Origin of the sequence: Citrobacter amalonaticus, assembly GCF_037053465.1 — a bacterium.
GTDB lineage: Bacteria > Pseudomonadota > Gammaproteobacteria > Enterobacterales > Enterobacteriaceae > Citrobacter_A > Citrobacter_A amalonaticus_H.
On record NZ_JBALIF010000008.1, the window covers coordinates 114,273 to 171,943 of the forward strand.

At 53.3% G+C, this 57,671-nt stretch carries 54 protein-coding genes and 1 pseudogene (2 of these 55 cut by a window edge); 17 read left to right on the forward strand and 38 right to left on the reverse strand.

From position 1 onward, the window contains the following. On the forward strand, positions 1-475 hold the 3' portion of the coding sequence (locus tag WB371_RS14985; protein WP_336220842.1) for a carbon-nitrogen hydrolase family protein. 182 nt of this gene lie to the left of the window's left edge; the window shows 475 of its 657 coding nt (coding positions 183-657); its start codon lies off the left edge, out of view; its stop codon occupies positions 473-475. 23 nt (positions 476-498) lie between these two features. Further along, positions 499-1,161 carry an exodeoxyribonuclease X gene (gene exoX / locus WB371_RS14990; RefSeq protein WP_336220843.1) on the forward strand — a complete coding sequence of 221 codons (663 nt, stop codon included), beginning with the start codon at positions 499-501 and terminating at the stop codon, positions 1,159-1,161. Here the strand turns inward: exoX and ptrB are convergent. The 4 genes from ptrB to yebG form a co-directional block, all read right to left on the reverse strand. Further along, on the reverse strand, positions 1,158-3,218 hold the full coding sequence (gene ptrB, locus WB371_RS14995; protein WP_336220845.1) for an oligopeptidase B: 2,061 nt from the start codon (positions 3,216-3,218) through the stop codon (positions 1,158-1,160). The genes exoX and ptrB overlap by 4 nt on opposite strands. 87 nt (positions 3,219-3,305) lie before the next feature. Then, a complete protein-coding gene (locus WB371_RS15000; protein ID WP_336220846.1) occupies positions 3,306-3,968 on the reverse strand; it encodes a tellurite resistance TerB family protein in 663 nt (220 codons plus the stop codon). Between the two features lie 95 nt (positions 3,969-4,063). Continuing rightward, positions 4,064-4,417 (reverse strand): protein YebF, encoded by a 354-nt coding sequence (gene yebF / locus WB371_RS15005; protein WP_336220847.1) that lies wholly within the window; start codon positions 4,415-4,417, stop codon positions 4,064-4,066. A gap of 72 nt (positions 4,418-4,489) precedes the next feature. After that, entirely contained in the window at positions 4,490-4,780 is a 291-nt protein-coding gene (yebG, locus tag WB371_RS15010; RefSeq protein ID WP_336220848.1) for a DNA damage-inducible protein YebG, read from the reverse strand. Between the two features lie 132 nt (positions 4,781-4,912). On the opposite strand from yebG, the gene purT reads away from it, so the two are divergent. Then, entirely contained in the window at positions 4,913-6,091 is a 1,179-nt protein-coding gene (purT, locus tag WB371_RS15015; RefSeq protein WP_336220849.1) for a formate-dependent phosphoribosylglycinamide formyltransferase, read from the forward strand. 102 nt (positions 6,092-6,193) lie between these two features. On the opposite strand, the gene kdgA is transcribed toward purT, so the two are convergent. The 3 genes from kdgA to zwf form a co-directional block, all read right to left on the reverse strand. Next, positions 6,194-6,835 carry a bifunctional 4-hydroxy-2-oxoglutarate aldolase/2-dehydro-3-deoxy-phosphogluconate aldolase gene (gene kdgA, locus WB371_RS15020; protein WP_336220850.1) on the reverse strand — a complete coding sequence of 214 codons (642 nt, stop codon included), beginning with the start codon at positions 6,833-6,835 and terminating at the stop codon, positions 6,194-6,196. A 35-nt stretch (positions 6,836-6,870) separates the two neighbouring features. Beyond that, complete coding sequence (edd, locus tag WB371_RS15025) at positions 6,871-8,682, reverse strand: phosphogluconate dehydratase (RefSeq protein WP_336220851.1); 1,812 nt, start codon at positions 8,680-8,682, stop codon at positions 6,871-6,873. A 235-nt stretch (positions 8,683-8,917) separates the two neighbouring features. Beyond that, positions 8,918-10,393, reverse strand: a complete 1,476-nt coding sequence (gene zwf / locus WB371_RS15030) for a glucose-6-phosphate dehydrogenase (protein WP_336220852.1) — start codon at positions 10,391-10,393, stop codon at positions 8,918-8,920. A 329-nt stretch (positions 10,394-10,722) separates the two neighbouring features. Here zwf and WB371_RS15035 point away from each other — a divergent pair, with 329 nt between their 5' ends. Together WB371_RS15035 and pyk are read left to right on the forward strand one after the other, a co-directional pair. Continuing rightward, complete coding sequence (locus tag WB371_RS15035; protein ID WP_336220853.1) at positions 10,723-11,592, forward strand: MurR/RpiR family transcriptional regulator; 870 nt, start codon at positions 10,723-10,725, stop codon at positions 11,590-11,592. A 138-nt stretch (positions 11,593-11,730) separates the two neighbouring features. Beyond that, positions 11,731-13,173, forward strand: a complete 1,443-nt coding sequence (pyk, locus tag WB371_RS15040; RefSeq protein WP_042287875.1) for a pyruvate kinase — start codon at positions 11,731-11,733, stop codon at positions 13,171-13,173. Positions 13,174-13,319: 146 nt separating this feature from the next. Here pyk and lpxM read toward each other — a convergent pair whose 3' ends face one another. The 3 genes from lpxM to znuA form a co-directional block, all read right to left on the reverse strand. After that, complete coding sequence (gene lpxM / locus WB371_RS15045; protein WP_336220854.1) at positions 13,320-14,291, reverse strand: lauroyl-Kdo(2)-lipid IV(A) myristoyltransferase; 972 nt, start codon at positions 14,289-14,291, stop codon at positions 13,320-13,322. Positions 14,292-14,413: 122 nt separating this feature from the next. After that, positions 14,414-15,736 carry a murein DD-endopeptidase MepM gene (gene mepM / locus WB371_RS15050; protein ID WP_336220855.1) on the reverse strand — a complete coding sequence of 441 codons (1,323 nt, stop codon included), beginning with the start codon at positions 15,734-15,736 and terminating at the stop codon, positions 14,414-14,416. A 15-nt stretch (positions 15,737-15,751) separates the two neighbouring features. Beyond that, on the reverse strand, positions 15,752-16,696 hold the full coding sequence (gene znuA / locus WB371_RS15055; RefSeq protein WP_336220963.1) for a zinc ABC transporter substrate-binding protein ZnuA: 945 nt from the start codon (positions 16,694-16,696) through the stop codon (positions 15,752-15,754). Positions 16,697-16,774: 78 nt separating this feature from the next. Here znuA and znuC point away from each other — a divergent pair, with 78 nt between their 5' ends. Further along, a complete protein-coding gene (gene znuC / locus WB371_RS15060) occupies positions 16,775-17,530 on the forward strand; it encodes a zinc ABC transporter ATP-binding protein ZnuC (protein WP_336220856.1) in 756 nt (251 codons plus the stop codon). Further along, a complete protein-coding gene (znuB, locus tag WB371_RS15065) occupies positions 17,527-18,312 on the forward strand; it encodes a zinc ABC transporter permease subunit ZnuB (protein ID WP_336220857.1) in 786 nt (261 codons plus the stop codon). The genes znuC and znuB overlap by 4 nt, the downstream gene beginning before the upstream one ends. Positions 18,313-18,396: 84 nt before the next feature. Here znuB and ruvB read toward each other — a convergent pair whose 3' ends face one another. From ruvB to aspS, 6 genes are all read right to left on the reverse strand, one after another. Further along, positions 18,397-19,407, reverse strand: a complete 1,011-nt coding sequence (gene ruvB, locus WB371_RS15070) for a Holliday junction branch migration DNA helicase RuvB (RefSeq protein WP_336220858.1) — start codon at positions 19,405-19,407, stop codon at positions 18,397-18,399. 8 nt (positions 19,408-19,415) lie between these two features. Beyond that, positions 19,416-20,027, reverse strand: a complete 612-nt coding sequence (gene ruvA / locus WB371_RS15075; RefSeq protein WP_336220859.1) for a Holliday junction branch migration protein RuvA — start codon at positions 20,025-20,027, stop codon at positions 19,416-19,418. A 78-nt stretch (positions 20,028-20,105) separates the two neighbouring features. After that, entirely contained in the window at positions 20,106-20,627 is a 522-nt protein-coding gene (ruvC, locus tag WB371_RS15080; protein ID WP_336220964.1) for a crossover junction endodeoxyribonuclease RuvC, read from the reverse strand. A gap of 34 nt (positions 20,628-20,661) precedes the next feature. Then, the gene (locus tag WB371_RS15085; RefSeq protein WP_336220860.1) at positions 20,662-21,405 is read right to left on the reverse strand and encodes a YebC/PmpR family DNA-binding transcriptional regulator; all 744 of its coding nucleotides are present in this window, start codon (positions 21,403-21,405) and stop codon (positions 20,662-20,664) included. 28 nt (positions 21,406-21,433) lie between these two features. Beyond that, positions 21,434-21,877 (reverse strand): dihydroneopterin triphosphate diphosphatase, encoded by a 444-nt coding sequence (gene nudB, locus WB371_RS15090; protein WP_336220861.1) that lies wholly within the window; start codon positions 21,875-21,877, stop codon positions 21,434-21,436. A 1-nt stretch (position 21,878) separates the two neighbouring features. Further along, the gene (gene aspS, locus WB371_RS15095) at positions 21,879-23,651 is read right to left on the reverse strand and encodes an aspartate--tRNA ligase (protein ID WP_336220862.1); all 1,773 of its coding nucleotides are present in this window, start codon (positions 23,649-23,651) and stop codon (positions 21,879-21,881) included. Positions 23,652-23,915: 264 nt separating this feature from the next. On the opposite strand from aspS, the gene WB371_RS15100 reads away from it, so the two are divergent. Genes WB371_RS15100 through cmoB form a run of 5 tightly spaced genes read left to right on the forward strand, consistent with a single transcriptional unit; the run spans position 23,916 to position 27,493 of the window. Continuing rightward, the gene (locus WB371_RS15100; protein ID WP_336220863.1) at positions 23,916-24,482 is read left to right on the forward strand and encodes a hydrolase; all 567 of its coding nucleotides are present in this window, start codon (positions 23,916-23,918) and stop codon (positions 24,480-24,482) included. Next, positions 24,479-25,297, forward strand: coding sequence for a DUF72 domain-containing protein (locus WB371_RS15105; RefSeq protein ID WP_336220864.1), 819 nt, complete (start codon positions 24,479-24,481; stop codon positions 25,295-25,297). The genes WB371_RS15100 and WB371_RS15105 overlap by 4 nt, the downstream gene beginning before the upstream one ends. Before the next feature lie 51 nt (positions 25,298-25,348). Then, a complete protein-coding gene (locus tag WB371_RS15110; RefSeq protein ID WP_336220865.1) occupies positions 25,349-25,744 on the forward strand; it encodes an MAPEG family protein in 396 nt (131 codons plus the stop codon). 40 nt (positions 25,745-25,784) lie between these two features. After that, positions 25,785-26,528, forward strand: coding sequence for a carboxy-S-adenosyl-L-methionine synthase CmoA (cmoA, locus tag WB371_RS15115; protein WP_336220866.1), 744 nt, complete (start codon positions 25,785-25,787; stop codon positions 26,526-26,528). After that, the gene (gene cmoB, locus WB371_RS15120) at positions 26,525-27,493 is read left to right on the forward strand and encodes a tRNA 5-methoxyuridine(34)/uridine 5-oxyacetic acid(34) synthase CmoB (RefSeq protein ID WP_336220867.1); all 969 of its coding nucleotides are present in this window, start codon (positions 26,525-26,527) and stop codon (positions 27,491-27,493) included. Before cmoA ends, cmoB begins: the two co-directional genes overlap by 4 nt. A 222-nt stretch (positions 27,494-27,715) precedes the next feature. Here cmoB and cutC read toward each other — a convergent pair whose 3' ends face one another. Then, positions 27,716-28,462 (reverse strand): copper homeostasis protein CutC, encoded by a 747-nt coding sequence (gene cutC, locus WB371_RS15125; RefSeq protein WP_336220868.1) that lies wholly within the window; start codon positions 28,460-28,462, stop codon positions 27,716-27,718. 2 nt (positions 28,463-28,464) lie between these two features. Continuing rightward, the gene (locus WB371_RS15130) at positions 28,465-29,034 is read right to left on the reverse strand and encodes a VOC family protein (RefSeq protein ID WP_336220869.1); all 570 of its coding nucleotides are present in this window, start codon (positions 29,032-29,034) and stop codon (positions 28,465-28,467) included. A gap of 238 nt (positions 29,035-29,272) precedes the next feature. Here WB371_RS15130 and argS point away from each other — a divergent pair, with 238 nt between their 5' ends. After that, a complete protein-coding gene (argS, locus tag WB371_RS15135) occupies positions 29,273-31,006 on the forward strand; it encodes an arginine--tRNA ligase (RefSeq protein ID WP_336220870.1) in 1,734 nt (577 codons plus the stop codon). Between the two features lie 234 nt (positions 31,007-31,240). Next, positions 31,241-31,810, forward strand: coding sequence for a lysozyme (locus WB371_RS15140; RefSeq protein WP_336220871.1), 570 nt, complete (start codon positions 31,241-31,243; stop codon positions 31,808-31,810). A 441-nt stretch (positions 31,811-32,251) separates the two neighbouring features. Here the strand turns inward: WB371_RS15140 and WB371_RS15145 are convergent, their stop codons facing one another. The 5 genes and pseudogenes from WB371_RS15145 to flhB form a co-directional block, all read right to left on the reverse strand. Further along, complete coding sequence (locus WB371_RS15145) at positions 32,252-33,391, reverse strand: glycoside hydrolase family 88/105 protein (RefSeq protein ID WP_336220872.1); 1,140 nt, start codon at positions 33,389-33,391, stop codon at positions 32,252-32,254. 4 nt (positions 33,392-33,395) lie between these two features. Then, a pseudogene (locus tag WB371_RS15150) lies at positions 33,396-34,979 on the reverse strand (MFS transporter). Positions 34,980-35,241: 262 nt separating this feature from the next. Beyond that, positions 35,242-35,634, reverse strand: coding sequence for a flagellar protein FlhE (gene flhE, locus WB371_RS15155; RefSeq protein WP_336220873.1), 393 nt, complete (start codon positions 35,632-35,634; stop codon positions 35,242-35,244). Then, positions 35,634-37,712 (reverse strand): flagellar biosynthesis protein FlhA, encoded by a 2,079-nt coding sequence (flhA, locus tag WB371_RS15160; protein ID WP_336220874.1) that lies wholly within the window; start codon positions 37,710-37,712, stop codon positions 35,634-35,636. The genes flhE and flhA overlap by 1 nt, the downstream gene beginning before the upstream one ends. Next, positions 37,705-38,853 carry a flagellar biosynthesis protein FlhB gene (gene flhB, locus WB371_RS15165; protein ID WP_336220875.1) on the reverse strand — a complete coding sequence of 383 codons (1,149 nt, stop codon included), beginning with the start codon at positions 38,851-38,853 and terminating at the stop codon, positions 37,705-37,707. Before flhB ends, flhA begins: the two co-directional genes overlap by 8 nt. Before the next feature lie 232 nt (positions 38,854-39,085). Here flhB and dgt point away from each other — a divergent pair, with 232 nt between their 5' ends. Beyond that, the gene (gene dgt / locus WB371_RS15170) at positions 39,086-40,540 is read left to right on the forward strand and encodes a dGTP triphosphohydrolase (protein ID WP_336220876.1); all 1,455 of its coding nucleotides are present in this window, start codon (positions 39,086-39,088) and stop codon (positions 40,538-40,540) included. Then, positions 40,497-41,249 (forward strand): hypothetical protein, encoded by a 753-nt coding sequence (locus WB371_RS15175; RefSeq protein WP_336220877.1) that lies wholly within the window; start codon positions 40,497-40,499, stop codon positions 41,247-41,249. Before dgt ends, WB371_RS15175 begins: the two co-directional genes overlap by 44 nt. A 43-nt stretch (positions 41,250-41,292) precedes the next feature. Here WB371_RS15175 and cheZ read toward each other — a convergent pair whose 3' ends face one another. The 12 genes from cheZ to flhD form a co-directional block, all read right to left on the reverse strand. Continuing rightward, positions 41,293-41,937 (reverse strand): protein phosphatase CheZ, encoded by a 645-nt coding sequence (cheZ, locus tag WB371_RS15180; protein WP_336220878.1) that lies wholly within the window; start codon positions 41,935-41,937, stop codon positions 41,293-41,295. 10 nt (positions 41,938-41,947) lie between these two features. Beyond that, complete coding sequence (gene cheY / locus WB371_RS15185; RefSeq protein ID WP_336220879.1) at positions 41,948-42,337, reverse strand: chemotaxis response regulator CheY; 390 nt, start codon at positions 42,335-42,337, stop codon at positions 41,948-41,950. A gap of 17 nt (positions 42,338-42,354) precedes the next feature. Beyond that, entirely contained in the window at positions 42,355-43,404 is a 1,050-nt protein-coding gene (cheB, locus tag WB371_RS15190; RefSeq protein ID WP_336220880.1) for a protein-glutamate methylesterase/protein glutamine deamidase, read from the reverse strand. Beyond that, the gene (cheR, locus tag WB371_RS15195) at positions 43,401-44,267 is read right to left on the reverse strand and encodes a protein-glutamate O-methyltransferase CheR (protein WP_336220881.1); all 867 of its coding nucleotides are present in this window, start codon (positions 44,265-44,267) and stop codon (positions 43,401-43,403) included. The genes cheB and cheR overlap by 4 nt, the downstream gene beginning before the upstream one ends. 13 nt (positions 44,268-44,280) lie before the next feature. After that, positions 44,281-45,888, reverse strand: a complete 1,608-nt coding sequence (tap, locus tag WB371_RS15200; RefSeq protein WP_336220882.1) for a methyl-accepting chemotaxis protein IV — start codon at positions 45,886-45,888, stop codon at positions 44,281-44,283. A gap of 44 nt (positions 45,889-45,932) precedes the next feature. After that, positions 45,933-47,594 carry a methyl-accepting chemotaxis protein II gene (tar, locus tag WB371_RS15205; RefSeq protein ID WP_336220883.1) on the reverse strand — a complete coding sequence of 554 codons (1,662 nt, stop codon included), beginning with the start codon at positions 47,592-47,594 and terminating at the stop codon, positions 45,933-45,935. Between the two features lie 554 nt (positions 47,595-48,148). After that, a complete protein-coding gene (gene cheW, locus WB371_RS15210) occupies positions 48,149-48,652 on the reverse strand; it encodes a chemotaxis protein CheW (RefSeq protein WP_336220884.1) in 504 nt (167 codons plus the stop codon). Between the two features lie 21 nt (positions 48,653-48,673). Then, positions 48,674-50,695 carry a chemotaxis protein CheA gene (cheA, locus tag WB371_RS15215; RefSeq protein ID WP_336220885.1) on the reverse strand — a complete coding sequence of 674 codons (2,022 nt, stop codon included), beginning with the start codon at positions 50,693-50,695 and terminating at the stop codon, positions 48,674-48,676. A gap of 4 nt (positions 50,696-50,699) precedes the next feature. Further along, on the reverse strand, positions 50,700-51,629 hold the full coding sequence (gene motB, locus WB371_RS15220) for a flagellar motor protein MotB (protein WP_336220886.1): 930 nt from the start codon (positions 51,627-51,629) through the stop codon (positions 50,700-50,702). After that, the gene (gene motA, locus WB371_RS15225; RefSeq protein WP_336220887.1) at positions 51,626-52,516 is read right to left on the reverse strand and encodes a flagellar motor stator protein MotA; all 891 of its coding nucleotides are present in this window, start codon (positions 52,514-52,516) and stop codon (positions 51,626-51,628) included. Before motA ends, motB begins: the two co-directional genes overlap by 4 nt. Before the next feature lie 124 nt (positions 52,517-52,640). Then, on the reverse strand, positions 52,641-53,225 hold the full coding sequence (flhC, locus tag WB371_RS15230) for a flagellar transcriptional regulator FlhC (protein WP_336220965.1): 585 nt from the start codon (positions 53,223-53,225) through the stop codon (positions 52,641-52,643). After that, positions 53,222-53,572, reverse strand: a complete 351-nt coding sequence (gene flhD / locus WB371_RS15235; RefSeq protein ID WP_336220888.1) for a flagellar transcriptional regulator FlhD — start codon at positions 53,570-53,572, stop codon at positions 53,222-53,224. The genes flhC and flhD overlap by 4 nt, the downstream gene beginning before the upstream one ends. A gap of 792 nt (positions 53,573-54,364) precedes the next feature. Between flhD and uspC the strand changes: the two genes are divergently transcribed. Continuing rightward, positions 54,365-54,793: a universal stress protein UspC gene (gene uspC / locus WB371_RS15240; protein ID WP_336220889.1), complete on the forward strand. Its 429-nt coding sequence runs from the start codon at positions 54,365-54,367 to the stop codon at positions 54,791-54,793. 17 nt (positions 54,794-54,810) lie between these two features. On the opposite strand, the gene otsA is transcribed toward uspC, so the two are convergent. From otsA to araH, 3 genes are all read right to left on the reverse strand, one after another. Further along, on the reverse strand, positions 54,811-56,232 hold the full coding sequence (gene otsA, locus WB371_RS15245) for an alpha,alpha-trehalose-phosphate synthase (protein WP_336220890.1): 1,422 nt from the start codon (positions 56,230-56,232) through the stop codon (positions 54,811-54,813). After that, the gene (otsB, locus tag WB371_RS15250) at positions 56,207-57,010 is read right to left on the reverse strand and encodes a trehalose-phosphatase (protein ID WP_336220891.1); all 804 of its coding nucleotides are present in this window, start codon (positions 57,008-57,010) and stop codon (positions 56,207-56,209) included. Before otsB ends, otsA begins: the two co-directional genes overlap by 26 nt. Positions 57,011-57,176: 166 nt before the next feature. Continuing rightward, a protein-coding gene (araH, locus tag WB371_RS15255; protein WP_336220966.1) for an arabinose ABC transporter permease AraH crosses the window boundary here: on the reverse strand, positions 57,177-57,671 show its 3' end. Its footprint extends 498 nt past the window's final position; only the last 495 of its 993 coding nucleotides appear in the window; its start codon lies beyond the right edge, outside the window; the stop codon is at positions 57,177-57,179.

The window sequence follows — 57,671 nt, forward strand, 5'->3', positions numbered from 1 at the left end:
AGATATCAGTCTGCTACAGCCGCTTTTGTTTGCCGCCGCCACACACCGCATGGTCATCATTGCAGGCCTGCCGGTCGAGCATAACAATCGCTTTGTCAAAGGTATCGCCGTTTTCGCCCCCTGGATGAACGCACCGCGCATGTTTCATCAAAGTCACGGCGCATGTCTTTGCAAAGACCTGCACACGATCAATGTGGTAGACGAACAACCCGAAGGTATTGATATGGATCCGGCCTGCTCCCTCTTTACTACCAGCCAGAGCGTCTGTGAACCTGAACTTCTGAACTCAACATCGCGCTTACAGTATTTCTCGCATAAATTCGCTATTGCCGTTCTGATGGCGAACGCGCGCGGAAATAGCGCCTTATGGGATGAAAACGGACAGTTAGTAGTCCGCGCCGACCGCGGTTCGCTGTTATTAACGGGACAGCGCACATCGCAGGGTTGGCAAGGTGATATCATTCCTTTACGCTAAACGTTTTCGGTCAGGAGTGTGACATGCTGCGTATCATCGATACAGAGACCTGTGGTCTGCAGGGAGGGATTGTGGAGATCGCCTCTGTGGACGTCGTTGACGGTAAAATCGTTAACCCAATGAGTCATCTGGTACGTCCTGACCGCCCTATTTCACCGCAGGCCATGGCGATTCACCGTATTACCGAAGCCATGGTCGCCGATAAGCCGTGGATTGAAGAGGTGATCCCTCACTATTATGGCAGTGAGTGGTATGTGGCGCACAACGCCAGCTTTGACCGCCGCGTTCTGCCGGACATGCCCGGTGAGTGGATTTGTACTATGAAGCTTTCCCGCCGCCTCTGGCCTGGAATCAAATACAGCAATATGGCGCTGTATAAATCCCGTAAGCTCAACGTACAGACGCCTCCGGGATTACATCACCACCGGGCGCTGTATGACTGTTACATTACCGCGGCACTGCTCATTGATATTATGAACACCTCAGGCTGGACGGCGGAACAGATGGCGGACATCACCGGCCGCCCGACATTGCTCACCACTTTCACCTTTGGTAAATACCGCGGGAAAGCGGTATCTGAAGTCGCAGAGCGTGACCCGGGCTATCTGCGCTGGCTGTTTAATAATCTCGACAGTATGAGCCCGGAACTCCGTTTAACGCTGAAGCATTATCTGGATAACGCTTAATGGGTTTTCTTGCCGGGGAGTGTCCCCTGCGCAAGGCCAATCAGGAAAGTGTATTCCATCGCCACACCTTCCCAGGATTTAAAGCGTCCAGATTTACCGCCGTGACCAGAATCCATATCAGTACAAAGCAGCAATAAGCGATCATCCGTTTTGAGCTCGCGCAGTTTCGCCACCCATTTTGCCGGCTCCCAGTACTGGACCTGCGAATCGTGCAGACCGGTGGTAACCAGCAAATGCGGATAGGCCTGCGCCCGGACATTATCGTAGGGGCTGTAGCCTTTCATGTAAGTGTAATATTGCGGCTCCTTTGGATTCCCCCACTCCTCAAACTCCCCGGTTGTCAGGGGTATCGACTCATCCAGCATTGTGGTCAATACATCAACAAACGGCACCTGCGCCACTACACCGTGAAACAGATCGGGGCGCTCATTGATAGCAACCCCCATCAGCATTCCTCCCGCACTGCCCCCCATGCCGTAGCACAGTGAAGGCGAGCCATATCCCTGAGCGATTAACGCGTCGCAGGCGTCGAGGTAGTCGTTGAAGGTATTGCGTTTTTTCAGGAACTTACCGTCTTCATACCACTGCTGCCCCAGCTCACCGCCGCCGCGAACATGGACGATAGCGTAAACAAATCCGCGATCGAGCAGACTCAACCGGCTACTGTCAAAATCAGCATCCATGCTGGCGCCATAAGAACCATAGCCATAGACCAGCAGCGGGTTTTGCCCGTGACGAAAATGCGCCTGATGATAAACCAGCGAAACCGGCACTGCGACGCCATCACGTGCGGTGATCCACAGATGTTCGCTGTGATAGTTCGCCGCGTCAAAACCCGGAACCTCAGTCTGTTTGAGTACGCGGCGTTCACCGGTATCCATGTCCAGTTCAAACAGCGTATCAGGCGTGGTCATCGAGGAATAGCCATAGCGCAGACGCGATGTTTCCGGTTCAGGGTTATAAGCAAGCCAGGTCACATAGGCAGGATCGTCAAAGGCGATCCCCACGACTTCGCGCGTCTTGCGATTAATCTGGCGCAGGCTGGTTAATCCGCGCTGACGTTCTTCCACCACCAGCCAGTCGGTAAAGAGCGTAAACCCCTCCAGCATGATGGCCTCACGCGGCGGGATCAGCGTTTCCCACTGTTTTTCATCCCGCACGTTTGTGCGGTACAGGCCGAAGTTTTTGCCGTCACGATTCGAGCGCAGGTAAAATTTATGCTGGTAATGATCCAGACTGTATTCGTGATCTTTTCGACGAGACAGAAAGATAAACGGCTCAGCATCAGCCAGTTCCGCATCCAGTAACATCACCTCACTGGTCGTCGCGCTCCCCAGATGAATGACGATGTAGTGTTGGGATGTCGTTTTGTGCAGGCTGACGTAAAAGGTATCGTCCTGTTCTTCATAAATCAGTTCATCCTGCGCCGACGGTGTTCCGACGGTGTGTCGCCAGACCTGATACGGTAACAATGTGGTCGCGTGCTTGCGGACGTAGTAGAAGGTTTGCGAGTCGTTCGCCCAGACGAATTCAGGCGCAACGTTATCCAGCATTTCCGGATACCAGTTACCGTTTTCCAGATTGCGAAAACGGATCCCGTACTGACGACGCGAGAGGTAATCTTCTGCCAGCGCCATAATGGTGTTATCGGGCGTAATCGCCAGTCCACCCAGCGTGTAAAACTCACTGTGCGCCGCCCGTTTATTACCATCAATCAGCGTTTCCCACTCATCCCACTCCTCATGCAGCGCAGACTGGCGCTGATAAATCGCATACTCACTGCCAGGCTCGTACAGATGACGATAGCGGTAACCGTTTTTCACATAGGGGGCAGAGGTGTCCCGCGGGGGGATCCTGTCGATAATTTCTTTCAGCACACGCTCCTGCAACGCCTGTTGACCGGACATGACCTGATGCCCGTAACGGTTTTCCTGTTTCAGGTAGTCAAGGACCTCAGGCTTTGAGCGAGTATCGTCTCGCAGCCAGAAATAATTATCGGTACGTGTGTCGCCATGAAGGGTCATGGTATGGGGAATGCGATTGGCTTTGGGCAGCATGTGGTTGTTCTTTCGTCTTTATACACCCTTTAAGGGTGGCAAAACTGACGAATGATGCAAGCGAAACATGCTGCCGGGGAGAATCTGTTAGCCGGGTAACGCCTGTTTTTGCTGTTTCAGATCCTGCTCAATGCCCTCACGGACATCCTGCGGAATTTTCAGCGCATCGCCCAGCGCGTTCAGATAGCTGCGCTCCATAAAGTGATCAATGTCTATTGCCGCACAGCTCAGGAAGTAAATTTCCAGCGCTTCTTCTTCGTTACGAATTCCCTGTGCCAGGCGCTGCGGATCAAGCGGTTGTTCAATAGCCTGTTCGATAAGACGACGTCCTTGCTCTTCAACACCCGCTTCGCGTAAGTGTTGTTCAATCGCCGCCCGCTCTTTGGCATCAATATGGCCATCACTTTTCGCTGCAAAAACCAACGCCAGAATCAGACGTTCCGTCCTGACATCCAGCGGCGAGGCGTTTTGCGCGCCAAACTGGGGTTCGTCCTGATGCGCACGGCGAACTTTATCCTTGTACTTGTTCCATAGCACTGTTCCGGCTACCGCACCGCCACCCACCAACAGCGCACTGGTGCCATATTTGCTGAGTAATTTACGGGAAGATTTGTTGGCGACAAGTAATCCGGCAAGACCGCCCAGCGCGCCGGGCACCAGCAGTTTGCTCAATCCTTGTTCACCCGAAGAGGACGATGATGCTCCGTTTTGTCCGAGAAGAGATTGTAATTGATTTAGCCAGTTAGCCATTTTTGTCCCTCAAGTACTGACAATGAATTATCAAAGCGTACCTGAGGGGGTGTCAGGAAATGTCTGTAACCGCAAAAGATGCGCAAATTATCACGCTAGCGGGGTTGGTATTCCGCTGTTCCCGCCTTGCAGTCAACCTTCACCTGATAATGAATATCCGCGCTTTTCCCACGGACGGTGAGCGGAACACTCCATTTACCATCCTGTCCGGTGATCTCTTTCGGATTCACCCACGCAACCGGATCCGCCTGCCCCACCTGTTTTTGATCGTCAGCCCAGCGCACCACGCGATTTTGCTGATAGTCACGTTTTACGCTGGCGGCAATGCCGGCAGCATCAAGACCGTCACAGTTGGGGAATTTGACTGTTTTGCTGTCCGTACCCGCTGCAGACACCGACAGACTGGTGCATAACAACAGCAGGCTGACTAACACACCTGTTCTTTTCATACTTTTCCTTTACTCACTGGCACATTGATTCAGGAAAAGCATGGTACAAATCGTCAGGAGCGCAAGTCAGATTCAGGCCGCCTGAGTATCGTCATCGACTGAGGCGTCGTTCTCAACCACCTGTGGAGAAGGCAATTTACCGGTTTTAAGGATAGTGCTCAGCACCTCTTTTTGCTCTGCCAGCCACAATGACAGCGCTTCACGCTGCTCATCTTCCAGTGCGAGCGGCGACTGTTCAAGCCAGGTATCGAGCAGATCGGCTGTGTCCAGCATCTTGTCATACGCATCGGCTTCCTTTTTGCTGGTAAATGACATTTTTTCCTCACCTTCACGAATGACTACGTATTTAACTTCAACCGCCATGTTGCAGCCTCTTAATATTACTGTAATTATGTACAGTATATTCTATTTTACGCCTGAAATCAAGCGGGCAATAAAGACAGACGCAAACGTTTACGTATATACTACGGCCAAATTTATCGGGGGACAGTTTTCATGACGTTATTAGGCACCGCGCTGCGTCCGGCAGCCACTCGGGTGATGTTATTAGGTTCTGGCGAACTGGGAAAAGAGGTGGCCATTGAGTGTCAGCGCCTTGGCGTGGAAGTTATCGCCGTGGATCGCTATGCCGATGCACCGGCCATGCATGTTGCGCATCGCTCACACGTTATCAATATGCTGGATGGCGACGCGCTTCGTCGGGTTGTTGAGCGGGAAAAACCGGATTTCATCGTGCCTGAAATCGAAGCCATTGCGACAGATATGCTGATTACACTGGAGCAGGAAGGGCTGAACGTCGTTCCCTGCGCCCGCGCAACCAGGCTGACCATGAACCGTGAAGGCATCCGTCGTCTGGCAGCGGAAGAACTGGCGCTGCCCACATCGACATTCCGTTTTGCTGACAGCGAAGCGCGTTTTCGCGATGCAGTGGCGGAAATCGGTTATCCCTGCATCATCAAACCGGTAATGAGTTCCTCAGGCAAGGGACAGAGCTTTATCCGTTCAGCGTCGCAATTGAGCCAGGCCTGGGACTACGCCCAGCAAGGCGGGCGAGCAGGTGCCGGTCGGGTGATCGTCGAAGGGGTGGTCCGGTTTGATTTTGAAATCACCCTGCTCACCGTTAGCGCCGTGGATGGCGTTCATTTTTGCGCGCCGGTAGGCCATCGTCAGGAAGATGGCGATTACCGTGAATCCTGGCAACCGCAGCAGATGAGCGCGCTGGCGCTGGAACGTGCTCAGGAAATTGCGCGGAAAGTGGTGTTAGCGCTTGGCGGTTATGGACTGTTTGGCGTGGAGCTGTTTGTTTGTGGTGATGAGGTCATCTTCAGCGAAGTCTCTCCTCGCCCGCACGACACCGGCATGGTGACACTGATTTCTCAGGATCTGTCGGAATTCGCGCTGCACGTCCGCGCCTTCCTTGGGCTGCCCGTGGGCGCTATTCGACAGTACGGTCCGGCAGCCTCTGCGGTGATTTTGCCGAAGCTAACCAGCAACAACGTGACGTTTGATAATGTACAGGCCGCCGTCGGCGCAGGTTTGCAGGTGCGTTTGTTCGCTAAACCAGAGATTGATGGCACCCGTCGACTGGGTGTGGCGCTGGCAACCGCTGAGACGGTTGAAGCGGCGATAGACCGCGCTAAACAGGCTGCAGCACAGGTGAAAGTGACAGGCTAAACCGCAGCCGTAGGCCGGATAAGGCAGCGACGCCGCTATCCGGCAAAGCCCGGGAGTGACGTTTACGCGTCTTACCGGGCCTACGGTTTATATATTGAAAGCTTACTGCTTCGCGCCTTCAACCGCTTCACGCGCCAGTTTAGTGATGCGATCGTAATCACCGGCTTCCAGCGCGTCATTCGGCACCAGCCAGGAGCCACCGATGCACAGCACGCTTTTGAGCGCCAGGTAATCACGGTAGTTGGCCGGAGAGATACCGCCCGTTGGGCAGAAACGTACCTGAGAGAACGGACCGGCAATCGCCTGCAACGCTTTGGTGCCACCGTTGGCCTCCGCCGGGAAGAATTTGAACTCTTTCAGACCGTAATCCATACCCAGCATCAGTTCAGAAACGGTGCTGATCCCCGGAATCAGCGGGATTGTCCCTTCGGTTGCCGCTTTCAGCAGCGGCTCGGTCAGACCCGGGCTGATAGCAAACTGCGCGCCGGCAGCAGTGACTTCCGCCAGTTGCCCGGGATTCAGAACCGTACCCGCCCCAACAATGGCTTCCGGCACTTCTTTGGCGATAGCGCGAATAGCATCCATCGCGCAGGCAGTACGTAAGGTCACTTCCAGAACGCGCACACCACCTGCAACCAACGCTTTTGCCATCGGCACAGCGTGTTCCAGTTTATTCACTACGATCACCGGGACAACCGGGCCGGTGGTCAGGATTGCTTCTGCACTTGTTTTCCAGTTTTTCATCAGAGTTTTTCTCTCGCCTGATTACAATAGATGCCTTAAAAATCGATACAGGTTGCGCCCTGTTCCGCGCCGGACAATTTCTCACGCAGCGCGCTGAACATTTCACGTCCCGTTCCGATACGCGATGCGCTCAGATCCGGAATGTGCGGCTGACGCGCAGCAAGTTCCGCGTCATCAACCAGCAGCGTCAATTCACCTGTCTGTCCGTTCACCCGAATAATGTCGCCATCGCGTACTTTTGCCAGCAGACCGCCATCATACGCCTCCGGGGTGACATGGATGGCTGAAGGTACTTTACCGGAAGCACCGGAAAGTCGTCCATCGGTCACCAACGCAATTTTGAAACGACGGTCCAATAATACACCAAGTGGCGGCATGAGTTTATGCAATTCTGGCATTCCGTTCGCTTTCGGGCCCTGATGACGCACAACAACCACACAATCCCGGTCGAGGAGACCGGCTTCGAAGGCCGGTAAAACATCGTGCTGACTTTCAAAAACCACAGCCGGCGCTTCGATCACCTGATTCTCAACCGGCACAGCGGACGTTTTCATGACGGCGCGTCCCAGGTTGCCACTTAACACTTTGGTGCCGCCATGATGGGAGAACGGCTGGTCAAAGGAAGCAATCACGTTGCTGTCCAGCGATTTCGCTGCGCCATCACGCCAGTCAAGTTCACCATTATTGAGCCAGGGTTCGAGGGTGTAGCGTTTGAGACCAAATCCCGCCACGGTGTTCACATCTTCATGCAGCAGACCTGCGTCCAGGAGTTCGCGCATCAGAACCGGCACACCGCCTGCGGCCTGGAAGTGGTTGATATCCGCCGGACCGTTAGGATACAGCCGCGCCATCAGCGGTACGATGTCAGAGAGATCGGAGAAATCATCCCAGTTAATCTGGATACCCGCAGCGCGCGCCATTGCCACAAGGTGCATGGTGTGGTTTGTGGAACCGCCGGTTGCCAGTAGCGCAACAATACCGTTTACCACCACTTTTTCATCAATCATTTTACCGATCGGCATCCATTCGTTGCCATTGCCGGTCAGACGTGTGACCTGGCGTGCGGCTGCAGCGGTTAACGCTTCACGCAATGGCGCATCCGGATGCACAAAAGAAGAACCCGGCAGTTGCATCCCCATGAATTCAATCACCATCTGGTTTGTATTCGCGGTGCCGTAGAAGGTACAGGTGCCCGGCGCATGATAGGAGGCGGCTTCCGATTCCAGCAGCGCCATGCGGTCTACTTTCCCCTCGGCATAGAGCTGACGGATGCGGACCTTCTCTTTATTCGGCAAGCCGCTCGCCATCGGACCTGACGGCACAAAGATGGCAGGCAGATGACCAAACGACAGCGCCGCCATTGCCAGCCCAGGGACGATTTTGTCACAAACGCCCAGAAACAGCGCGCCGTCGAACATATTATGCGACAGCCCCACCGCCGCAGACATGGCAATCACTTCGCGGCTCAACAGCGAAAGTTCCATACCATCCTGCCCCTGCGTCACGCCATCGCACATCGCCGGAACGCCGCCGGCAACCTGCCCTACCGCGTTCGCGGCATGCAGGGCTTTACGAATAATATCCGGGTAATGTTCATAGGGTTGATGCGCGGAGAGCATGTCGTTGTAAGAGGTAATGATCGCGATATTGTTACGCAACATGCTTTTCAACGAGGCTTTATCATCTGGCTGACAGGCGGCAAATCCGTGCGCCAGGTTGCCACAGGCCAGTTGTGAACGATGCACGGTTGCGGTTTTCGCCTGTTCTATACGAGAAAGATAGGCCGCTCGGCTCTCACGAGAACGTTCGATAATACGTTGTGTTACGCGTAACAAATTCGGATTCATAGTGGCTCCTGAAATTTATCTGTCAGAGCTACAGGTTTGGCAAAGCCATTTACTGAGATAATAAAGCCAGAAAACGCTTGTTCACCGGAGCTCATAGGGCAAAATCGTTTCAGGAAGTGTAATCAAAAAAGCCTCGCGGGTGAATCCACGCGAGGCTTAAAAGTGCAAAAATTGTTCAACAATCTGTGTTAGATCATGTTACCGGTAAAATAACACTGAAGAGTTAGCGGATTTTTCACTCAAACTCGTTCCAGGAACGGCCATCACGCGTGATCATCGCCACAGAAGCAACCGGTCCCCAGGTCCCTGCCTGATACGGTTTCGGCGCGTCGTTGTCCATCGCCCACGCTTCGGTGATAGAGTCAACCCACTTCCACGCCTCTTCCACTTCATCACGACGGACAAACAGCGCCTGTATTCCGCGCATGGTTTCCAGCAGCAGGCGTTCGTACGCATCCGCCAGGTGGGTCTGATTGAAGGTCTCGGAATAGCTCAGATCCAGCTTCGTGATTTGCAGATTATGTTTGTGGTCCAGACCCGGGACTTTGTTCAACACCTGGATATCCACGCCTTCATCCGGTTGCAGACGGATGGTCAGCTTGTTCTGCGGCAGATCCTGCCAGGATTCTTTAAACAGGTTCAGCTCAGGCGTCTTGAAGTAAACCACCACCTCAGAGCATTTCGTCGGCAGGCGCTTACCGGTACGCAGGTAGAACGGTACGCCCGCCCAGCGCCAGTTATCAATATCCACGCGAATCGCCACGAACGTTTCGGTGTTACTGGTCTTATTCGCCCCCTCTTCCTCCAGATAACCCGGGACTTTTTTTCCCTGGGCAAAACCAGTGGTGTACTGACCACGAACGGTTTTTTCACGTACGTTTGAACGATCGATGCGACGAAGGGACTTGAGGACTTTCACTTTTTCATCACGAATGGCGTCAGCGGTCAGATCTGACGGCGGAGACATCGCAATCATGCACAGGATTTGCAGCAGGTGATTCTGGATCATATCGCGCATCTGACCAGCCTGGTCGAAATACCCCCAGCGCCCTTCGATGCCCACCTCTTCCGCGACGGTGATTTCCACATGATCGATAGTGCGGTTATCCCAGTTGTTCACAAACAGTGAGTTGGCAAAACGCAGCGCCAGCAGGTTCAGTACCGTCTCTTTCCCGAGATAGTGGTCGATACGGTAAACCTGGCACTCTTCAAAATATTCACCAACCTGGTCGTTGATTTCGCGAGAAGTCGCCAGTGATGTTCCCAGCGGTTTTTCCATGACCACGCGCGCTGGTTTAGCATTCAGTTTCGCTTCCCCCAGTCCCTTACAGATAGCGCCAAAAGTGCTCGGCGGCATAGCGAAATAGTTGATCGTGGTGCGATTTTTTTGGTCGAGCATCTTGCCCAGACGCGAGAAAGCGGCCGTATCGTTCACATCCAGGTTGCAGAAATCCAGGCGCCCGCTCAGGGTCTCCCATAATCCTTCATCAATTTTCTCTTTCATGAAGGTTTCAAGCGCTTCACGCACCACTTTGGTGTAGGCGTCTTTGTCCCAGTCGGCGCGGCCTACCCCAATGATGCGGGTATCCGGGTTAATCTGACCGGCTTTTTCAAGTTGGTACAGGGAAGGCAGCAATTTACGACGCGCAAGGTCGCCTTTCGCGCCGAAAATGACCAGGTCACATGCCTGGGCTGTTTGCGTTACCGCCATGTCATTCTCCTTAGTTAGCTATCCTGGTGCGTTGCCAGGCATTACTTGTAATTTTATTACAGTGCACTGTACTGCTTTTACGTGATTCCGGAAACCGTAAACGCTTGTCCGCCCGTGCGGTTGGCGCTAAACGGCGCAAAATGGTGAAAATCGTTGCCACTTTTTTCACATTATGTCCAGACGAAACAAGATGCTGATCATGTTATGAAAAAAAACAACAACTCTTCTGACCATTTTGCCCCCTTCGCTGCTTAACAGGGGTACTATCTACCAAAATTGCCTCTCGATTTCTTGTATCACTGAAATCGTCATATCCTTGAGTCTATGTCATGAATATGCTGGAAAAGGTCCAGTCTCAACTGGAACATTTAAGCAAATCCGAGCGCAAAGTCGCCGATGTCATTATCGCCTCGCCTGAGCGGGCCATCCATTGCAGTATTGCGACGCTTGCGCAGGAAGCAAACGTCAGCGAACCCACCGTTAACCGCTTTTGCCGCAGCATGGAAACCCGCGGCTTTCCTGATTTTAAACTGCATCTGGCGCAAAGTCTGGCAAACGGTACACCTTATGTTAATCGTAATGTGGATGAAGATGACAGCGTCGAGTCCTACACGGGCAAGATTTTCGAATCGGCAATGGCGAGCCTTGATCATGTGCGTCAGTCGCTCGATAAATCGGCCGTTAACCGTGCCGTGGATCTGCTGACGCAGGCAAAGAAGATCGCTTTCTTTGGTCTGGGCTCATCCGCCGCCGTTGCACACGATGCCATGAACAAGTTTTTCCGTTTTAACGTTCCGGTGATTTATTCGGACGATATCGTGTTGCAACGGATGAGCTGTATGAATTGTAGCGATGATGACGTCGTTGTGTTGATTTCACACACCGGACGTACCAAGAGTCTGGTTGAGCTGGCACAGCTCGCGCGTGAAAACGATGCCATGGTAATAGCGCTTACCTCTGCCGGGACGCCGCTGGCACGTGAAGCAACGCTGGCAATTACCCTCGATGTACCAGAAGATACTGACATTTATATGCCCATGGTCTCTCGACTTGCACAGTTGACCGTGATAGATGTGCTGGCAACAGGATTTACTTTACGCCGTGGGGCAAAATTCAGAGATAACTTGAAGCGTGTCAAAGAAGCGCTCAAGGAATCGCGTTTTGATAAAGAATTACTCAACAAGAGTGATGACCGCTAACAGCAATAATAAGTTCGACATTCATTCGTCATCCGGTTTTGTTCGCTATGCTTTGTAGACCCTTTGGGTGTAAAGGTTTTCAGAACCGCCGGATCATTTTCACGCAACACCTAGTTGTTTCAGTCAACGGAGTATTACATGTCCAGAAGGCTTCGCAGAACCAAAATCGTTACGACGTTAGGCCCGGCTACCGACCGCGATAACAATCTTGAGAAGATTATCGCTGCGGGCGCCAACGTCGTACGTATGAACTTCTCTCACGGCTCGCCAGAAGATCATAAAATGCGCGCGGATAAGGTTCGTGAGATTGCTGCCAAACTGGGGCGCCATGTAGCGATTCTTGGAGACCTCCAGGGGCCGAAAATTCGCGTTTCCACGTTTAAAGAAGGCAAAGTTTTCCTTAACATCGGTGACAAATTCCTCTTAGATGCCAACCTGGGTAAAGGCGAAGGCGACAAAGAAAAAGTCGGTATTGATTACAAAGGCCTGCCGGCTGACGTGGTCCCCGGCGATATCCTGCTGCTCGACGATGGTCGTGTGCAGTTGAAAGTGCTGGAAGTCCAGGGTATGAAAGTGTTCACTGAAGTCACCGTGGGCGGCCCGCTTTCCAACAACAAAGGCATCAACAAACTGGGCGGTGGTCTCTCCGCGGAAGCCCTGACCGAAAAAGATAAAGCTGATATCGTCACCGCCGCGCTGATCGGCGTGGACTACCTGGCGGTCTCCTTCCCTCGCTGTGGTGAAGACCTTAACTATGCGCGCCGACTGGCGCGTGATGCGGGTTGCGATGCCAAAATCGTGGCTAAAGTTGAACGTGCCGAAGCCGTGTGCGATCAGAATGCCATGGACGACATCATCCTCGCCTCTGACGTTGTGATGGTCGCACGTGGCGATCTGGGCGTGGAAATCGGTGACCCTGAGCTGGTGGGTATTCAGAAAGCACTGATTCGCCGTGCGCGTCAGTTAAACCGCGCCGTCATCACGGCGACCCAGATGATGGAGTCAATGATCACCAACCCAATGCCGACCCGTGCCGAAGTGATGGACGTCGCTAACGCCGTCCTGGATGGCACCGATGCGGTGATGCTGTCAGCAGAGACCGCTGCGGGCCAGTACCCGGCAGAAACCGTTGCCGCGATGGCGCGAGTCTGTCTGGGTGCAGAAAAAATCCCCAGCATCAACGTCTCTAAACACCGTCTGGACGTTCAGTTCGACAATGTCGAAGAAGCGATTGCGATGTCCGCGATGTACGCAGCAAACCACCTGAAAGGGGTTACCGCGATCATCACTATGACCGAATCTGGCCGTACCGCGCTGATGACCTCCCGTATCAGTTCCGGGCTGCCCATTTTCGCCATGTCCCGTCATGAACGCACTCTGAACCTGACGTCGCTGTACCGTGGCGTTACGCCGGTCCATTTTGACAGCGCGGCGGATGGTGTCGTGGCGGCGAGCGAAGCGGTGAACCTGCTGCGCGACAAAGGCTACCTGGTGTCTGGCGATCTGGTGATCGTGACTCAGGGTGATGTGATGAGCACCATCGGCTCAACCAATACCACACGAATTCTGACGGTTGAATGATGTAACGATGCCTGATGGCGCTTCGCTTATCAGGCCTACATGGTTTCTGCAATATATTGCAGGCCGGATAAGGCTTTACGCCGCATCCGGCAAGAACAAAGCGCAGTTTGACAGCAATCTGAAGCCTCTCATACGAGAGGCTTTTTTTATTTGATGGGATAAAGATCTTTGCGCTTATAGGGCTGAATTTCCCCAGGCTTCCGGGTCTTCAGCAGTTTCAGGATCCAGGTGTACTGCTCCGGATGCGGGCCAACAAAAATTTCCACCTCTTCGTTCATTCGCCGCGCGATCGTGTTGTCATCCGCCGTCAGCAGATCGTCCATCGGCGGGCGCACCTGAATCGTCAGGCGATGCGTCTTCCCGTTATACACCGGGAACAGCGGGATAACGCGCGCCCGACACACTTTCATCAGTCGCCCGATAGCGGGTAGCGTGGCCTTGTACGTGGCGAAGAAATCGACAAATTCGCTGTGCTCAGGACCGTGATCCTGATCCGGCAGGTAGTATCCCCAGTAGCCCTGACGCACAGACTGAATAAACGGTTTGATGCCATCATTACGCGCATGCAGACGTCCGCCAAATCGACGACGAACCGTATTCCACACATAATCAAACACCGGGTTACCCTGGTTATGGAACATCGCCGCCATCTTCTGGCCTTGCGACGCCATCAGCATCGCAGGGATATCGACACCCCATCCGTGCGGCACCAGGAAGATGACTTTTTCATCGTTGCGCCGCATCTCCTCAATAATTTCCAGCCCTTCCCAGTCAACACGCGGCTGGATTTTTTCCGGCCCCCGAATCGCCAGTTCCGCCATCATCGCCATCGCCTGCGGCGCAGTAGAAAACATGGCATCGACGATCGCTTCACGCTCGGCTTCGCTACGTTCCGGGAAACATAAGGACAGATTAATTAACGCCCGACGGCGCGAACTTTTACCCAGCCGTCCGGCAAAGCGGCCGACTTTTGCTAACAACGGGTCGCGAAAAGACGCGGGCGTCAGGGCGATACCCGCCATCGCAGCCACACCCAACCATGCGCCCCAGTAGCGCGGATGGCGAAAGGATTTCTCAAACTCAGGGATGTACTCAATATTATTCTTTTTTGTTTCCATGCTTTTCCAGTGCCTGATGACGCGAAAAGTAAATCTGATGATAGTGTAGCGGCGCACCCTGCCGCGCACAAAAGAAAAAAGCCGGCACACAAGCAGTGTACCGGCTTTAACGTCATAACGGATTAATCGAAGCGTAACTGCGGCAGAACCTCTTTGACCTGCGCCAGATAATCGGTGCGATCTTTACCGGTCAGCCCTTCAGTACGTGGCAGTTTTGCCGTTAGCGGGTTAACCGCCTGCTGGTTGATCCACACTTCATAATGCAGATGCGGCCCGGTTGAGCGTCCGGTGTTACCAGAAAGCGCAATACGATCGCCACGTTTCACTTTTTGCCCCGGTTTCACCAGAAGCTTACGCAAGTGCATATAGCGAGTGGTGTAGGTGCGACCATGACGAACCGCGACATAGTAACCCGCAGCGCCACTGCGCTTCGCCACGACCACTTCGCCGTCGCCGACGGACAGCACTGGCGTCCCTTGCGGCATCGCAAAATCTACACCACGGTGCGGCGCCACACGTCCGGTGACCGGATTAGTCCGACGTGGATTAAAGTTGGATGAAATACGGAACTGTTTCGCTGTCGGGAAGCGCATGAAACCTTTTGCCAGCCCGGTCCCGTTGCGGTCATAGAATTTGCCATCCTCGGCGCGGATAGCGTAGTAATCTTTCCCTTCAGAACGCAGGCGCACACCCAGCAGTTGACTCTGCTCGCGCTTACCGTCCAGCATTTCACGCGACATCAGCACCGAGAACTCGTCACCTTTTTTCAGTTTACGGAAGTCCATCTGCCACTGCATCGCTTTAATTACCGCACTGATTTCCGCACTGGTCAACCCGGCATCTTTCGCGCTGGAGACGAAGCTGCCCCCTACGGTGCCTTTCATCAGGCTGTTTACCCAGTCACCCTGCTGCATTTCCGTGCTCATCTTAAAGCCGTTCGCCGCCGTGCGATCATAAGTACGGGTTTCACGACGCGACATTTCCCACGTCAGACGCTGCAAATCGCCTTCTGCAGTCAATGTCCAGGAGAGCTGTTGACCAATCTTCAGGTTACGCAACTCTTTGTCTGCCGCGGCAAGCTGGGAGATATCCCCCATTTCAATGCCGTACTGGTTGAGGATGCTGCTGAGGGTATCGCCTGTGGAAACGACATATTCATGCACGCCCGCCTCGCCTGTGGTTTTATCGTCCAGCTCATCCTGAGGAATGGCTTCATCCTCCTGGGCGGCCTGATCGATTGGCTCACTGGCTTCCGGGAGCAGAGAACGAATTTCGCTCTTCTCCAGTTCGATCGTTTTAACGATGGGAGTGGAATCCGGGTGGTAAACGTAAGGCCGCCAGACGGCAGCGGCCAGGGTAAGAACGGTAAGCGACCCCAGCATAACGCGATGGGGTCTCGGCAGATTATTAAATGCCAGGGCGACAGAGCGGGCTATCTGTTGCACGTATTCACTTCCTCATTAATCTCCTTTCAGGCAGCTCGCATACTGGTTCGCTAGTTGGTTCAAGAACGCTGAATAGCTCGTTTTACCCAGTTTGATATTGGTTCCGAGGGGATCCAACGTTCCCATTCGAACGGATGTCCCTCTCGCAACGGCTTCGACGACCGCTGGCCTGAACTGTGGCTCAGCAAAAACGCAGGTTGCTTTTTGCTCAACCAACTGTGTTCTTATTTCATGTAAACGCTGCGCACCAGGTTGTATCTCAGGATTAACGGTAAAGTGACCCAATGGCGTGAGTCCGTAGTGTTTTTCGAAGTAGCCGTAAGCGTCATGAAAAACGAAGTAACCTTTCCCCTTGAGCGGTGCGAGCTCATTACCAACCTGCTTATCGGTTGTGGCTAATTGTGCCTCAAAATCCTTCAGGTTGGCGTCAAGTTTGGCTCGACTTTGCGGCATAAGTTCCACTAATTTTTCATGGATTGCAACCGCTGAGGCCCGCGCTATCTCTGGCGAGAGCCAAAGATGCATGTTGTAATCACCATGATGGTGATGTGCGTCACCTTTTTCACCGTGTTCATGGTCATGATCGTGGTCATCATCATCGTCGTCAGCGCCTTTCATGAGTAACGGTTTCACGTCGTTGAGTTGCGCAATCGTCACCTGTTTTGCGTCGGGAATGTTACTGACGGACTTCTCCATAAACGCTTCCATTTCCGGACCAATCCAGACGACTAAGTCCGCGCCCTGTAAGCGTTTTACATCCGAGGGCCGAAGTGAATAATCATGCTCAGAAGCGCCATCGGGAAGCAAAACTTGCGTCTCTGTTACCCCATCCGCAATGGCTGAAGCGATGAACCCCAACGGCTTAAGAGATGTCACAACAGCGGCATTTGCCGCCTGTGTTGCACTACTCAGAAGGGCGGCGGATAATGCCGCGAAAAGAAGCGTATTTTTATGTAACATAATGCGACCAATCATCGTAATGTGTATCGGGAATGTGATATTATAACATTCCATAACTTCTGCAAGACTAAAATTGACATGACGACTTTGGTTTCACTGGAAAATGTCTCGGTCTCCTTCGGTCAGCGCCGCGTCCTTTCTGACGTCTCGCTCGAACTCAGACCCGGTAAAATTTTAACGCTTCTCGGGCCAAATGGTGCCGGAAAGTCGACGCTGGTTCGGGTCGTTCTCGGACTGGTAGCCCCGGATGAGGGGGTGATCAAGCGTAACGGCAAGTTGCGAATTGGTTATGTTCCGCAGAAATTGTATCTCGACACCACCCTGCCGCTGACCGTCAGCCGTTTCTTACGTCTGCGTCCGGGTACAAAGAAAGATGACATTCTCCCAGCCCTTAAGCGCGTGCAGGCCGCACACCTGATTGACGCGCCGATGCAAAAACTTTCCGGCGGCGAAACGCAACGCGTTCTGTTAGCGCGAGCGCTGCTGAATAAACCTCAGCTTCTGGTGCTTGACGAACCCACGCAAGGCGTTGATGTCAATGGTCAGGTGGCGTTGTACGACCTTATCGATCAGTTACGCCGCGAACTGGATTGTGCCGTGCTGATGGTTTCCCATGATTTGCATCTGGTGATGGCAAAAACAGACGAAGTGCTGTGTCTGAACCACCACATTTGCTGCTCGGGAACCCCTGAAATCGTTTCCATGCATCCGGAATTTATCTCTATGTTCGGCCCTCGCGGCGCGGAACAACTGGGGATTTATCGCCACCATCATAATCATCGTCACGATCTGCAGGGTCGTATTGTATTGCGCCGGGGAAATGGTCACTCATGATTGAATTATTATTACCTGGCTGGTTAGCCGGGATCATGCTGGCCTGTGCAGCCGGTCCGTTAGGTTCGTTCGTCGTCTGGCGTCGGATGTCCTATTTTGGCGATACCCTTGCGCATGCGTCGCTGCTGGGTGTGGCCTTTGGACTCCTGTTGGACGTTAACCCGTTCTATGCGGTGATTGCCGTCACGCTGATACTGGCGGCGGGCCTGGTGTGGCTGGAGAAACGCCCTCACCTCGCCATTGATACTCTCCTTGGCATCATGGCGCACAGTGCGTTGTCGCTGGGTCTGGTGGTGGTTAGCCTGATGTCGAATATTCGCGTTGATCTCATGGCCTACCTGTTTGGCGACCTGCTGGCCGTCACGCCGGACGATTTAATTTCTATCGCCATTGGCGTGGTGATTGTACTGGCGATCCTCCTCTGGCAATGGCGCAATTTACTGTCGATGACCATCAGCCCCGACCTGGCATTTGTGGATGGGGTAAAATTGCAACGCGTCAAGCTGCTGTTGATGCTGGTTACGGCCCTGACGATTGGCGTGGCGATGAAGTTTGTTGGTGCGCTTATTATCACTTCGTTACTGATTATCCCTGCGGCTACGGCGCGTCGTTTCGCCCGTACGCCGGAGCAGATGGCCGGTGTCGCGGTCGGTATCGGGATGATAGCGGTGACAGGCGGGTTGACCTTCTCGGCCTTCTACGATACCCCTGCGGGGCCTTCTGTCGTACTGTGCGCGGCACTGCTGTTTATTTTCAGTATGATGAAGAAGCAGGCAAGCTGACGGGGTGCTGCCGGATGGCGACGCTGTCGCGATTTATCCGGCCTACATGGTTTGTAGGCCGGATAAGCACAGCGCCATCAGGCATCAAGGCATTTCCGGCGGCGTAATGCCAAAGTGGTTCCAGGCGCGCACTGTCGCCATTCTTCCCCTCGGCGTACGCTGTAAAAAGCCTTGCTGGATCAGATACGGTTCCAGTACGTCCTCAATGGTTTCGCGCTCTTCGCCGATAGCAGCCGCCAGGTTATCCAGACCAACCGGGCCGCCAAAAAATTTGTCGATCACCGCCAGCAATAGTTTTCGGTCCATGTAGTCGAACCCTTCGGCATCAACGTTAAGCATATCCAGCGCCTGAGCCGCAATATCGGCTGAAATGGTGCCATCATGCTTCACTTCCGCGAAATCCCGTACGCGCCGGAGCAGACGGTTTGCGATACGTGGCGTACCGCGAGCGCGACGCGCCACTTCCAGCGCGCCGTCCTCGCTCATTTCCAGCCCCATAAAGCGGGCGCTACGCCCCACGATGTACTGAAGATCGGGCACCTGATAGAACTCCAGCCGCTGAACAATCCCGAAACGATCGCGCAGCGGAGAGGTCAGTGACCCCGCGCGGGTCGTCGCGCCAATGAGCGTAAACGGCGGCAGATCGATTTTAATCGAACGCGCAGCCGGACCTTCTCCGATCATAATATCCAGTTGATAATCTTCCATCGCCGGATAGAGTACTTCTTCGACTACCGGTGACAGTCGATGGATCTCATCAATAAACAGCACGTCATGCGGTTCAAGGTTCGTCAGCATTGCTGCCAGATCGCCCGCTTTCTCCAGCACTGGACCGGAGGTGGTCCGCAGATTAACGCCCATCTCATTGGCGACAATATTCGCCAGCGTGGTTTTACCAAGCCCGGGAGGACCGAATATCAGCAGGTGGTCGAGTGCATCGCCACGCAGTTTGGCCGCCTGGATAAAGATCTCCATTTGCGAGCGCACCTGCGGTTGACCAATGTATTCTTCCAGTAATTTCGGGCGAATGGCGCGATCGGCGACCTCTTCTGCAATGGTAGCACCTGCCGAAATCAGGCGATCTGCTTCTATCATCCTTTACCTCATAACGCGGCGCGCAGGGCTTCGCGGATCAGTGTTTCACTGCTGGCATCCTGGCGAGCGATTTTACTCACCATGCGGCTGGCTTCCTGTGGTTTATAGCCCAGCGCCACCAGCGCCGCAACCGCTTCCTGCTCGGCGTCATCGGTTGCCGGACTTGCTGGCGAAGTCAGCACCAGATCGGCGGCAGGGGTAAAGAGATCGCCATGCAGTCCCTTGAAGCGGTCCTTCATTTCGACAATCAGGCGTTCAGCGGTTTTCTTGCCGATACCCGGTAACTTCACCAGCGCGGCAGGATCTTCACGCTCGACGGCATTCACAAACTGCTGCGCGGACATCCCGGACAGGATCGCCAGCGCCAGTTTTGGCCCCACGCCGTTGGTTTTAATCAGCTCTTTAAACAGCGTACGCTCTTGTTTGTTGTTGAACCCGTACAGCAACTGCGCATCTTCACGCACCACGAAGTGGGTAAAGACAATGGCTTCTTTACCAGATTCCGGGAGCTCATAAAAACAGGTCATTGGCATATGCACTTCATAGCCGACGCCCCCCACTTCCAGTAACACCAGCGGGGGTTGTTTTTCCAGAATGATGCCTCTGAGTCTGCCTATCACGTTACGCTCCTGCGTTAGGGCCGAAAATAAAGCTGTATCATAAAAAAAGGCTGGATAGATATCCAGCCTCATTTTTCATTATCGCAAGCGGCCTCGCGCAAGATTGAGACGCGACTCGCTCATTTGCATGACGTTCTGGCTAACGTGACAGTGGGTAATGGCGATAGCCAGCGCATCTGCCGCATCCGCCTGCGGATTGGCAGTCAGTTTCAGTAAGGTACGCACCATGTGCTGCACCTGACTTTTCTCTGCGCTCCCCAGCCCAACGACGGTTTGCTTTACCTGTCGTGCCGCATATTCAAAGACGGGCAGTTCCTGATTTACCGCCGCCACAATCGCCACGCCCCGCGCCTGCCCCAGCTTGAGGGCGGAATCCGCGTTCTTCGCCATAAATACCTGCTCAATGGCAAAGTAGTCAGGCTGAAACTGGGTGATGATTTCCGTCACACCCGCGTAAATCAACTTAAGGCGCGACGGGAGATCGTCGACTTTCGTGCGAATGCAACCGCTTCCGATGTAGGTCAGTTGTCTGCCGACCTGGCGAATCACGCCATAACCGGTAATGCGTGAGCCCGGATCAATGCCGAGAATGATGGACATCATGCGCCTCCGGTTGAAACGGGATTAAGCCGCATCATTCTAATGTCGCGGCAACCTCATCAGAGATTTCACCGTTATGGTAGACTTCCTGAACATCGTCACAGTCTTCCAGCATGTCGATCAGACGCATCAGTTTCGGTGCGGTTTCTGCATCCATGTCCGCTTTGGTTGACGGGATCATAGAGACTTCTGCGCTGTCGGCTTTCAGACCTGCCGCTTCCAGCGCGTCACGCACTTTACCCATCTCTTCCCATGCGGTGTAGACGTCAATCGCACCATCGTCGAAGGTCACGACGTCTTCCGCACCCGCTTCCAGCGCGGCTTCCATGATGGTGTCTTCATCGCCTTTCTCGAAAGAGATCACGCCTTTTTTACTGAACAGATACGCAACGGAACCGTCCGTTCCCAGGTTTCCGCCGCATTTGCTGAAGGCGTGACGCACTTCTGCCACCGTACGGTTACGGTTATCAGACAGGCATTCAATCATGACCGCAGTGCCGCCAGGACCGTAACCTTCATAGATGATGGTTTCCATATTCGCATCATCATCACCGCCCACGCCACGTGCGATTGCACGGTTCAGAGTGTCGCGGGTCATGTTGTTGGACAGCGCTTTATCAACCGCCGCACGCAGACGAGGGTTGGCATCCGGATCACCGCCACCCAGTTTGGCCGCCGTCACCAGTTCACGAATGATCTTAGTAAAAATTTTGCCGCGCTTCGCATCCTGCGCCGCTTTACGATGTCTGGTGTTGGCCCATTTACTATGACCTGCCATAAATATTTCCTCAAAAAAGCACGCCCTTTCAGGCAATGTTAATTACAAATTCTTCAATCGCCTGCCGGTTGCTCCATGACTTGGTAAGGGCCGCCGCAGCGGGCGCATCAAGCCACTGGTAGCTCAGATGTTCGGAAAAAATAATCTGCCGTTCATGGGGCAGCGCAAGGCAGAACCACGATTCTGTGTTGCGCACCACGCCCGGCGCATAGCGATGACGTAAATGTGAAAAAATCTCAAACTCCACCGTGCGCTGACAGTCAATTAAGGCCAGTTGCTCCGTCGCAACATCAATAGCGACCTCTTCCTTTACTTCGCGCAAAGCGGCTTGCGACGCGGTTTCACCCTCTTCCACACTGCCGGTGACCGACTGCCAGAACTCAGGATCGTCGCGTCGCTGTAACATCAGCACCCGTTTCGTGTCCAGGGCATAAATGACGACTAAGACAGAAACGGGAGGCTTGTATGCCATATCAGTTTTTCTCTTCCTTCTTCACCACGTCGATACCCAGCTCAGCCAGCGCTGTCGGGTTCGCAAAGCTCGGCGCTTCAGTCATCAGACACGCCGCGGCGGTGGTTTTCGGGAAGGCAATAACATCACGAATGTTATCGGTACCGGTCAGCAGCATGGTCAAACGGTCAAGACCGAATGCCAGGCCCGCGTGCGGCGGCGTACCGTATTTCAACGCGTCGAGCAGGAAGCCAAACTTCTCACGCTGTTCCTGTTCGTTGATCCCCAGAATGCCAAACACGGTTTGCTGCATTTCGCCATTGTGGATACGCACGGAACCGCCACCCACTTCATAACCGTTGATAACCATGTCATAAGCGTTCGCCACGGCGTCTTCCGGCGCGGCTTTCAACCCGGATGCCGACATGTCTTTTGGTGAGGTGAACGGGTGGTGCATCGCGGTCAGGCCGCCTTCACCGTCGTCTTCAAACATCGGGAAGTCGATAACCCACAGCGGCGCCCATTTAGATTCGTCAGTCAGACCCAGGTCTTTACCCAACTTCAGACGCAATGCGCCCAGCGCATCGGCAACCACTTTCTTGTTGTCCGCGCCGAAGAAAATCATATCGCCGTCCTGCGCGCCCGTGCGCTCAAGGATGGCCTCCACGATTTCCGCGTTGAGGAATTTCGCCACCGGGCTGGTGATACCTTCCAGACCTTTCGCGCGCTCGGTCACTTTGATGTATGCCAGACCTTTCGCGCCATAAATCTTAATGAAGTTGCCGTAGTCGTCGATTTGTTTACGGCTCAGTGCGGCACCGCCGGGCACTCGCAGCGCTGCAACGCGACCTTTTGGATCGTTCGCCGGGCCGGAGAAGACGGCAAACTCAACGGCTTTCAGCAGATCGGCAACATCCACCAGTTCCATTGGGTTACGCAGATCCGGTTTGTCAGAACCATAGCGACGTTCTGCTTCAGCGAAGGTCATGACCGGGAAATCCCCCAGTTCCACACCCTTCACATCATTCCACAGGCTACGCACCAGCGCTTCCATCACTTCACGCACCTGTTCGGCGGTCATGAAGGAGGTTTCCACATCGATCTGGGTAAATTCTGGCTGACGGTCAGCACGTAAGTCTTCGTCACGGAAGCATTTTACGATCTGATAATAGCGGTCAAAGCCAGACATCATCAGCAACTGTTTAAACAACTGCGGGGACTGCGGAAGCGCGTAGAATTTACCTTTGTGCACACGGCTCGGCACCAGGTAGTCACGCGCCCCTTCCGGCGTCGCTTTGGTCAGCATCGGGGTTTCAATGTCGAGAAAACCGTGATCGTCCATAAAGCGGCGAACCAGGCTGGTGATTTTCGCGCGGGTTTTCAGGCGCTGGGCCATTTCCGGGCGACGCAGATCCAGATAGCGGTACTTGAGACGCGCTTCTTCGGTATTCACATGATTGGAGTCAAGCGGCAGTGATTCTGCGCGGTTGATGATGGTCAGCGAAGAGGCCAGCACTTCGATTTCGCCGGTCGCCATTTCGCCATTGACGTTTTTCTCGTCACGCGCACGCACGGTGCCCGTCACCTGAATGCAGAACTCATTACGCAGTTCAGAGGCCAGCTTTAACGCGTCCGCACGATCCGGATCGAAAAACACCTGCACGATACCTTCGCGATCGCGCATGTCGATGAAGATCAGGCTACCCAGATCACGACGACGGTTGACCCAACCACACAGAGTCACCTGCTGCCCCACGTGGGACAAACGGAGCTGTCCGCAATATTCTGTACGCATGAGATATCCCTTAATTAGCCGCAGGCGGATTGTCGCCTGTCTTGCAGGCCACGATGTCGCAGCTTTAACTGTATGTCACATCTGAATGAAAAAGGCGGCTATTATACTGGAAATTCTGCCGCACGATAAGTCCGGTACTGACTGTACGCCTGTTTCCTCGACGGGCATTGCGTATTCTCACAAAAAATAACAAAAATTGTCGTCCCTTACACAGGTAATCGCGATTAAGGTGTAACGGAATTTAGATTTTTGACGGGAGTTATCATGCTACATCTGAACGCGAAAACCACAGCCCTTGTCGTGATTGACCTGCAGGAAGGGATCCTGCCTTTTGCCGGCGGCCCTCATTCAGCCAATGACGTGGTGGCGCGCGCGGCGCGGCTGGCGAAAGCGTTTCGTGCCAAAGGCGCACCGGTAGTGATGGTTCGCGTCGGCTGGTCCGAGGATTACGCCGATGCGCTCAAACAGCCCGTTGACGCACCGACCCCGGCTACCGCGCTACCGGAAAACTGGTGGTCGTACCCGCAGGCGCTGGGTAAAACTGACAGCGATCTCGACGTCACTAAACGCCAGTGGGGCGCGTTTTATGGTACTGATCTTGAACTTCAGCTACGCCGACGCGGCATCGACACCATTGTACTGTGCGGGATTTCGACCAATATCGGGGTCGAGTCCACCGCGCGTAACGCCTGGGAACTGGGGTTTGGCCTGGTTATCGCCGAAGATGCCTGTAGCGCGGCGAGCAGCGAACAGCATCAGAACAGCCTGACGCACATTTTTCCGCGTATAGCCCGCGTACGCAGTGTCGATGAGATTGTTGACGCCCTATGATTTACATTGGCCTGCCGCAGTGGTCGCACCCGAAATGGGTGCGTCTTGGCATTACCAGTCTTGAAGATTATGCCCGTCACTTTAATTGTGTGGAGGGTAACACGACGCTGTATGCGCTGCCGAAGGCGGAAATTGTCGACCGCTGGCATGCCCAGACGACGGATGCATTCCGTTTCTGTTTTAAATTTCCGGCGACCATCTCCCACCAGGCGGCGTTACGCAACTGTGACGATTTGGTCCACGAATTCCTCACTCGCCTGTCGCCGCTGGACAATCGCATCGGCCAATACTGGCTGCAATTACCCGCGACGTTTGGCCCCCGCGATCTCCCGGCGCTCTGGCATTTTCTGGACACCTTGCCGCAGACGTTTACCTATGGTGTTGAGGTGCGACACCCGGAGTTTTTCGCCAAAGGTGATGCCGAGAAACAATTGAACAGCGGTTTGCATCTGCGCGGCGTTAATCGCGTTATTCTGGACAGCCGTCCGGTTCACGCAGCCCGCCCGCATAATGAAGCGATTCGTGACGCCCAACGTAAAAAGCCGAAACTGCCGGTTCATGCCGTGGTCACGGCGAACGATCCTTTGGTACGTTTTATCGGCAGCGATGATATGAAGCAAAACCGGGAATTTTTCACCGCCTGGCTGCAAAAATTACCGCTCTGGGAACAGACCAGCACGCCGTGGCTTTTTTTGCATACTCCGGATATTGCGCAGGCTCCGGAGCTCGTCGATACCCTGTGGAATGATCTGCGTAACGCCTTACCCGTCATTGGAACTGCTCCGTCCATTCCACAGCAATCTTCTCTTTTCTGAGATTGCCACCTATCATAGACAGTGCCATCAGCCATTTTAAAGGGAGTTTGTATGGTAAGCGCGCTATATGCCGTTTTAGGTGCGTTGTTGTTGATAAAATTTTCCTTTGACGTTGCCCGCCTGCGAATGCAGTACCGCGTTGCCTATGGCGACGGCGGCTTCAGTGAACTCCAGACCGCCATCCGTATTCATGGTAATGCGGTGGAATATATTCCCGTCGCGTTAGTGCTGCTGCTGTTTATGGAAATGAACGGTGCAGAAACCTGGATGGTGCATATTTGCGGCATTATTCTGCTCGTGGGTCGGCTGATGCATTATTACGGTTTCCATCACCGTCTTTTCCGCTGGCGTCGCTCCGGTATGAGCGCCACCTGGTGTGCCTTGTTGCTGATGGTGTTGGCGAACCTTTGGTATATGCCATGGGAGTTGGTTTTCTCCTTGCATTAGCGCACAATACGCCACTTTATTTTTCCCGGATTTTTACGTTATGTCTCACCGCGACACGCTTTTTTCTGCGCCAATCGCCAGCCTGGGCGACTGGACCTTTGATGAACGGGTAGCCGAAGTCTTCCCGGATATGATCCAGCGCTCCGTTCCCGGCTATTCGAATATCATCTCGATGATTGGCATGCTTGCCGAGCGCTTCGTGCAACCGAATACGCAGGTCTATGACCTGGGTTGTTCACTGGGCGCCGCGACGCTCTCGGTGCGTCGTAATATTCATCATGAAAACTGCCGCATTATCGCCGTCGATAACTCCCCTGCGATGATTGAACGCTGTCGCCGCCATATCGATGCCTACAAAGCGCCGACCCCGGTTGATATTGTCGAAGGCGATATTCGTCACATCGCTATCGAAAACGCGTCAATGGTGGTGCTGAATTTTACCCTGCAATTCCTTGAGCCCGTTGAGCGCCAGGCATTGTTGGATAAGATTTATCAGGGGATTAACCCTGGCGGCGCGCTGGTTCTGTCGGAAAAATTCAGCTTCGAAGATGCACAGGTTGGCGAACTGTTGTTCAACATGCATCACGACTTCAAACGGGCGAATGGCTACAGCGAACTGGAGATCAGCCAGAAACGCAGCATGCTGGAAAACGTAATGCTGACGGACTCGGTCGAAACGCATAAGGCCCGTCTGCGTCAGGCAGGCTTTGAGCACAGCGAACTGTGGTTCCAGTGCTTTAACTTTGGTTCACTGGTCGCGTTGAAAGCTGAGGCGACCGCATGATCGACTTTGGTAACTTCTATCAGCTCATTGCCAAAAATCATCTTTCCCACTGGCTTGAGACACTGCCTGCGCAGATTGCCGCCTGGCAGCGCGATCAACACGGTCTGTTCAAACAGTGGTCAAACGCCGTGGCGTTTTTGCCTGAGCTGACCCCTTACCGCCTGGATTTGCTGCACAGCGTCACCGCCGAAAGCGAGGAGCCCCTAAACCCGGGGCAAATCAAGCGTATTGATACCCTGATGCGTAACCTGATGCCGTGGCGTAAAGGGCCATTCTCGCTCTATGGCGTCAATATTGATACCGAATGGCGCTCCGACTGGAAATGGGATCGCGTTCTGCCGCATCTGTCAGATCTGACCGGCCGCACGATTCTGGATGTTGGCTGCGGCAGCGGTTACCACCTGTGGCGCATGATTGGCGCGGGCGCGCATCTGGCCGTCGGCATTGACCCGACACAACTGTTCCTGTGCCAGTTTGAAGCGGTGCGTAAACTGCTGGGTAACGATCAGCGCGCGCATTTACTGCCGCTGGGTATTGAACAACTTCCCGCGCTGAAAGCGTTTGATACCGTCTTTTCGATGGGCGTGCTTTACCATCGCCGCTCACCGCTGGAGCATCTCTGGCAGCTAAAAGATCAACTGGTCAATGACGGCGAGCTGGTGCTTGAAACACTGGTGGTGGAAGGTGATGAGAATACCGTTCTGGTGCCAGGCGACAGGTATGCGCAAATGCGTAATGTGTATTTTATCCCGTCTGCGCTGGCGCTGAAAAACTGGCTGGAAAAATGTGGTTTCGTGGATGTGCGCATCGCAGACGTCTGCGTGACGACCACCGAAGAGCAGCGTCGTACCGAATGGATGGTGACCGAATCACTGTCCGACTTCCTCGACCCGAGCGATCGGAGTAAAACCGTCGAAGGTTACCCCGCCCCGTTACGCGCCGTATTGATTGCACGTAAACCGTGATGGAATGAGCGCCTTTCTCCAAAATAGTTCGGTTTGCAACAAGGCGGCGACACAGTGAATCCCCGGGAGCTTACCTAAGTAAGTGACCGGGGTGAGCGCGGAAAGCCAGCGCAGTTGCAGGCCGAAATATGCAGGAGAAAGATAAAAAAAAGCCCCTGTTGAATGGGCAGGGGCCTGGTACGAGCAAGCATCATATTGGGCGACATGATGCAACGGTAAAAATCATTTGGCCTGATGGCGAACAATGATTCCTTTCATTTCAGCAACTGCTGCACCGTCAACCGCATAGCGGGAATATTCATCCGCTTGCTTATCTGCCGACATTGACAACCCTTGATTGCGGTAACGCATCGGCGACGCAATCAAGGTTCCGGCTGAGCTGTGTACTTCCCGTACCCCGGCATCCAGGAAACGCTGCAGATTCTCTGCACGAACCCCTGCTCCGGCCATAATGATTGGAGCATCGGTTTCGGCAATAAGTTCCAAAATATTTGCTAAACCTTGCACTGCATCAGATTTTTGCCCCGACGTTAATACTCTGGCGATGCCCAATTCAGACAGATTCTTTAGCGCATTTAATGGATTAGTACACATGTCAAAAGCGCGATGAAAGGTCACCGCCAGTGGGCCCGCCGCGTCCATAATCTGTCGCATGCGTGACATGTCGACGTTGCCATCGGCATCAAGAATGCCAATCACCAGTCCGGGAAATCCCAGTTCACGTACGGTGCGCACATCGTCAAGCATCGCGGCGAACTCACCGTCGGTATAGCAAAAATCCCCGCCCCGCGGACGGATAATCGGATGGACCGGAATCGTCACCGCCTGACGAACCGAACGCAGCACGCCCAGCGAGGGCGTTAACCCCCCTTCTTTCGGCGCGGCGCACAGCTCAACGCGATCCGCACCGTTTTGCTGCGCTGTAAGCGCGCACTCCATGCTGTAACAACAGATTTCCAGTAATGCCATATTCACTCCTGTTGCTGTTCACTGGCGACAATCGCCTCAATTGACCACGGATGAAACTTAACAGTCACCTTACCATCGGTTACTGCCAGCGTCGGGTTAGGCAAACGTTCATGTTCCCCTTTCGGCGAACTGGTTTTAACAACAATCCCCGGCTGGCTCAGCCCCTCGTCAGAAAGCAGCGCCAGCGCGCGCGCATTCAGGGTATCAGGAGAGCCCGGCAGGACAATTTCAATGTGTTCCCACCCTTCGTGGGGATAGCGTTTTTCCCCCGGCCACGGCAGTTCGACTACAGTGAACTGCCAGTGTGCGACGCAAACGGGCTCATCCAGTTTAAACAGACAAATGGGTCTGCCGTTGATGATATTTTCTGATAACAATGTACCGCACTGTTCAAATCCATGACGCCAGCGTTGCGCCGTCGCATTCTGATGGCAGCGCAAAGAAATGTGATCGGCCTCAAGCGGTGCGACATCCAGACCAAGACGAGTGGAAAGTTCTGTGAACGCCAGAGTGAATCGCGGTAAGTCTGCGGAAATATCATGCAGTTCGTCAATGGTTTGCCAGTTCGCCATAGTGAAAGCTCTTATCGGTGTTCAAAGCCGCTAATTTACTCTGTTGTGTGCCCGCAACCAACCGCCGGGTACAGGTTTTCGCAAATGCATGGTTATGCAGTGCATTAACGCTTATTTTCTGCGCGTGCTTACGGCGGTGCGATGCTGACGCAGAGGGGCATTTGCAGTATACTCCCGCCCTTAATTCTTAAACTGCGGCGGTAAACACTAACCCGCTTCATAAACGTAAGGTATTCCGGTGAATATTCAGGCTCTTCTCTCAGAAAAAGTCAGTCAGGCCATGATTGCTGCAGGCGCGCCTGCAGATTGCGAACCGCAGGTTCGTCAGTCAGCAAAAGTACAGTTCGGCGACTATCAGGCAAATGGCATGATGGCAGTTGCTAAAAAACTGGGTATGGCCCCTCGACAACTGGCTGAGCAGGTGCTGACTCATCTGGATCTGAGCGGTATCGCCAGCAAGGTTGAAATCGCGGGCCCTGGCTTTATCAATATTTTCCTCGACCCGGCGTTCCTGGCTGAGCATGTTGAACAGGCGCTCTTGTCTGATCGTCTCGGCGTGGCAAAACCAGCGAAGCAAACCGTGGTTGTCGATTACTCCGCGCCGAACGTGGCAAAAGAGATGCACGTCGGCCACCTGCGCTCCACCATTATCGGTGATGCCGCCGTGCGTACCCTTGAGTTTCTCGGCCACCATGTGATCCGCGCGAACCACGTCGGCGACTGGGGCACCCAGTTCGGGATGCTGATTGCGTACTTAGAAAAACAGCAGCAGGAAAACGCCGGTGAAATGGCGCTGGCGGATCTCGAAGGTTTCTACCGCGAAGCCAAAAAACACTACGACGAAGATGAAGCCTTCGCCGAGCGCGCACGGAGCTATGTGGTCAAACTGCAGGGCGGCGACGAATACTTCCTGCAAATGTGGCGCAAACTGGTCGACATCACCATGTCCCAAAACCAGATCACCTATGACCGTCTGAACGTCACGCTGACCCGCGACGATGTAATGGGCGAAAGCCTGTATAACCCGATGCTGCCGGGCATCGTTGCTGACCTGAAAGCCAAAGGGCTGGCCGTCGAAAGCGAAGGCGCCACCGTGGTATTCCTTGATGAGTATAAAAACAAGGAAGGTGAACCGATGGGCGTCATCATTCAGAAGAAAGATGGCGGATATCTCTACACCACCACCGACATTGCCTGTGCTAAATACCGTTATGAAACCTTGCATGCCGATCGCGTGCTCTATTACATCGACTCCCGTCAGCACCAGCACCTGATGCAGGCATGGACCATCGTACGTAAAGCCGGTTATGTGCCGGACTCCGTTCCGCTGGAACACCACATGTTTGGCATGATGCTGGGCAAAGATGGCAAGCCTTTCAAAACCCGCGCGGGCGGCACCGTCAAACTGGCTGACCTGCTCGATGAAGCGCTGGAACGTGCGCGTCGTCTGGTCACCGAGAAGAACCCGGATATGCCTGCTGATGAACTGGAAAAGCTGGCAAATGCCGTCGGGATTGGCGCGGTCAAATACGCCGACCTGTCCAAAAACCGCACCACCGATTACATTTTCGACTGGGACAACATGCTGGCGTTTGAAGGTAACACCGCGCCGTACATGCAGTATGCCTACACCCGCGTTTTGTCCGTGTTCCGCAAGTCAGGTCTTGACGAAGCTGCGCTGGCGAACGCCAACGTCATACTGAGTGAAGATCGTGAAGCGCAACTGGCCGCCCGTCTGTTGCAGTTTGAAGAGACGCTGACCGTTGTCGCCCGCGAAGGTACTCCGCACGTGATGTGCGCGTATCTGTATGACGTGGCGGGCCTGTTCTCCGGCTTCTACGAGCACTGCCCGATCCTGAGCGCCGAAAACGAAGACGTCCGTAACAGCCGCCTGAAACTGGCGCTGCTGACCGCGAAAACGCTGAAGCTCGGTCTGGATACACTGGGCATCGAGACCGTAGAACGGATGTAAGTCCCCCTTATAAAGTTAAGGCCTGAGTCGATAGTCCAGACTCAGGCTTTTTTATATCCGTAACACGATCTCTCTACGAGACTGATTAATTTGTTTCTATCCCATCAAAATACGAAACGATAACACCTCCGATAACATCACCTACCTGCCCATCACTTTTGCAACTTTCTTTTTATCTCTTTTAATTTTTACAAAAAAGCATAAAATTTATTCGCAAAAAATTCAGGAGGAAATATGTTATTAAAAAATGAACTGGCGACATTCAGGTTGCATGGTCGGTATACAACAACTCAATGTGTAAAATTGCACCCCCCCAGGATAATGCAGCCAAGTTACCGCTGCATTGCGTTGATGAAATCTTATGAAAAGCTGTCACTATTACCTTATGACGATCAGACAGGAAAAATAATCACTGAATATTGTCAAGGTGCAACCATAGGGTATGGACATTTAATCGAAAATAGTAATGAATTCAAAAAATACATAAATGGGATTGATATCGCCACAGCTAACTCACTGTTTAATGCTGATTTATACCAATTTATACAAGTCGTTAAAAACAAAGTAATTGTGGATTTAACACAGAATGAGTTTGATGCACTGGTTATACTGGCTTTCAACACTGGTGTTCGTGGATTTTCCCAGTCTACGGTTCTGAGTATCATTAATGGGCGTTATACACATGATCTACGTTCCGCATGGTACGCATTTCGGTACTCTCAGGGACACGTAATGGAAGGGTTAATTAACAGGAGAACAAGTGAAATGAAGGTATTCTTTCATGGAGTCTATATAAAAATATGAAATTTATACTCATTTTAATCCTCTTATTACTTCCATCAATTTCATTCGCCAGCGATAATTACAATCTTGTTTTTGAAAATGATGAATTGTTGCTTATCTTAAATCTAGAGTGCTCTCCCTGTGATATAAGCTGTGCTACCATCCAGTATCAATTATTCAATAAAGAGAAGCAATCAACCGTCTCTGGAAGGGCAAGGACCGTCACAGCGGGTCCCAACCATAATTTCCGGGGTTATATTATTCACAATGGAAATACATTCTACACATTAACTGAATCCAATAATGAAAATGTGTGGAATATCACTATCGAAGAGAAAGATGTTCAACATCCTCTGGAAACCACAAAAATAGATAAATATCAGATCAAGACTATATTCGATAACGGTACATGCTGACCGCAATTTTATTTCGGGGATACGACAGTATCCCCGACCATTGTCATCAGAAATACTTCCGCAGATATTCCGTCAGGCACAATATCGCCATCGCCTGGCCATAGGGCATCGACGTTAAGGGGATCTCACGGTAAAAATCGAGATCGCTGCCCATTCCTGTGCCAAAAGAGGTCTGCAACAGCTCTCCCTGCGGCGAAATATTTCTCACAACCCCGCGAATCGCTTTTTCAGCAATCCCGGCATATTCCGCGCTGACATACCGTTTACGCACGGCTTTTAGAATCCCGTAGGCAAACCCTGCGGTGGCAGAGGCTTCCAGGTAAGAGTCCGGATCGTCAAGCAGCGTATGCCACAGCCCGCTCTCGTCCTGACAAGTCGCCAGCGCGGCAACCTGCGCATTCAGTACCTGTACCAGATAGCGGCGCACGGCACTGCTTTCCGGTAAAGCAGTCAGTTCGAGAAAATCCGGGATCACGATGGTGAGCCAGCTATTCCCCCGCGCCCAACGAGCCCGGGCAAAGTTATGATGCCCAGCGTAATTCCAGCCGTGAAACCACAGACCAGTCCCCCTGTCCTGCAGGTTCTGTACGTGCAGCAGGAACTGATAGACCGCCTCTTCCACATACTCAGGACGGTTAAGCAACTTACCGATTTTCGCCAGCGGTAAGACCGTCATCATCAGCGTGTCATCCCACATTTGCTGATGATTCTCTTCCGCCAGGGTAATGTGTTGCATCCCACCGTAATCGGTACGCGGCATCTCATACATCGCCCATTCTGCCCATGACTCCAGCCACGGCAGCCAGGCCGGATTACGGGTCTCCTCATAGCGACAGGCCAGCGTCAAAAACGGCGCCATAGTATTGACGTTTTTGGTGGTCGCCCCTTCCGCAAAACGGTCAGAAAACCAGTTATCGATAATGTCACGCATCGTCTGGTCGCCGGTCTGTTGGTAGTACTGATAGATGCCGTACAGACCAACGCCGTGCGTCCATTCCCAGCCAGCCCAGCCTTTGGTGTCAATCACCCGTCCGTCATCCAGTCGCAGCAAAAATTGCCCCGACGCATCCTTAATGTTCACCAGATTGTTCGTCACCGTCTGAATAACGGCTTGCAATGCTTCCCGGGAGATAAAGCGTTCCGGCTGACGGAGTAACGGGCTATGTTTGACGGGCCAAACTTTCATGGTATTAACCTCTGTTGTAAGTCGAATTCAGTGTCGCCGCTTGCGTCAGTGATGGCGCAGCCGGTTTGTTGCGATTCAGGTAACCGATATTGTTGTTGCCCCACAATGATTCATACGGCAGCCCGGCCAGCATCTCGACGGTAGCGCGAGCCTCTGGCGTTATGCTCTCGGGCATAGTCCGGCCTGATGCGCGCATTTTAGCCGTCTCTTCACGCAGCGTGCTGTGAGTCTGTAAATTCAGTTTGAACCGTAAGGAGACCAGGAAGCCGCAGGCCAGTACCAGCAGCGTTCCGCAGCTCAGAATCAGCAAAATGGTATGGCTTACCGTTTCAGGCTGCGTGCTCTGTCCGGACACAAAGCCGGACGTCTGCATCACAATCCCGACCAGCATCACCGCCCCTGCCTGTGACGCTTTGCGAGTCAGAGTCATAATCCCGGCGAAAATCCCCTCACGGCGCTGACCGGTAATCACTTCATCCACGTCCGCAATGTAGGTATAAATGTTCCATGGAACATAATTAATGCCCCCACGCCCCAGCCCCGCCACCGCAGACACCAGCAGTAACAGAGAAGAGATAGTGCTTAATCCGGCGTAATACAGCATCGCGTAAGAGAGAGAACTCAGGCCAAACAGCACCACAACCATTCGATAGGAAGGCGCAGGTCCAAAGCGAATACACAACGGCATCATGACGATCACGGCAATAAACTGAAAGATGGCCATGGTGCCAAGCAGATTTGACGCCATCGACGCCTCCTGCATGAGCACAAACACCACGTAGTAAGTGAACACGGCGTTGAAGACATCCTGCGCGATGTAGCCGCCGAGATACATCCCGAGATGCTGACGGAAAATCTTCACCCGTAGCGTCGAACTCAGCTCCACACACAGACGGTTCATGCTCTGAGCGAAGGTCAGGTTCTTTTTCTCTTCTTCCGCGCGTAAAGCCGCTTTCGTCCACGCCTCACGCGGACGCTCCCAGGTCAAGAACCAGACAAAGGTCAGCATCAGCGCACACAATACCGAGAACACCAGGCTGGCATAAAAGAAGGACACTGGGTTGTCTTTACCGAATGCCGTCAGCAGGATGCCCGGCAGGAATGAGGCCAGAATAGCGGACATCTGCGCCATCGAAATGCGCGCGCCCGAAAACCGGGTTTTCTGTTTGAAATCATCGGTCATCTCTGGCACCAGCGTCTCATACGGCACCAGAATCATGGTATAGACGACATCAAACAGCAGGTACGTCAGCAGGTAATACCAGAAACTCATCCCCCCTACCCACATCAACGAATAGCTGAATACGCAGGGGATCCCCAGCAGAATGAAAAATTTGCGTCGGCCAAAACGTTTACCAGGCCAGGTCGAACCAAAGTTGTCCGTCAAAAAGCCCATTAGCGGACTGACTACCGCATCCACAACCCGGGCAACCGCAAAGATAAACGTCGCCTGAATGGGCGAGAGACCGCAGAATGTCGTGTAGAAATAGAGCTACCAGGCCGCCGTGAGCGCTGTCGTACCTGCCCCTAAAAAATCGCCTGAGCCATAGGCTACGTAATTCGCCAATCCAATTTTACGTGTTTTCATTGCCGTTAACCCTGCAAATGGTTGGAGGTCCCCCGGCATGGTGGCTGCGCCAAAGGAAGAACTTACACGGCTACAGTAGAAGCTTACAAAGGGGGAAACCTTTGCTTTTTTGCCATCTGAGGCACGGTGATGGCAAAAATGCAAAGAGACTGGCAACGCGCGTCACTTATTTATAAAACAGCGTTTCTATTTAATAAAAAGATGAGGTCAAAAATGCGGTTCAGGCAGCAATTTTATACGCTGCCTGATGACAGAGACAGGGTTAACGATAGTTCACAATCACCTGATTGCTCTGAACTTTCAGGGCGGGAATTAAGCGACCGCCGCCAGGGACTTCCCAGACAAAACGCAGCGGTTCCACGGCGGGAACATTGCTGAATCCCGTTGTCGTACCGCTTTGTCCGTCTAATTCCACACAGCGGGATTGCGAACATAAGCGAACCCGTAATCCTGCGGGGGTCGGGCCATTAAGCTCATACCGCCAGGCCACCAGCGTCATCAGGCCGGAAACGGGCTGGCTGGACGAAAGCGGTGCCGATGATGTCGATTCACCGCGATGATTCAGGGTAATACCGATGCTACTGGCTTGCCACGTCCCTTCCCCGGCAGCCTGAACGGTAAGCGGGAAAAATAACAGCCAAAATAATCTGCGCATTATTTACCTCCAATGGTTGCCGTCATGCGGATGTTACGGTTGTCGGACAGTTCCATGTTCGACAGCACCACCAGTTGCGGCAGACTACGACGCAGGAAGCGCGAAAGTAGTGGGCGCAACGCATGATTGACCAGCAATACCGGCGGCGCGCCAAGCATCTCCTGACGCGACAGCGCCTCCTGTGTTTGCGCCAACAGACGGTCGGCAAGGCCTGGCTCCAGTCCACCACCGCCCTGCAACGCCTGAAGTAAAAGTCGCTCCAGCGCCGTATCAAGGCCAATTACATTAACTTCCTCATTACCCGGGAACCACTGTTGGGTGATGGCGCGTCCCAGCGCCACGCGTACCACGGCGGTGAGTTCATGCGGATCGCTTTGCAGCGGCGCGTGTTCCGCCAGCGTTTCCAGAATGGTGCGCATATCGCGAATCGGCACTTTTTCATCCAGCAGATTCTGCAAGACTTTGTGCAGCGTGGTCAGCGTCACCACCCCAGGCACTAAATCCTCTGTAAGCTTCGGCATCTCCTGCGACACGCGATCCAGCAGTTGTTGCGCTTCCTGACGGCCAAACAGTTCAGCGGCGAATTGTCCAATCAGATGGTTCAGATGGGTTGCCACCACAGTGCTGGCTTCCACGACGGTGAAGCCCTGAATCTGCGCCTGTTCTTTGAGCGCACTTTCAATCCAGATGGCGTCGAGACCAAAAGCCGGATCCACCGTCTGCTCACCCGGTAATGTCCCCGCAGCCGTACCAGGGTTAATCGCCAGCCAGCGCCCTGGATAGGCATCGCCACTGCCAATCTCGACGCCTTTCATCAGGATGCGGTAATGGGCAGGTTGCAGATCCATGTTGTCCCGGATGTGCACAACTGGCGGCAGAAATCCCATGTCCTGGGCAAACTTCTTACGAATACTGCGGATACGCCCCAGCAGTTCACCATCCTGCTGGAAATCGACCATTGGGATCAGGCGGTAACCCACCTCCATGCCGAGAGAATCTTCCAGTTGCACATCGTTCCAGGTCGCTTCCACCACCGCGTTATTTTCCGGCATTTTGGTCGGCTGCGGTTCCGCGGGCGCTTTCTGCTCACGTCCACGGATCCACCATGCCAGCCCCAGCAGCGCCGCAGTAAACATCAGGAAAACGAGGTTTGGCATGCCGGGCACCAGCCCGAGCAGCCCCAGAACGGCGGCACTGAGCAACATCACGCTGGGGTTGCTGAACAGTTGCCCGACCATCTGTTCGCCCACATCCTGATCGGTACTGACGCGGGTCACGATCACCCCGGCAGCGGTTGAAATCACCAGTGCGGGGATTTGCGCCACCAGGCCGTCGCCGATTGTCAGCAGCGTGTAGCTTTCTGCCGCGTGTCCCATGCTCATACCGTGTTGCAGCACGCCCACCAGCAGACCGCCTACGACGTTGATAACCATAATCAGGATCCCGGCGATGGCGTCGCCGCGCACGAACTTACTCGCACCATCCATCGAGCCGTAGAAATCCGCTTCCTGAGTCACTTCCGCGCGACGTTTTTTTGCCTCATCTTCGCCGATAAGCCCGGCGTTGAGATCGGCGTCAATCGCCATCTGTTTGCCCGGCATCCCGTCCAGTACAAATCGCGCTCCGACTTCCGCGATACGTCCGGCGCCTTTGGTGATAACCATAAAGTTGATGATGACGAGGATAACAAACACCACGATACCGATGGCAAAGTTACCGCCGACAAGGAAGTGACCAAAGGCTTCAACCACCTTTCCCGCCGCCGCCGCCCCGGTGTGCCCTTCCATCAAAATAATACGGGTCGAGGCCACGTTCAGCGCAAGACGCAGCAGCGTGGTAAACAGCAGAATGGTCGGGAAGGCGGCAAACTCCAGCGTACGCTGGGTGAACATCGCCACCAGCAGCACCATGATCGACAGCGCAATGTTAAAGGTAAACAGCAGGTCGAGGATAAATGCCGGCAACGGCAAAACCATCATCGACAAAATCAGCAGGATGAGGATCGGTCCGGCAAGGATCTGCCATTGCGTGGTTTTCATGTTGTTGGGCAGACGCAACATTGCGACCAGATTAGCCATCAGTAGTCTTCTCGTTCATAAAATCCAGCGCCTCAGGCACCGGAAGATTTGCAGGTTGTGGTGGACGTTCCCCGCCAGCGAGCCTCCAGCGTTTAAGCTGCCAGACCCAGGCCAGTACTTCAGCAACCGCCGCGTACAGTTGACCGGGGATCTGCTGACCAATCTCAGCATGGCGATATAACGCACGCGCCAGGGGCGGCGCTTCCAGCGTAGGAATTTTGTTTTCGGCGCCGATCTCACGAATACGCAGCGCTACAAGCCCCGCCCCTTTCGCGATGACTTTCGGCGCACTCATTTTGTTCTCGTCATACTGTAACGCCACGGAATAGTGGGTCGGGTTGGTGACGATCACATCAGCATGGGGAACGTCGGTCATCATCCGTCGCCGCGCCGCCGCGCGCTGCATCTGGCGAATGCGCCCTTTCACGTGCGGGTCGCCTTCGGTCTGTTTAAATTCGTCGCGAATATCCTGACGGGACATACGCAGTTTTTTCAGATGGCTGAAGATCTGGAAGATGACGTCGAATCCCACCATCGGGATCACGCCCAGCACCACCAGCAGCGCGCACAAACCGACGAGATCCAGCGCATTACCCATCGCCGTGCGGGGGGATTCCGCCATCAGGCGCATCATCTCGGGCCAGTTATGCCACAGATAAAGCCCGGTCACGCTCCCCACCAACGTCGATTTCAGAACCGCCTTCAGCAGCTCCGCGCCGGTCTGTGCCGAAAACATACGTTTAATTCCGGGGAGCGGGTTAAGTTTAGAAAATTTGGGTTGTAACGATTTACCGCTGAACACCAGCCCGCCGAGCAGCACCGGAGAAATCAGTGCCACCAGCACGACACCCGTTATCAGCGGCAGCAATGCGATCATCGCTTCTTTAATGAGCAGAATGATCTGTCCGAGGATCAGATTAGGGTCATTGACCATACTGTGGTCAAAGCGCAGTCCTGCCGACAACATGCCAGACAGCCGTCTGGCTAACGACTCGCCGCCAATCCAGATAATGCAAACACCCACCAGCAGTATCAGCAGTGAAGTCAGCTCTCTGGAACGGGGGATCTGCCCCTCTTCCCGCGCTTTTTCAAGTCGGTGGGGTGTGGGGGCTTCTGTTTTGTCGTCGTTCTCTTCAGACACAGTACAGGCTCGCAGCTCATTGAGTCATGTATATCATGCCCAGAATTTGCGAAGACAATCGGGCAAATAAACCAACAAAAAGGACCGAATTACCCCTTTAATAATATTTCATACGGTATTCGTCTTTAATTTCGTACTGGCTTCCAGTTTTGAAAAAAACCTCCACGCTACCTCGCCGTTTTAAAATGTGTTTGTTAATTTATCTCTTTCAGAAGAACAAGAGGGATCTCAAATGGAATGGCATAAGCTACTGAACAGTGGCAGGCGCAAAGATAAGGAAAAATCAACGCATTCAGAAGTCTCCGATCTGGCCTTCGGACGACAGGAAATAGAACGCGATTTTGATCGCCTGCTTTTTGCTGCACCAACACGGCGACTGGCAGATAAAACCCAGGTTTTTCCTCTGGATCTTAACGACAGCGTAAGAACTCGTTTGACGCACTCACATGAAGTGGCAAATTTTGCTCGAGGAATAGGTATGCGCCTCGCCTTTGAGATGAAAAATGAGATTTTTGGCTCATGCGGTGAAAATCTGTGCCTTGAACGTGACGTTCCAGCACTGCTGGCTACGATTGGCCTTGCGCACGACCTTGGCAATCCTCCGTTTGGGCATCAGGGTGAAGCGGCAATGCGAAACTGGTTCAGACGAGAACTTAAGCCGTTAGTCGATAGAATTCCAGATGATGCGATTAAACCTGTCTTTAATGATTTTTTGAACTTCGATGGCAATTCACAAACTCTTCGCCTCGTGACAAGGCTCCAAATCATCAATGACAATTATGGACTGAACCTGACGTACGCCACGCTGGCAGCAATGATTAAATATCCCAGGTCCTCCTGTTCGAAAAAAACAATTTGGGACAAACATGGATTTTTATTCTCTGAAGAAAAGGTTGTTCATGAAATTTGGGAGGAGACAGGTCTGAGTGAAGGGCAAAGACATCCCTTCACCTATCTGATGGAAGCGTGTGATGACATTGCTTATTCCGTTCTTGATGCCGAAGACACAGTCAAAAAAGGGCTGGCTTCTTATCAGGATCTGATTAGTTTTCTTGCTACCTGGAATGATGGGGCGGATTCTGTCATCGCGGATTTGATCAAAAAAGTTGAAGAGAAAAATCAGGAATGGGCTTTCCGTAAGCAGGACCTTTCTCCTGCTGAGATTAATGATTTGAGTATGCAAATGTTTCGTGTCGTTAGCACAAACATACTGATCAAAAGCGTCGTTGAGACATTTGCGAACACGCATAAGCAACTCTGTCAGACTGATTGTACTGTTCAGGATCTTATTAGCATCAGCACAGGTAATGAACTTTGCGTAGCACTGAAAAAATTCGACAAAACCCGGGGTTATCGCCACCGTACGGTTCTTGAACTGGAACTGAAAGGGTCAAATTATATTCAGGGGCTGATGGACATGCTCTGGGTAGGAATTAAAGGTCGGCAGAGCGGGAGTCACACATGGGATACCCCCTTCGGCCGTTATGCTTATGGGCGAATTTCAGAAAATTACCGCCGCGTTTTTGAAGACACAGGGAATGATCTGCCGCCTCTTTATAAAGAAGCGCAACTTCTGACCGATGCTATTTCAGGTATGACGGACAGCTATTTGATACGTCTTCACGATGAGCTAAAATCGCTTTATGAATATGAAGGTCGTTTCCAGCCATCAACGCCTGAAGCTTAGAATCGAAGATTTTTTCGAAATCAGCGAAGAGCGTAAGCAAGCCAGAGCGTTAATTGATGCTCTGGCAGAGCAATCTCATGCCTGGATCTTCGGTGGGATGATCCGTGATATTGGTCTGTATGGTCGAGGGGGATTCACTTCGGATATCGATCTGGTGATCGAGCGGTCACAAGAAGACTTAATTAACGCATTAAAGGCTCTGGAAATTCATCAGTTCAGCGTGAACAGGCTCGGCGGCATACGCTTTCATTATATGAGTCTGGATTTTGATATCTGGTGTATCCAGGATACATGGGCATTCAGAAACCGGATTGTGAAATTCGAAGATACTCACAGCTTACTGAAGACCACGCTCATGTCATGGGATTCAGTACTTTACGATGTGAGAAATAAACACGTTATTAGCCCCGAAAACTATCTGCATGATCTGCACCGTCGTCGCCTTGAACTGGTATTGCAAGCCACCCCCAATGAGATGGGCTCAGTCATTAAGATACTAAGAACCATCTACAACAAACAGGTAAAGTTTCTTGGGCCACTGATCAGCAACTATTTGCAGCAAGCGCTGAAATCATATAGCTATGAGTCTTTAAGACACTATGAATATGACAGTTACCGACAATGCTCTTTTAGTGAGGATCAGTTGCAGACACTCGTTGAGGATCTTCTTCATACCCAGTCCGGTCACGATGCAAAAATTAAACAATGACGTTGAGTCTTAAGGAAAGCCACCATTGCGGTGGCTTTTTGCATCAGAACCCAAGACTATCCAGCAAATCGTCCACCTGATCCTGGCTGGCGACAACGCCCGCTTTGGAGGTATCCACCTGTGGGCCGTTGAGCAAGCTTTCGCTTTCGCGTTTTGGTCGCGCGCCCTGTTCCGGAATATTTTCCAGTAGCACCATCAACAGTTGGCGTTCGATCTCCTGAATCACATCCATCATGCGCTTGATGACCTGACCGGTCAGATCCTGGAAATCCTGCGCCATCATGATGTCGAGCAACTGCGCGTTGGTGAAGCTGGTGTGCCCCGGCACGTCGCCGAGGTATTTACGCGTGTCGGTAACCAGTTCGCGGGCATCAGACAGTTCGATGGGGTTTTCGAACCACGCATCCCAGCGTTTACTCAGCGCTTTCGCTCCCTTCTCCATTTCATCCTGATGCGGCTGTGACGCTTCAACGCTGTTCAGCGCGCGCTCGGCGGCCTGGGCGGTCATCTGCACCACATAGTCCAGACGGTCACGCGCATCGGGTATGGCTTCAGCCGCTTCGGCAATGGCCTGGTCAAGGCCCAGTTCGCGCAGGCTGTCACGCAGCATGCGGGTCAGGCTACCAATGCGGGCAATGATATCCCCGGCAGAATGTTCATCTACGGGTTTAATCGATGGTTGCATCATGGTCGGCCCCTTACATGCCCAGTTTCTCAAAAATTTTGTTGAGTTTTTCTTCCAGCGTGGCGGCAGTGAATGGCTTCACCACATAGCCGCTGGCACCAGCCTGCGCCGCCGCGATGATGTTCTCTTTTTTCGCTTCCGCCGTGACCATCAGCACCGGCAGTGAAGCCATTGCGCCGTCGGCGCGAATGGTTTTCAGCAGTTCAAGACCGTCCATGTTCGGCATGTTCCAGTCGGAGATCACAAAGCCAAAGCCGCCTGTCTGTAATTTATTCAACGCGTCTACGCCGTCTTCGGCCTCTTCCACGTTGTTAAATCCCAACTCCTTAAGCAGGTTACGCACAATGCGACGCATGGTGGAAAAGTCATCCACAACCAAAAACTTAAGCTCTTTATCCGCCATAAAAAATTACTCCTGATTCAAATACGTATTGCCTGTCCGGCACTGATTTTCGCCAGCATTTGCTGGCTTACCTGGCTAAGATCGACCACTTCGCTTACGCCACCCATATTGATGGCTTCGCGCGGCATGCCGAACACCACACAACTTGCTTCATTTTGCGCAATCGTCCAGGCGCCCGCCTGGTGCATCGCTAACATTCCGGCCGCGCCATCGTTGCCCATGCCGGTGAGGATCACCCCGACGGCATTGCGCCCCGCATGAACCGCCACCGAATGAAACAGCACATCCACCGACGGCCGGTGCCGGTTCACCGGCGGACCGTCATGAATTTTGATCTGATAGTTCGCCCCGCTGCGCGCCAGTTCCATATGCTTGTCGCCCGGCGCGATATAGGCATGGCCCGGCAGTACACGCTCACCATCTTCAGCCTCCTTCACGGCGATCTGACACAGTTTGTTCAGGCGTTCGGCGAACGAACGGGTAAATCCAGGCGGCATGTGCTGCGTAATAATGACCGCCGGGCTGGAGAGAGGCAGCGGTTGCAGAACATGGCGAATCGCTTCCGTCCCTCCCGTCGATGCGCCAATGGCGATGAGTTTTTCCGAGCTGAGCAGCGGTCCGGCTTTTAAGGTCGTGGGTGCCGCAAGGGGCTTATGCGCTCCCAGACGCGCCCGAGAAGCGGTGCGCACTTTCTCTGCAATCATCTCGCTGTAGGCCAGCATCCCTTCGCGGATGCCCAGTTGCGGTTTGGTGACAAAATCAATTGCCCCCAGTTCAAGCGCCCGCAGCGTGACTTCCGACCCTTTGCCCGTCAATGACGACACCATAACCACCGGCATTGGGCGCAATCGCATCAGCTTTTCAAGGAAATCAAGGCCATCCATCCGTGGCATTTCGACATCCAGCGTCAACACGTCAGGGTTATATTTCTTGATTAAATCCCGGGCAACCAGCGGATCCGGCGCCGTAGCCACCATCTCCATGTCGCTATGGCTGTTAATAATTTCGGTCATGATTTGACGCATTAATGCAGAGTCATCAACCGACAACACCCTGATTTTACTCATACTTTATCCTTACTCAGCGCATACACCGTCTGTCCGCGCAGACTAAAATCGCGCACGAGGTTGCTAAAGTTCTCTGAATGCCCGGCAAACAGCAGACCATCAGGCTTAAGGAGAGGCACAAAACGGCGCAAAATATCCTGCTGCGTCGTTTTATCGAAATAGATCATGACATTACGGCAAAAAATGGCATCAAACGGCCCCGGCACGTTGTACTGCTTATCCAGCAGGTTAACCCCACAAAACTCAACATGGCTGGCCAGTTCCTGACGCACGCGAACCAGCCCATCATGGGGGCCCGTGCCGCGCATGAAATAACGCTGTAACTGCTGTGGCGACAAGGTTTTAAGCTCATCCAGCCGGTAGATTCCGCTGCGCGCTTTTTCCAGCACTTCGGTATCAATATCGCTGGCGAATACGCGCCAGCGTCCGGGTGCCGTTCCTAAGGTGTCGGCAAGGGTGATGGCGATACTGTACGGCTCTTCACCGGTCGATGCCGCCGCACTCCAGACCCGGTATTCGCCGGTCCGACGCCGGGCATGTTCCGCCAGCACCGGAAAGTGGTGCCCCTCGCGAAAAAAGGCGGTCAGATTAGTGGTCAACGAGTTGATAAAGGCCTGCCACTCCGCACTGCTTTGATTCGCTTCCAGCATGCTGAGATACCGGCCAAAATCATCCAGCCCGAGCGTACGCAGCCGACGGACCAGGCGGTTATAAACCATATCCCGCTTATGGTCTGCCAGTACGATCCCCGCGCGCTGATAGATTAATTGACATATCCGACGAAAATGCGCGTCGGACAGCGCAAGGCGCTGTGTCATCTGTAACAATAATGACGTTTGCCCGTTGGGCAGAGATGATGTCATAGCGCCTTCTTAATCACATTCCGGATACAACGGGCGCTGCCTGCAGCGGCGCCGATTCTTGGTGTGTTACAACGTGCTCTTCAAGTTTAAATACCGCGACGCGGGCTGACAGCGTGTCGGCCTGGTGTGCGAGCTGATCGGTGGCGGCGGCGGCTTCTTCCACCAGCGCGGCGTTCTGCTGTGTGACCTGATCCATCTGCGTGACGGCCTGCGCCACCTGCTCAATCCCTCTGCGCTGTTCATCCGACGCCGAGGCAATTTCCCCCATGATGTCGTTGACGCGCGTCACCGAGGTCACGATTTCCGTCATGGTGCGCGCCGCGGTATCCACCAGTTGCGAGCCCTGATGCACACGGTTCACCGATTCTTCAATCAGCCCTTTGATCTCTTTCGCCGCCTGCGCGCTTCGGCTCGCCAGATTGCGCACTTCACCTGCCACTACCGCAAAACCACGCCCCTGTTCACCCGCACGCGCCGCTTCCACCGCCGCGTTCAGCGCCAGAATATTGGTCTGAAAAGCAATACCGTCGATAACGCCAATGATGTCGCCAATCTTTTGCGAACTGGCGGCGATGTCCTGCATCGTGCTGGCGACTTTCGTCGCCTGCTCGCCACCGGTTTTAGCCGTATCTGCCGCGCTTTTCGCCAGACCGGACGCCTGACGCGCATTGTCGGCGTTCTGCCCGACGGTTGCGGTCAGTTGTTCCATACTGGCCGCCGTCTGCGCCAGCGACGCCGCCTGCTGCTCGGTTCGTGAGGACAAATCGTTATTGCCCATTGCAATTTCCGAGATCCCGGTATGCATCGCCAGACTGCCCTGACGCACGTCGCTTACGGTGTCGCGCAACGCCTGCTGCATCGCCTTCAGGCTGGCGAAGATTGCCGAAATCTCATTTCGTCCGTAGACCGCAATCGGACGCGCCAGATTGCCTGCGGCTATGCTGTCAAAATGGCTGCCGATAATCGCCAGCGGCTGCACGATCATTTTGCGCGACCAGAACAGCGCCCCGGAGGTAAGCAACGCCGCGATGATCACCATGGTGATGAAAATCGCCGCCGACATGTGATAGTTGGCTTTGCTCTGTTGCTCTGCCACTTCAAGCACACGGTTGATGTTCTGCTGCCAGGCATTAACGTTCGCGTCAAAGGCATCCTGCGAGGCCTGTACTGGCGCGGTCAGGAAATCTGACAATTGATTGTTCTCAAGCCAGGTGGCCTGGTGTTCCAGGTCACTGTGCCATTGGGTGAAGCTTTTCTCCGTCGCCTCCTGCAGGGCTTTCCCCTCTGGCGTCTTCGTCTCTATGGCCCTGAAGCTGTTAAACAGCATGCTGGACTGGGCCAGGTTGGTACGAGCGATAGCCATCAGACTTTTGATGTCATCCGGCGGATAGCTCAGCGCGGTCAAGGTCCCGGCTTTGTTCAACGCAGTACTTGCCTGCAATAAAACGGCGCGCGTTTGCGCCAGTGCGGCGCGTTGCTGATTATTCTGCTCGACCTGATTCAGGCTCTGAAAACCGTCCCGAAATGCCCAGAAAGACAAGCCATTACTGCCAATCTGCAATACACCGCAGAGGATCAAAATCAAAAACAGCGTGGTCGAGATTCGAATACGATTAAACATCAACGCTCCCATCAGGCGGCAACCGCCGCAGTGTTAAAAATCGGTCAAAATGTTTCCCAGTGAGTATCGTGCTCCATGCTGAGTGATTGCTTCTGCGCCGTGTGAGGCACGTCCGCAGAAGGTCGTTCTTCTTTACTCTTTACCGCGTAAGGGCGCGCGGCAAGGCGAAAGGCTGACACCGCCATCGTTAAGCGGCTGGCCTGCTCTTCCAGCGCAGCGGCAGCGGCGGCTGACTCCTGAACCAGCGCGGCGTTTTGCTGGGTGACGCGATCCATTTCCGAGACGGCCAGGGCCACCTGGTCGATTCCGCGGCTCTGTTCATCAGAAGCCGAGGCAATTTCGCCCATAATGTCGGTCACGCGGGTCACCGCGTTCACGATGTCATTCATGGTCTCTCCCGCGCTTTCAACCAACACTGAGCCGGTATCTACACGCGCAACCGAATCTTCAATCAGTGCTTTAATCTCTTTTGCTGCCTGTGCGCTGCGGCTTGCCAGGTTACGCACTTCACCGGCGACCACGGCAAAACCACGCCCTTGTTCACCCGCACGTGCGGCTTCTACTGCGGCGTTGAGCGCCAGAATGTTGGTCTGAAAGGCAATGCCATCAATAACGCTGATAATGTCGGCAATCTTCTTCGAGCTGCCGGCAATTTCGTGCATGGTTTTGACGACGTTATCCACCACTTTGCCGCCGTGCTGGGCGGTGTCCGATGCGCTCTGCGCCAACTGTGACGCCTGGCGGGCGTTGTCGGCGTTCTGTTTCACCGTCGCCGTCAGTTCTTCCATGCTGGCCGCGGTCTCTTCCAGCGCCGACGCCTGTTGCTCAGTACGGGAAGAGAGATCGGTATTCCCGGTGGCGATTTCCGTTGTACCGGCGTAAATGGCATCGGAGCCTTCACGTACCTGAGTCACCGTTTCTACCAGCGAACGCTGCATGTGATCGACGCTGCTGGCCAGTTCGCCTATCTCATTACGTCCGGCAACGGTCAGGGTATTGGTTAGGTTTCCGCCTGCAATTTCACGGATATGGGCGATTACCCGGGAGAGCGGATTGAGCAGGGTTTGACGAATGCCGTACCACACCACCACCAGAATCAGCACCAGCACGACCGCCAGCACGACAAGCTGCCACTGCGCAAACTGGTAATCATGGGCGCTTTCGTCAAACGCCTGACGATAGAGCTTCTCGCTGACGCTGGCGTACTGCCCCAGCGCCTCACCCAGAGCGTTTTGCATACCCTGCGTCGGCTGAGCAAAGTAGGCATCCATGTTGCCGTTTTCCAGGAACTGCACCAGTTCTCTGAGCGCCGCAAAGTACGTCTGATATTTTTCGTCTATATTGCCGCTGGCTTCCGCCATCTCCGGCAGCGGGTTAATCGCTTTGAAATTGCTGAAATGCACCGCCGCCTGCGCGAGCGTATTTTTCGCATTCTTCAGCAGATCCGTTTTCGCGCTGCTCTGCTGATTGTTGGCGTCCATCATCATGCGTGCAGAGGAGCGGCTGAGGTTAATACGCGTTTGCAGCATCAGATCCCATGTCGAGGTGAGCTCACTCTGCTGTTGGCGTAGATCGTTGGAAAGAACAAAACTTTTTTGATTATGCTGTAAAGAGGAAAACAGCAAACCACCAGATACAAGCTGTAGCAGTGCGAAAACCCCCAGCACCATCATCAGCATTGTGACAACGCGGATACGGTTAAACATAAGGCACCTTCCTGAAAACGAGTTATCAACGTTATCGGCACCCTTGATAAGAACTTTACCTTTGCAAAAGGGAATTCCTGGTCAGAAAGCGATATCCACCACCACCGTGTCGGTATAGGTTCCGACGGTGTAGGTGCTGCCTTTGGTGCAGGTATATTCATTCTTATGCGATCCGGCTCACAAAATTGCCCGGTCTGGAGCGCAACAAAATGAGTAAACAATAAAAATAGTTTTAACTTCGGGTGAATTATTTCAGTTTGGGTAACAAATAATTCAGTGATATTAAATACATTGAGCACGCTGGCGGGATGAGAGCGATCGGGAAGAAGAGGCATAACGGATGCGGTCATTGCCGGATGGCGGTGTAAACACCTTATCCGGCCTACAACGACACTTGAGCCACAGGCCGGATAAGCAAAGCGTCATCCGGCATTAAAGCACGGTAACCACATTCAGGCCGTAGGCCGGATAAGCAAAGCGTCATCCGGCATTAAAGTACATTAACCACATTCAGGCCACAGGCCGGATAAGCAAAGCATTATCCGGCATTCCGTTTATGCGACGTGGGATGCCGCAATATCCAGAAGCGCCATTTCATCACTGTTCAGCAGCTTCTCAATGTTCACCAGGATCAGCATCCGTTCCCCCAGCGCCCCCAGTCCTGTCAGGTATTCCGTTGACAGCGTGACGGCGAACTCCGGGGCGGGTCGGATCTGCTCGGCGGTTAACGACAGCACATCCGATACGCCATCGACGACAATCCCTACCACGCGCTGGCCCAGATTCAGGACAATCACAACGGTGTTGTCGTTATATTCCACATCGCCCTGGCAGAACTTCACGCGCAGATCGACAATCGGCACAATCACACCACGCAGATTGGTCACCCCTTTGATGAAGGCAGGCGTGTTGGCAATACGCGTGACCTGATCGTAGCCACGGATTTCCTGCACTTTCAGAATGTCGATGCCGTACTCTTCATCACCCAGCGTAAATACCAGGAATTCCTGACCTGACGGCTCGCCGGCCAGTTTCGTTACATTAGTCATACCGGTCATATTTTACCCTTTCTTACTCAATCAGGCGGCGGAGATCGCCATACGTTGTTCGCGATTTAAACCTTGCAGGGCGGAGACATCGACAATCAGCGCGACGCTGCCATCGCCCAGAATGGTGGCGGCGGAGATCCCCGGCACTTTGCGATAGTTGCTTTCCAGGTTTTTAACCACCACCTGGTGCTGACCAATCAGCTGATCGACCAGCAGTGCGTAACGGCGACCGCCGCTTTGCAGGATCACCACGATGCCCTGGGTGGCTTCGGTTTTTGCCCCTTCCACGTCAAACACTTTCCACAGTTCGACCAGCGGCAGATATTCACCGCGCACTTCCAGCACGCGCTCGCCGCCCGCCAGCGGATGCAGATCATCGTTGCGCGGTTGCAGAGATTCCATCACCGCATTCAGCGGCAGAATGAACACTTCGTCCGCCACGCGGACAGACATGCCGTCGAGGATCGCCAGCGTCAACGGCAACAAGATGCGAATTGTGGTGCCCGCCCCCTGTTTCGACTGGATTTCAACGTGACCGCCCATCTCCTGGATGTTACGTTTCACCACGTCCATCCCTACGCCGCGCCCGGAAACGTCGGTTACCTGTTCCGCCGTGGAGAAGCCCGGCGCGAAGATTAGCATCCCCACTTCGTCATCGGTCATGTTTTCATTGACCGCCATTCCCTGGGAGATCGCTTTTGCCAGGATACGCTCGCGGTTCAACCCGGCGCCATCGTCGGTGACTTCGATACAGATATTGCCGCCCTGGTGTTCTGCCGACAGAATCAGATTACCCACGACGTTCTTACCGGACTCCATGCGTTTTTCCGGCAGTTCAATTCCGTGATCGAGACTGTTACGCACCAGGTGGGTTAACGGGTCGATAATGCGTTCGATCAGGCTCTTATCGAGTTCCGTTGAGCTGCCCACCAGCGTCAGTTCCACCTGTTTGCCGAGCTTACCCGCCAGGTCACGTACCAGACGCGGGAAGCGGCTGAAGACATACTCCATTGGCATCATACGAATCGACATCACCGATTCCTGCAAATCGCGGGCGTTACGTTGTAACTGACCCATGCTGGTGATGAGATCGCCATGATTGACCGGATCGAGTTCGTTTGAGCGCTGTGCCAGCATCGACTGGGTGATCACCAGTTCACCCACCAGGTTGATAAGCTGGTCAACCTTTTCCACCGCCACACGAATGCTGGTTGATTCGCTGGCGCGGGCCGGTTTATCCCGTTCTGCACGTGCGGACTGCGCTTCGCTGGCCGCCTGTTTGACGGCAGGCACCGCAGCGACCGGTTGCGCGATGGCAACCCCATCGGCCACCTCAGTCTGCACCACAGGTGTTGCCGGGGACGCCACTTTCTCGAAGGCAATCTGGTCGGCTTCAATCACAAAGCAGAGCACGGCGATGATATCGTCCTCAGCAATGTCGCCCTCGAGCGTTGCCGCAAGGCTGTCCGCACCTTTCACCACATCGGATAAGGTGGTCAGATTGCCCAGCTCTTCTTCCAGCAAATCCACTTCGCTGGCTTTGAGACGCGACAGGACAATACGCAGCTTTTCTTCCTCTGCGTCAGCGCTTTCTTCAGGGGCCATATTATCGACCACACTGAGTCTGGCATTCGCCACCACCGCCGGCGCGGTTTCACCTTTCGCCTCCAGCGCTAACTGGCGTAACGCGTTGCAGATGTATTCGAAGCTGGCGGCATCCGGCTCTTCCGAGCTTTTATAGGCATCGAGCTGTTCCTGCATAATATCTTTCGTTTCCAAAAACAGGTTGATAATGTCGGTATTGAGCTGCATTTCACCGCGACGCGCATCATCCAGCAGGTTCTCCATCAGATGCGTGGTTTCCTGCAAAATGGTGAAGCCGAAAGTTCCGGCTCCCCCTTTGATGGAGTGGGCAGCCCGAAATATGGCATTCAGTTGCTCGGCATCCGGCGCTTCCGGGGCCAGATCGAGCAGATGTTGCTCCATGTCAGCCAACAACTCGTCAGCTTCATCAAAAAATGTCTGATAAAAATCGCTTATATCCATGCTCACGCTATCACCTCGGATTGGCTGGTGGCGATGTGGGAACGCTTACCTGCGGGCTGGCCTCAGGCTGTTGTAATACACTTACCGGCTCGTTCTGGCTTTCAGCGTTTTCATGCAAAATGGCCTGTTCGGACTGCTTGTTCAGAACTAACAGGCTGATTCGGCGGTTAATGGCGTCATCAGGCCCACGATCGCTCATGCGCATCGTGGCGGCCATGCCGACCACCCGTAATACTTTTCCGTCATCCAGACCGCCCTGCACCAGTTCACGGCGGGAGGCATTGGCGCGATCGGCAGAGAGTTCCCAGTTGCTGTACCCCTTCTCACCGTTTGCATAAGGGTAATCATCCGTATGTCCTGACAGACTGATGCGGTTCGGAATGCCATTCAGTACCGGCGCAATGGCCTGCAGGATATCGCGCATATAGGGTTCAACCTCCGCGCTGCCGGTTTTAAACATCGGGCGATTCTGGCTGTCGATAATCTGGATCCGCAACCCTTCCTGCACCAGGTCAATCTTCAGATGAGGACGCAGGGCGCGCAGTTTAGGATCGGACTCAATGAGCTGATCGAGATCGCCGCGCAGTTTGCTCAGGCGATTTTGTTCCATGCGTTTTTTCAGCTCATCGATATTCGGTTGCTTATTCACTTCGCCCTGCTGCTGGGTAAAGTCATCGCCACCGCCAGGAATGGGACTCTGGCTGTTGGAAATGCGATTTCCCCCCGTGATCGCCGTTGCCAGCGGGGTACGGAAATATTCGGCAATCTGAATCAGTTCTTTAGGGCTGGAGATGGAAATGAGCCACATCACCAGAAAAAAGGCCATCATGGCGGTCATAAAGTCAGCGTAAGCAATCTTCCACGACCCATGTGCACCACCGCCATGGCCTTTGTGCTTGCGTCGTTTGACAACGACGATGGGATGAGACCGATTCTTCATGCGTCCTCAGTCGTTGTCTGTTGCTGATTCGGGTTTCTCACGGCGCGAACATGTTCTTCCAGTTCAATGAACGACGGGCGTTCGCTGGAATACAACGTCTTACGGCCAAACTCGACGGCAATCGGCGGGGCGTAGCCGTTCAGATTCGACAGTAAGGTGACCTTGACGCACTGCATCATTTTGGTGGTTTCCGCGCTCTTCTGGCGTAAAACGCTGGCAAGCGGTGAGATGAAGCCATAAGCCAGCAAAATGCCGAGGAACGTCCCGACCATCGCATGAGCAATCAGTGAACCCAGCTCTGCTGCGGGTCTGTCCGCTGACGCGAGCGCATGAACCACCCCCATAACCGCAGCGACAATACCGAACGCCGGTAAAGAATCGCCCATCAGCGCCAGGCTGTTGGCCGGTACTTCGGCTTCGCTCTCGTGGGTTTCAATTTCTTCGTCCATCAGTGCTTCGATCTCGAAGGTATTCATGTTGCCGCTGATGATTAAACGCAGGTAATCAACGATGAAATCGAGCATCATTGCATCGGCCAGAATCCGCGGATAACTGGCAAAAATTTCACTCTCTTTCGGATTTTCAATATCACGTTCGAGCGAGAACATACCCTGCTGGCGTGACTTCGCCATCAGGCGATAGAGTAGCGCCAGCAAATCCATATACATCGCTTTGGTGTACTTCGAACGGCGAAACAGTAACGGCAGCGCTTTTAACGTTCCCTTGATGGCTTTCCCGTTGTTCCCGACGATAAAAGCCCCTATCCCCGCGCCACCGATGATGACAAATTCAGCCGGTTGATAGAGTGCCCCAAGGTTTCCACCGGTCATCATGTAACCGCCGAAAACTGTACCAAGAACAACCAGGTAACCTAATAAGATAAGCACGACATCATCCTTCTGCTGTTGACAATGACAGGATGCGCAGTCGTGGCGTTAACGCGTCGGCGAGGCAAAAAAAAGCAGCGGTAATCACTTACCGCTGCTGGAGTGTTCTGTCCACACCTATCGGTTAAACAGCCTGTTCGATCTGTTCATCCAGCAGTTGTGGAATAATATCGGCAGCATCCTGGGAAAGTTTACGTCTTTTTACCGCACGCGACGGCGGCTGGCACAAACTGCAGGCAAAACTGCCCGCAGGTTGGTGAGCGTGGGTAATAAAATTCCCGCCGCAGCAGTTACAGCTCGATAACTGAAGTAACCCGCTTTCTACGAAACGAACCAGCGTCCATGCACGCGTCAGCGCCAGCAGAGGACCATCGTCTCCCTGCGGACACTGCTCAAGATAGAGCCGATACGCTTTAATAACCGCATCAACGCCGCTGCAAAGACCTGTTTTTAGCAGGAATTGCCAGGCATTACAGAACATAGAGGCATGGATGTTCTGCTCCCAGGTCATAAACCAGTCGGTGGAAAACGGCAACATGCCTTTCGGCGGAGGACTACCACGGAGTTCTTTGTACAGCTTGATGAGGCGACCGCGACTGAGCTGCGTTTCGCTTTCCAGCATTTGCAAACGGGCACCCAGAGTGATCAATTCCATTGCTAACTGGATATCACGAGCTTCCTGAACAATGCTTTTCTCACTCATCATCAGGCCCTTTTCTTGCGTGCGGTTTCATCAGCCTGGTTGACATCACTTAACAGGCGCGTAGACAGCATGATGCCGGTGTGGATTTGCTGGAGATCGTCAACCCTGGAGTCCTGAGTCAAACGGCTGATGGTTTGGTGGCTGTCGAAACGAAAGTGACAAACAAGTTGATTCGTTTCTGCCAGTTTAACCATTTGTGGAAGGGTCAGCGCCCCTAACGATGTGGCCATTTCCTCGTTGATCCCGAGACGAAACATGGCAGACGCTTTGTCCTGAACGATTAGACGCTGTGCAAGGAGTAAATATGACAAATTGATGTCATAAATGTGTTTCAGCAACTCGGATGTATGCATTATTCCCATCCAGAATAACCAACTTTATTTTTGTGCGGCGAAACCGCACCCCGTGATGTCGCCGGGAATTCCCGGTAAAAAAATCAAATAGGTCAAACACATACTTTCAATCAGGCGCGTAACCAAAGACATCGGTATCACGCAAAGGCTTTGCCCACTCGTTACGTGCCCACATAAATTCTTACAAATGCCTAAGATTTTTCCTAATTCGACGCAACTCTACTCGTCAGTCCTCAGACATACAACAAAGCCAGGCTGCGAATTTGAAAAATATGTGATGAATGTCACATAAAATAACTTAATTGTTAACACAAATCCATCAGCCAGGCTTTTATTTTGATTATAAATTGACCAATCCAACCACTTTTCATTTCATCGGTTCTTAAAACACACGACGGATACAGAGAAAAATATTACGACACAACCGTTAAAATAACGCAGAGAAAATAGTCAAATCCCATTAAATGAATTTCGAAGCAAAACAGATTTTTATTCATTTAAAACAGAGTGTTAATTGTTTTCAATCTCTTAAGAATACAATTATTTTATGATTACACAGAAATTAATCACTCTCATGAATTCGTTGAAATGAGGAATTACTAACCTGCTAATTTAATTTAAGTCAACCGTTTTTATTGCTACATTTGGTTATTTATTAGAACTATTTATAAGAAATTTTAATGAATAATTATGAGTGCCTTCACATTATTGTCATCCTGAAGCATTGCAGTTGTGAGATAATCTGAGTAATGCTGAAGGACCATCTCATATTCTTGCATTAAGGAGCGAGTTATGAGCTATACACACATTCTGGTTGCTGTGGCTATCACCCCGGAAAGTCAACAACTGCTGGCGAAAGCCGTCTCTATCGCCCGCCCCGTCAACGCCCGTATCAGCCTCATCACCCTCGCCTCTGACCCGGAACTCTACAATCAGTTCGCCGCCCCCATGATGGAAGATTTGCGCGGGCTAATGGAGGAGGAAACGCATGATTTCCTTGAGAAACTGGCGAAAGAAGCTGATTACCCGATTGCGCAGACGTTTATTACCTACGGTGAGCTAAGCGAACATATTCTGGATGTGTGTCGTAAACACGACGTGGATCTGGTTGTTTGCGGCAATCACAATCAAAGCTTCTTTTCGCGAGCGTCCTGCTCAGCGAAAAGTGTGGTAAGTTCAAGCCTGGTGGATGTCCTGTTAGTACCGCTTGACGGCGATTAATGCCAGCGCGTTACCGATCAGGCGAGCTTCGGAAACGTCGCCACTTTACGTTGCTGAAGAGTTTCAGCGCTGCGTGGCGCGATCTTCTTTAAGTCGCCAATAAAGCGCTCCTGCCAGTGATTGATGTCATTTTTGATAATCACCTCCAGCATCTCCGCGTGTCGCGATATCCGTTCAGCCAGCGGCATGGTGAGAGCTCTGTCCAGCGCGGCTGCCACCTCGTCACGATCGTATGGATTGACAATAAGCGCGGAGGTCAGCTCATTCGCTGCCCCTGCGAATTGTGACAAAACCAGCACGCCTGGATTTTCGGGATCCTGTGCGGCAACAAACTCTTTCGCCACCAGATTCATGCCGTCACGCAGCGGCGTGACCAGCCCCACGTCCGATGAACGGAAGACTTTCATCAGCAATTTTCGGTCAAAGTGTTGGTTCAGATAAAAGAGCGGCGTCCAGCCCAGTTGCCCGTATTTACCGTTAATGCGCCCGGCTTCAGTCTCAAGCTGATGCCGGATATCCTGATAGGCCTGCACGTCGCCCCGTGAAGTGGGCGCAATCTGCGTATAACGGATCTTCCCGTGATGCTGGGGGAATTTCTCCAGAAGTGCCTCATAAGCCTGAAAACGTTCCGGAAGACCTTTTGAATAATCCAGTCGCTCGACGGAAAAGATGTTTTTGAGATTTTTAAGCTCGGCCTTAAGTTGCGCCAGTTTCGGCGGTAACGGACCCGATGCCTGCCGGGCAATCTCCTGTGGTTCAATCCCAATGGGGTAAACCGCCGTGTGGAAATGTTTGCCCCAGGCAGTGTGGCTTTGCTTATCATGCGAACTGACTCTCGTCATGCTGGAGAGGCTATCAAGGAAGGCCACACGGTCGTTTTCGGTTTGAAAGCCTAACAGGTCATAATCGCACATCTGCTCCAGCAGAATGTCCGAGCATGGCAAGGCGTTAAAAATCTCCGGCGTCGGAAAGGGAATATGCAGGAAGAAACCTGTCCGGTTATTTACCCCACGCTTACGCAGTTCGCTGGCAAAGGGCAGCAGGTGGTAATCGTGGATCCAGATAATGTCGTCATCTTTTAATAACGGCTGGAGCTTATCTGCCAGCAGCGCATTCACACGCTGATACCCTTCCCACGCAGTACGCTGAAAATTCACCAGATCCAGCCGGTAGTGAAAAGCAGGCCAAAGCACCGCGTTGGAGAACTGGTTGTAATACTCTTCGTGATCTTTTTCGCTGAGGTTAAACGACGCCCAGGTAATATTGCCGCGGGTAACTTCTTTTAATGGCTGATCTTCGTGACCCAATTCGCCACTCCAACCGAACCACAGCCCTCCGGCTGCTTTTAGCGCGCCCAGAACCCCGACGGCCAGGCCACCCGCGCTGGCTTTGTTATCCGGGGGCGCAATTCGATTAGATACTACGACTAAACGACTCATAGCCATCTCTCCTGTCTTGAATGTTTTTTTCTTGTTCTTGTGCAGAGTGAATAGATTCCAGCCAGCGCCAGACGTCGGGCACGCTTGCCAGACGCCATGTCGCCTGCGTTTCCCCTTCGCCCACCTTCACTGAAATCCCGCCCATGCGGTTGACCACGGCAAAACCCGACTCATCGGTCAGATCGTCTCCCAGAAAAACCGGGATCCGCCCGGCAAACGGTGCTTCCTGCATAAACGCGGCGATCGCTTCGCCTTTGTTGGCGCCTTTCGGTTTGAGTTCGACGACGCATTTTCCCTGTTGTAGCGCCAGTTGCGGCCAGTTTTGCGCAATACGTCGCGCCAGCGTCAGTAACGCCTGTTCATGTTCTGGCGCCTGACGATAGTGCAACGCAAACGCCATCCCTTTAATTTCGAGCTCCGCGCCCGGCAGGTTCGCCAGTGCCGTATGCAACTGGAGGCTGATGTCACGCTCTATTGCCTGCGGGAGATGCACAATATGCGTTTTACCATTGATATCACGGCGTTCAGCCCCGTGTACCCCCGCCAGCGGAAATCGCCAGGGAGTGGCTAAAGCATCAAGCTCAACCATTGAGCGCCCTGAAATCAATGCAAGCGCCCCTGCGTTTCGCTCTGCAAGACGGTGAAGCCTCTCCAGCACCTGAGCGGGGATCTCCACCAGGTCTGGATGCGGTTTTATCTGTGCAAGGGTTCCATCGAGATCAAAAAAGTAAGCATAGTTAGCGGATAGTTCAGGGGTTGTCGTTAATGGTTTTGCCACCCGGTACTCTCCTTATCATCATGTCTGAAGGCGCGTGGATCGCGTCTCATTAGCAACGGTAAGTATAGACAGTGTGACGACGCTCGCCATTTGGAAAGACAATTGCCAGCCGGGGTAGCGGCTGGCAATGGAGAGGAACTAGACTAAAAAGTTGAGCGTTTTTTTCTTAAACGGTACGCTTCGCTTTTTGTTTATAACGGTCGAAGATCACCGCTGCCAGCAGGATCAGACCGCGAACGACGTACTGCGCAAACGGTGAAATGTTCAGCAGGTTCATCGCATTCTCAACGGTTCCCAGGATAAGCACCCCCGCCACCACATATGAGATTTTTCCGATGCCGCCCTTCAGGGAAACGCCGCCCAAAACGCAGGCTGAAATGACAATTAACTCATAGCCGATAGAGGTCATCGGTTGACCGCTGGTCATACGCGAAGCGAGGATGATCCCGGCCGCGGCAGAAACCAGACCTGACAGCACGAAGATAATAATTTTAGTGCGGACCACCGGCACGCCAGCCAGACGCGCAGCCTCTTCATTACCGCCAATGGCCAGGGTGTTACGGCCGAAGGTCGTTTTATTCAACAGTAAACCGAAGATAACCAGGCAGCCCACGGTGAGCCAGATTGGCGCCGGTAAACCTAACCAGTTGGCATAGCCGAG

What these genes read in the sequence shown, in the direction of transcription:
- znuC (WP_336220856.1), top strand. Translation starts at nt 16,775, where the DNA reads ATGACGACTTTGGTTTCACTGGAAAATGTCTCGGTCTCCTTCGGTCAG.
- flhD (WP_336220888.1), bottom strand. Translation starts at nt 53,572, where the DNA reads ATGCATACATCCGAGTTGCTGAAACACATTTATGACATCAATTTGTCA.
- kdgA (WP_336220850.1), bottom strand. Translation starts at nt 6,835, where the DNA reads ATGAAAAACTGGAAAACAAGTGCAGAAGCAATCCTGACCACCGGCCCG.
- WB371_RS15130 (WP_336220869.1), bottom strand. Translation starts at nt 29,034, where the DNA reads ATGGCGAACTGGCAAACCATTGACGAACTGCATGATATTTCCGCAGAC.
- exoX (WP_336220843.1), top strand. Translation starts at nt 499, where the DNA reads ATGCTGCGTATCATCGATACAGAGACCTGTGGTCTGCAGGGAGGGATT.
- dgt (WP_336220876.1), top strand. Translation starts at nt 39,086, where the DNA reads ATGGAATGGCATAAGCTACTGAACAGTGGCAGGCGCAAAGATAAGGAA.
- purT (WP_336220849.1), top strand. Translation starts at nt 4,913, where the DNA reads ATGACGTTATTAGGCACCGCGCTGCGTCCGGCAGCCACTCGGGTGATG.
- WB371_RS15175 (WP_336220877.1), top strand. Translation starts at nt 40,497, where the DNA reads ATGAATATGAAGGTCGTTTCCAGCCATCAACGCCTGAAGCTTAGAATC.
- znuA (WP_336220963.1), bottom strand. Translation starts at nt 16,696, where the DNA reads ATGTTACATAAAAATACGCTTCTTTTCGCGGCATTATCCGCCGCCCTT.
- cutC (WP_336220868.1), bottom strand. Translation starts at nt 28,462, where the DNA reads ATGGCATTACTGGAAATCTGTTGTTACAGCATGGAGTGCGCGCTTACA.
- ptrB (WP_336220845.1), bottom strand. Translation starts at nt 3,218, where the DNA reads ATGCTGCCCAAAGCCAATCGCATTCCCCATACCATGACCCTTCATGGC.
- motB (WP_336220886.1), bottom strand. Translation starts at nt 51,629, where the DNA reads ATGAAGAATCGGTCTCATCCCATCGTCGTTGTCAAACGACGCAAGCAC.
- tap (WP_336220882.1), bottom strand. Translation starts at nt 45,888, where the DNA reads ATGTTTAATCGTATTCGAATCTCGACCACGCTGTTTTTGATTTTGATC.
- cmoB (WP_336220867.1), top strand. Translation starts at nt 26,525, where the DNA reads ATGATCGACTTTGGTAACTTCTATCAGCTCATTGCCAAAAATCATCTT.
- cheY (WP_336220879.1), bottom strand. Translation starts at nt 42,337, where the DNA reads ATGGCGGATAAAGAGCTTAAGTTTTTGGTTGTGGATGACTTTTCCACC.
- WB371_RS15000 (WP_336220846.1), bottom strand. Translation starts at nt 3,968, where the DNA reads ATGGCTAACTGGCTAAATCAATTACAATCTCTTCTCGGACAAAACGGA.
- flhE (WP_336220873.1), bottom strand. Translation starts at nt 35,634, where the DNA reads ATGCGCAGATTATTTTGGCTGTTATTTTTCCCGCTTACCGTTCAGGCT.
- otsA (WP_336220890.1), bottom strand. Translation starts at nt 56,232, where the DNA reads ATGAGTCGTTTAGTCGTAGTATCTAATCGAATTGCGCCCCCGGATAAC.
- edd (WP_336220851.1), bottom strand. Translation starts at nt 8,682, where the DNA reads ATGAATCCGAATTTGTTACGCGTAACACAACGTATTATCGAACGTTCT.
- WB371_RS15105 (WP_336220864.1), top strand. Translation starts at nt 24,479, where the DNA reads ATGATTTACATTGGCCTGCCGCAGTGGTCGCACCCGAAATGGGTGCGT.
- WB371_RS15140 (WP_336220871.1), top strand. Translation starts at nt 31,241, where the DNA reads ATGTTATTAAAAAATGAACTGGCGACATTCAGGTTGCATGGTCGGTAT.
- WB371_RS15100 (WP_336220863.1), top strand. Translation starts at nt 23,916, where the DNA reads ATGCTACATCTGAACGCGAAAACCACAGCCCTTGTCGTGATTGACCTG.
- tar (WP_336220883.1), bottom strand. Translation starts at nt 47,594, where the DNA reads ATGTTTAACCGTATCCGCGTTGTCACAATGCTGATGATGGTGCTGGGG.
- pyk (WP_042287875.1), top strand. Translation starts at nt 11,731, where the DNA reads ATGTCCAGAAGGCTTCGCAGAACCAAAATCGTTACGACGTTAGGCCCG.
- yebF (WP_336220847.1), bottom strand. Translation starts at nt 4,417, where the DNA reads ATGAAAAGAACAGGTGTGTTAGTCAGCCTGCTGTTGTTATGCACCAGT.
- nudB (WP_336220861.1), bottom strand. Translation starts at nt 21,877, where the DNA reads ATGGCATACAAGCCTCCCGTTTCTGTCTTAGTCGTCATTTATGCCCTG.
- uspC (WP_336220889.1), top strand. Translation starts at nt 54,365, where the DNA reads ATGAGCTATACACACATTCTGGTTGCTGTGGCTATCACCCCGGAAAGT.
- yebG (WP_336220848.1), bottom strand. Translation starts at nt 4,780, where the DNA reads ATGGCGGTTGAAGTTAAATACGTAGTCATTCGTGAAGGTGAGGAAAAA.
- znuB (WP_336220857.1), top strand. Translation starts at nt 17,527, where the DNA reads ATGATTGAATTATTATTACCTGGCTGGTTAGCCGGGATCATGCTGGCC.
- ruvB (WP_336220858.1), bottom strand. Translation starts at nt 19,407, where the DNA reads ATGATAGAAGCAGATCGCCTGATTTCGGCAGGTGCTACCATTGCAGAA.
- cheR (WP_336220881.1), bottom strand. Translation starts at nt 44,267, where the DNA reads ATGACATCATCTCTGCCCAACGGGCAAACGTCATTATTGTTACAGATG.
- WB371_RS15110 (WP_336220865.1), top strand. Translation starts at nt 25,349, where the DNA reads ATGGTAAGCGCGCTATATGCCGTTTTAGGTGCGTTGTTGTTGATAAAA.
- WB371_RS15085 (WP_336220860.1), bottom strand. Translation starts at nt 21,405, where the DNA reads ATGGCAGGTCATAGTAAATGGGCCAACACCAGACATCGTAAAGCGGCG.
- cheW (WP_336220884.1), bottom strand. Translation starts at nt 48,652, where the DNA reads ATGACCGGTATGACTAATGTAACGAAACTGGCCGGCGAGCCGTCAGGT.
- aspS (WP_336220862.1), bottom strand. Translation starts at nt 23,651, where the DNA reads ATGCGTACAGAATATTGCGGACAGCTCCGTTTGTCCCACGTGGGGCAG.
- WB371_RS15035 (WP_336220853.1), top strand. Translation starts at nt 10,723, where the DNA reads ATGAATATGCTGGAAAAGGTCCAGTCTCAACTGGAACATTTAAGCAAA.
- flhA (WP_336220874.1), bottom strand. Translation starts at nt 37,712, where the DNA reads ATGGCTAATCTGGTCGCAATGTTGCGTCTGCCCAACAACATGAAAACC.
- cheB (WP_336220880.1), bottom strand. Translation starts at nt 43,404, where the DNA reads ATGAGTAAAATCAGGGTGTTGTCGGTTGATGACTCTGCATTAATGCGT.
- zwf (WP_336220852.1), bottom strand. Translation starts at nt 10,393, where the DNA reads ATGGCGGTAACGCAAACAGCCCAGGCATGTGACCTGGTCATTTTCGGC.
- lpxM (WP_336220854.1), bottom strand. Translation starts at nt 14,291, where the DNA reads ATGGAAACAAAAAAGAATAATATTGAGTACATCCCTGAGTTTGAGAAA.
- cmoA (WP_336220866.1), top strand. Translation starts at nt 25,785, where the DNA reads ATGTCTCACCGCGACACGCTTTTTTCTGCGCCAATCGCCAGCCTGGGC.
- ruvC (WP_336220964.1), bottom strand. Translation starts at nt 20,627, where the DNA reads ATGTCCATCATTCTCGGCATTGATCCGGGCTCACGCATTACCGGTTAT.
- cheZ (WP_336220878.1), bottom strand. Translation starts at nt 41,937, where the DNA reads ATGATGCAACCATCGATTAAACCCGTAGATGAACATTCTGCCGGGGAT.
- WB371_RS15145 (WP_336220872.1), bottom strand. Translation starts at nt 33,391, where the DNA reads ATGAAAGTTTGGCCCGTCAAACATAGCCCGTTACTCCGTCAGCCGGAA.